The organism is Rummeliibacillus sp. TYF005 (genome assembly GCF_003844195.1).
Taxonomy (GTDB): Bacteria; Bacillota; Bacilli; order Bacillales_A; family Planococcaceae; genus Rummeliibacillus.
In genome coordinates, this window is record NZ_ML122557.1 from 1 (window position 1) to 57,671 (window position 57,671).

The window sequence follows — 57,671 nt, forward strand, 5'->3', positions numbered from 1 at the left end:
TGTCCCCACCCCAACTATTTACAAAGAGCCTTTATTTCTCCTTCAGTTCATATATTTATGAAACCTCATACCTATTCAACTCGTAGAAAAACTTAGAAGGTATAGAGATACCGTGATCATTCATGAAATTCTAAGAAGAGAAGAGTGAAGCTAATGAAAAATAAGGCGTATATTGAGTTGCTACAGACAAATTATGAAAAAATCGCTAACTATTTAAGTTGGACGGTTGATAAACGAATTTTATTAATGCTGGCAAGTCATTATAGTGCGGCAGGGAAAACCTTTTCTTATGCATCATTTGAAGCAATCATTGAAGAAATAAAAAAACAAACAAGCTGTTTTTCCACTTTACGTAGTAGTAGCAATCTTCTTTATGGTGTTGCGATGTTGCTAGATGGAAAAAAAGAGCCACAACAATCAGTAAGTGAATTAATCAAGAACGAGGAGATTCTAAAGCAGGCGAATTTCAAACGATCTGTATATAGCTATATTTCAGCTCTTTTTTTAACGGAAGATTCGAAACAAAAGCAAACGCATGCTGAGCATGCAAAAAGATTGTATGACGCTATTCGCAAACACCATCCTTTCTTAACATCGCATGAAGACATGGCGTATTCAGTATTACTAAGTAACAATGAAGAAGAACCTGAACTCCGTGCAAAAACGATGAATCGTTATTATACAGAACTACGAAATAATAATTTTTCATTAGGGAATCATTTGCAATGGCTTTCTCAAATTATGACTTTTAAGAGCCCTGACTATCAAGAACACATGGTACCTTATATTGTTCAAATCCGTAGTGACCTCGTACAGCGAAATGTTAAATTGAAGAAGGAACATTATCCTTTACTCGGTTTTTTAGTTATAGCAGGTGCAAAAACAGAGCATATTGACCAACTCACAGCTCTTTACGAAGAAGTAACAAAGGTGAAGTTATTCCGATGGTATAAAAGCTTGGCATTCAGTACTGCTTTGCAAAGGGTCCTACCTGAACTTGCGAATTTAGAGGAATCCTTTGATATGAGCGTGGTGAACAATTTAGAAATGCTAATGCAAGCTGAACAAGCGATGATAGCGACTACTACTATTGCTACCGTAGCAGCAGCATCTGATACGTCGGGTGAATAAATGCTGATTATTATTTTTAGGGATTAAATTACATTATTTCTAGGTAACTACTATTTGTGCTATAATTAAATCAAATGAAATATAGAGGTTCTAGCATACCCTCTCTAAAAAAACTAGGAAACAGTACTGCTTTCTTAGTGGTACTGTTTTCTTTTTGGAAAGAAGAACCTTTCAAATTTTTAGATACAATTTATTTGTTTAGTAGTGATTAAAAATAAAACAATCTAGAAAGGATTTGATTTTATGCTTCAACAATTTTATCCGCAACCGCCGTCTCATCCATATCCATTTGAATTAAATAAAGATATGCATTTTGCTGCTGCTCATTTTATTCCAGATGAAAGAGCTGGAAAGTGTGCTTTCACTCACGGGCATACCTATTTTGTGAACCTTACGATAGCAGGTGAACAGTTAGATGAAATGGGCATGCTTGTGAACTTTAGTGATTTGAAAAAAATCGTTCATGATAAATATGATCATCAACTATTGAATGACTTCCCTGAATATAAGAAGAGAGCTCCATCAACGGAGGAAGTTTCTAGGCAAATATATCAACTAATAAAGAATCATTTGGTAACCTTACCGAATAAGCCTAAATGTCTGCAAGTAATCGTCAGAGAAACACCAACATCTTATTGTATTTATCGTCCGAAAAGGGAAGAGAAGGCATGAAGATACCGGTAATTGAAATTTTTGGTCCAACCATTCAAGGAGAAGGAAGGAAAATTGGGCAAAAGACAATGTTTGTTCGGACAGCGGGGTGTGATTATCGCTGTCATTGGTGTGACTCTGCTTTTACATGGGATGGGTCTGAAAAGAATCGAATTCGTTTATTAGATGCAGAAGAAATTTATGATGAATTAAAAGAAATAGCGGGAAACAATTTTCAGTACGTTACTATTAGCGGTGGGAATCCTGCTCTTATTGGAAAACCAATGGCTGAATTTATTCAATTATTGCGAAAGGATAACATTAAGGTGGGATTAGAAACACAGGGTTCAAAATGGCAAGAGTGGTTTAGACTTGTAGATGATCTTACTATTTCTCCAAAACCACCTAGCAGTGGCATGGTGACAGATTTAATTGTATTAGATGAAATCATTAGCCGGCTTCCTCTAGAAGCACTTAGCCTGAAAGTAGTTGTTTTTGATGACAACGACTTTCTATTTGCAAAGAGGATTCACAAACGTTATCCAACTGCTGAGTTCTTTTTATCTGTTGGCAATCACAATCCAAATGAAACAGGTGATATTTATCCAAGACTATTAAAATCACTCGAATGGTTATGGGAGAAAGTCATCAAAGATCCAGAAATGAACACTGTTCGTGCATTGCCACAATTACATGCATTAGTTTGGTCTAATAAGCGCGAAGTGTAGATGTATCGGAGAAAGGATAAACATCAATCTTCCATATGCGATAAATACTTTACTGATTACCAAAATTTACAATCCTATTAAAAGAGATTAATATTCTCCTGCTATTATTGACTAGAAGTCTATTAATAGAGGAGATGTTAGAATTGAAAAGAAAATGGTTATCTGTTCTGGGTGCTTTTGTAATAGTAGCGAGCTTTGCAACAAATGGAGAAACAGCTATAGCTAAAGAAAAATATAAGTATGTGGAAAACGTTGCACATCGAGGTGCTTCTGGATATGCTCCAGAGCATACAATTACTTCATATCAAATGGGAGAAAAACTGCATGGTGATTATATTGAGATTGATTTACAGATGACCAAGGATGGTCAATTAATTGCTATGCATGATGAAAAGTTGGATCGGACAACTGATGGGACAGGTCTTGTAAAAGACTATACTTTAGATGAAATTAAACATTTGGATGCTGGAAGCTGGTTTAATGAAGCATATCCACAGTATGCTAAGCCTGAGTATGTAGGGTTAAAGGTACCTACTCTTGAAGAGATTTTCTTGAAGTTTGGAAAAAATGCTAGCTATTATATCGAAACGAAATCACCCAACATATACCCTGGGATGGAAGGAGAACTTTTACGTCTTATAAATAAGTACAATATCAACAAGAAGAAATTACTTGTGCAATCCTTTAGTGCAGATAGTCTGAAAATAATGTATGAATTGGATCCATCATTAAAACTTGTTCAATTGTTATCTTATAAAGGAAATGCAGTTATAACAGAAGATGAAATAACAAAGATTACTTACAAATGTTCCGTATAAGCTATCTGAAAGTGCTAAGTCTTGCTTCATGAATGTTGCTTCTTGAGAATCAAGAGCAAATGCAATCATTAACGAAGATTGATATAGAAAATAGATCGATATAAATAATTGTTTTTTTCTGATGAAAGAAACTACTGTTATGTAATCATTTTTGAACATTTGCCAAGTAACACGTGGCTGTAAATCACCTTCACCACCCTCTATATTGGGGAGAAAGAAGATGGCCATTGCACATTAAGAATGTAAAACTATTAAACCAAATTGTCACAGTCGTATTAAAAAGCATGATGAAAAAACCTGCGATTGCTGGTCCTACTAAAAAGGCACCGGAATTAAATGTGCCAAGTAAAGCGTTGAATCGTTGCCTGTCTTCAAAATATACAAATTTTGTAATATAAAATGTACTACTTGGTCCAAAGAAACTACTCGCAATATTTGTTAAAAATACGAATGTATAGATGAGCCAGATAAAGTCCATAAATGGCATACAAAAAACGATAAGCCCTCGTAATATATCTGTTATAATCATTAATCTACGTTTATTCATACGATCAATAAAAGAGCCTGCCACCAAGTTTGTTAATACTCTTGCTGTGGGTCCTACAACAAAGATTCCTGCCATTGCTGCAGGAGATTCCGTTAAGTGCCATACAAATAAATTAAGTGCTACAAGGTAAATCCAGTTTCCTAAATTAGAAAAACCTAAACCAACTAATAACAGCCAATATTTTCGAATAATTTTCACTATGCTTCCTCCATTAAAGATTACTAACTCATTATTAGTTCTTTAGCTTTTCTAAAACCTTGTCAACGTTATCCCATATATATATTATTTCATCGAGAATTTTCCCACCTATTTTGATTTGAACTGTTTTGTAAAATTTTGCACTATAATATTCATAAAAATAGCGTGTTTTGTTCTCGGCTAATACATCAACAAAAAAACTTTGATAGCCTAATTGTTTAATCTGCAGAAACAGTCGCTCTAGTAATTTCTTTCCTATACCTTTTCCTTGATATTCTTCAAGTAAATAGATGGATGTTAAGTCACTTGAATTGGGTATTGTATTCGTTTCTCTTTTCCAGAAATCTGCAAAGTCAATAATTTCCCCTTCAGTACTCTCTGCTACTAATATAAAATTATTTTTTCGCCCAATATTATGTATCCATAGTTCAGTTCTTTGCTCATATGATAAATTGTTTAAAAAATCATCTGGAATAATTCCTTTATAAGTCGTTCTGGTCTTCTATTAATTAATTAATTCTATAAAGATGTTTAAATACCTGTTAAATATATCTATTAAAAAAATTAAGAACATAAAAAAGTCTCTATAAAGAATTTTGCAAGGATTCTTTATAGAGGCTTTTCTGGTTCTTTAAATTTGTTGCTTTATAGCAAATTATAGTTTTTTTACATATTTTGAACGTATATAAAGGGCGCCAAATCCATCGGCTTTGCCTTCTAAATCATGGCCATCTACATCAACAAATCGGATGTTTTTTACTTTTGTTCCTATTTTGATATTCGATGTTGCACCTTTGACGTTTAAATCTTTTACAACGGTAACGGTGTCTCCTTCTGATAAAGGATTGCCCACACTATCGCGAATGATGCTTGCCTCTTCGGCAACTTGTTGTTCGTGAGCTGTCCATTCGTGTGCACATTCTGGGCAAACAAATAATGCTCCATCTTCATATGTGTAGGTCGATTGACATTGTGGACAATTTGGGATTCGTTCCATGTACTTTCCTCCAATTAGTGTACTTTTACTATTTAGATTGCCATAGATTGCTTATTTCTACAATGATATTTGCGTACAAATATATTAGATTTGCAAAAATGTCCTTAATTCTGTCATTCTTTTAACAGCTTGTTCATATCCCATCTGATAATTTGTACGAATTTGATTTAGGTCTTTTTCGAAGCTATGAAGTGCAGTTGTAGGACGGAAGATAAATGCTTTTCCTTCTGCTTCTAGTTGTTCGCAGTAGTCTAATGATTCATTATAATGGTCGACGCGTGTTTCCATACTTTTGACGATAGCAGGATAGCGTTTTTTGAGAAGTTTCATCGCAATCTTACTTTGACAATCTAGCTTTTTACGATAACCTTTTGGACGAGTTAGGATAATAACATGCTTTTTAAAACCTTCATCGACGGTATGGTGAATGGGAATTGGTTCGGCTAGTCCTCCATCATAGTAAGGGATGCCATCTAACTTAATCTCTGGAAAGAGTACAGGAATAGCACATGTAGCACGGAGCATCATACATTTTCTATCCATTTCTAGAGCGTCTTTATATTCAACTTGTCCTGTATGGGCATTGGTTACACCGAATAATAATTGACCGTTGTATTGTTGATAGGTATCCCAATCGAATGGATAGAGCTCATTAGGAATCGTATCGTATCCAAATTCTAAACCAAATAAGCTTCGTTCAGTAAAAAAATTACGCATGCCCATATAACGTTTGTCATGACGATAATTTAATAATGTGTATACCATACGTTCTTTTTGTTGAGAAACATAAGCAGATGCATTAATGGCTCCTGCCGAAATCCCAACAATATAAGGCATCATAATCTGGTGATCTAAAAAAGCATCTAACACACCACCAGAGAAAAGCGTCCGAAAAGTACCTCCTTCTAATATTAAACTTGTATTCTCTACATTTACTTGTAACATGGTATCCTTCTTTCTATAAAAAGCTAAAGAATAAATAATCGCATATCCTACATTCTTCTTTTCTTCAAGTGTAACATTTGGTTTTATCATCTAACTAGAGTGAGTAAAAAATACATCTAAAAATTCAATCGACATCAAAGAAAGATAGATTGTTTCACGATGAATGCCCAATCTATATTAAAATAGAAGTATATAACATTTTAGAGTTTCTCAATCTATAAAGGTTAGAAAAAGGAGATGATTGTAGATGGAGGGTTGGATTGAACAACCAAAGACTAAATTGCCAGAAAAAGCAAAAATGGCATGGCGTATAAGTAATATTATTTCTAATATTATTATTTTTGCTATTCTTTTAACATTATATTTTGTTGCAGAACACTTTAATTGGTGGCATTGGCTACAATGGTTGCTACTTATTTTAGTTATTATCGAAATTATATATGCTCTGTGGGATGTAACCTTAAGCCCATATCTAACACAAAAATATTGGCGGTATGATATTGACGAAGAGTTTATAAAAATAAAAAACGGTAAACTTTTTAAAGTAAACGAGTTAATACCAATGACAAAAGTTCAATCTGTCTTGTTAGAACAAGGGCCTATTTTGAGAAGATTTGGACTCTATAATATTGAGGTCCATACGATGGGGTCAATGCATGAAATTCCTGGTATTCCAGAAGATCTAGCATACATATTACGAGATCAAATTGCTATCTTTGCAAAAATTAAGGAAGTGAGTGAATGATAGAAACGGTTCCTTCTATGAAAAAGATAACATCCATCAAACTAATATTAAATTATTTGAAGCTAATAAGGTCTTTACTTATCCCTACGCTGGCCTTAATTTTTTTAAACGAAACCTCTACGAATGATATTTGGCATTTATTGTGGACTGCATACCCTTTTATCGTCATTTTCTTGTTTTTACTTGTATTTTTAAAATGGTTTACTTATAGGTATGGCTATGATGATCGTGCTTTTTATATTCACTCTGGTGTTTTCACTAAGAACAAACAAGTTATCCCTTTTAATAGGGTACAAAATATTCAGCGAAAAAGGACAATATTGCATAAACTTTCTCGTAAAACGCAAATTGTATTTTCAACTGCAGCTGTAACAGATGAAGATCTAGTATTCGAGATGCTTTCTTTGCAAGAGGCTAATTTGCTGGAAGATTTGGTATTTAGCAAAAAAACTCCAGTTGCTCCGTTAGATGATAATAGTAAAGATACTATTTCAATGCATCAAAGGGATCAGAAGATTCATTATCAAGTCACTATACCTGATTTATTGAAAGCTTCATTTGCTTCTGTGAAATTTTTGACGGTAGTACCAACTTTCGCTGTTGGAATAATAATTAAAGACAAAGATGCATTTCATTTTGTGAAAAAAACAGTGTCTCTTGAACTGATCTTATCTCATTTATGGATTGATGCGTTTGTTTTAATAGGGATTCTTCTCATTTCATTCCTATTATCTATTTGCTATACATTTTCTAAATACTGGAATTATACACTTTCAAGTGATGACTTGAAAATATATATTAAAAGAGGTTTGTTCAATGAAACTCGATTATCGATCCAAAAATCTCGTGTTCAAGCATTTAATATAAAACAAGGGTTATTTAAACAACTCTTAGGCTTAGTGGAAGTAGAGTTGGTGACATCTAGTAGTTATGAGGATGATGACGATATTAGCACGCTATATCCGTTCCTTCCAAAGAAAATAGCTTTTCAGATTATTACTGAACTTTTACCCGAATATCAAGTCGATTTAAAACCGAGAAAGCTTGAAAGACGAGTGCTTTGGTTGAAATTATGTAGACCTAGTATAATTTGGATTATTTCTTCAATCGTAATATTCATTTGGATACCGACATTTTGGTGGATTTCTCTCATTTTATTTATACTAATAGAAACTATTAGATATGTGGACTTCCAGAATAGCCATTTTTCAATTCATGATGAATTGATTCAAATGCAATCAGGTGGATTTGTCAGTAAAATGCTTATTTCAAAGCGAAAAAATATAATTGAGGCGAAGGTAAGAACATCTCCAATTCAAAGAAAATTCAAAGCTTCAACGATTTATGTAAGCAACCGAGCAAATCCTGTTAAAGTAACAAGCGTTTTCGATATGCCGCTTGCATATTCTGCGGAATTTTACAGGTGGTATAAAAAAAGAGGAGAGAGTATTCAAGTAGAGTGAAAAAATTAAAATAAAAATTCATCAGTGGGGATTTTAAGTATTTGTTCTCTATCATTCCTGTATAAAGTAATGGCAAATTGTAAATTCTGGTTTTAGTAGACCATGAATATAGGAGGGTGCCATTATGTATATGCGAACTGATGAAAAAATTATTTATTGCTACAATTGCAAATCGAATACACTCTATCATCATAAAGATACACATGGAAATAGTTATGTGGAAAGCCATTGTGCTGAGTGTGGTTGGATGGAATGGCAGAATAGAGCTGTAGAGCGTGAAAAACAGAAATGGATAGAATTTAACAATAAGAATGGTTTAAATGTCAAAATACCAATTTTTAAAACGGATGTTCAATTTAAGGATGACCCGAAGGCAAATTCTTTAGAAATGTAAATATAGCATATTATCGTGAAATTATTAAGGAGCTCTATCACATAGGGCTCTCTATTTTTTTGAAATATAAGGTTTTACTATATACATAAGAAAGTGGATACTATTAGCAATACGAAGAAGTTAATAATTAAAAAGGGGGACTTTAAATGAAAAGCTATGGACAAGATTTATTTAAAGGAGCAGCAAAATTTTATTCAAAATATAGACAGTTATATCCAGCTTCTTTTATAAGATTTTTAGTTAATAGATTTTCTTTAGATGGTAATGGGAAAATGATGGATTTAGGTTGCGGTACAGGTCAATTAGCGTTTAGATTCTCGGATTGGTTTGAACAAATTGTTGGAATTGATCCAGACCTCGAAATGATTCAGGAAGCAGAAAGGTTAACCACAGAAATAAGAGCTGAGCATATAAATTGGTTTAATGGAGATATAGACAGCTATCGAAAAAATTATGAAGAATCTTTTAAATTGGTCACAATTGCAAAAGCATTTCACTGGATGGATCGTCCAGTAGTACTTGAAACATTATATGACATGGTTTCTTTAAATGGCGGTGTAGCAATCATCGATAATTATTCGCCAAACAAAGTAGTCCTACCTTGGCAAGAGAAAGTTAATGAAGTAGTTCAACAGTGGTATGGTGAAGAAAGAAGAGCAGGAAATACTACATATTCACATCCAACAATAAGCCATCAAGAAGTGATAGAAAAATCACCTTTTGATTTAGAAGTATATCAAATGCCAACTTATGATCAAATATGGACAGTCGATTCGATCATTGGCAATATCTATTCAACATCCTATGGCAGTAAACGATTTTTAGGAGAGCATGTTCAACTATTTGAAGATCATTTAAGGGAAGAATTATTGACTTTAAATGAAACAGGAATCTTTAAAGAAAAGATTGAAACATCGGTTAAATTAGCTATAAAAAATGGATAATTGACTTATCTTAAATTCTGCCATGATAATGGCATCTATTCGCTTTTTTAACCGGATATTTGGTAAAGTAGAGGATAGTTATATAAACTATCATAGGAGTTTTGAATATGAAAAGACGTCCACCACGATTACACAAAGGGGATACTGTAGGAATTATTGCACCTTCTAGTCCTCCAAATATAGAAAGATTAACGAAAGCTTTAGATTTTTTAGATAAATTAGGATTGCATTATGTGTTAGGTAATACCGTTCAGCTACATAACCACTATTTAGCGGGTACCGATCAAGAGCGTGCACAAGATTTACAAGAAATGATTGAAGATCCAACTATTAAAGCAATTTTTTGTGCAAGTGCAGGCTTCGGTGCTGCAAGAATAGCTGATAAGATTGATTATTTACTATTAGAAGAAAATCCTAAAATTTTCTGGGGCTTTTCTGATATCACATTTTTGCATACTGCAATCGGTATGTTTTCTGATATTGTCACTTTCCATGGTCCTACCTTATCAAGTATTGGCCGCGAAAATGTAATGGAACGTACAAAGCATATGTTTGAACAATTATTCCAACCTGCAGAAATTCACTACGATGAAAGTATTTCACCACTTACAACAATTTGTGGCGGAGCAGCACGGGGTGAGATAACAGGTGGAAACCTAACATTAATCGCGAATAGTTTAGGAACAAAATTTGAAATAGACACTGCCGGTAAGATTCTACTAATAGAAGATATCGGATTAGAGCCAGCTCAGATTGATGGATTGTTGAACCAATTGAGACAAGCACGTAAATTCGAACAAGTAAAAGGTATAGTTATTGGCGAATTTACTGAAATACATCCAAGAGAATACGAAGATTCGCCAAGTTTAGACGAGCTATTTGAATCCTACTTTAAAGATTTAAATATTCCAGTCGTGAGCGGTTTTAAGATTGGTCATTGCGAACCGAATGTAGGAATTCCGTTAGGCGTAGATGTCCTATTAGATGCAGAAAACAAAGACTTAGCTATTCTTCCTGGAGTAGAGTAGGGTACAAAATAAAATCCAATTTTCATATGAGAATTGGATTTTTTATTTTGCAAAAGGATTATTTATTGTATTTTATGTAAAAATAAAGTAATGTTACATTTTCTTACGTATAAATAATTGAATATTCTAAATATTTTTGTTAATCTAGCAATAAGGACAGCAAGATTGATAGGGGGAGAGATTAATGAAATATTTTCTTTCAGTAGATATGGAGGGTATTACGGGGTTACCTGATTATACTTTTGTCACATCATCAGAGCGAAACTATGAAAATTCCAGAAGAATCATGACGCAAGAGGCGAATGCAATTATTGAATCTGCATTTAAAAATGGAGCTACTGAAGTATTGGTGAATGATAGTCACTCTAAGATGAACAATTTATTAGTAGAAGAGTTGCATGAAGAAGCAACTCTAATATCCGGAGATTTTAAGCAATTTTCGATGGTACATAATGTTGACTCAAGTTTTGACGGTGTCTTATTTGCTGGATATCATGCACGCGCAGGTATGCCAGGGGTAATGAGTCATTCAATGACATTTAGTTTTCGAACAATCTTTATAAACGATGTAGAAATAGGAGAAATTGGCTTCAATGCATATGTGGCAGGGTATTATGGGGTACCTGTCATTTTTTTAGCGGGTGATGATTGTGCATGTCGTGAAATAGAAGCACTTGTACCAGGTGTAGTAACAGCAGCCGTGAAGGAAACCATTTCACGCTCTTGTGTAAAAACACTTCATCCTAAAAAGGCAAGAGAATTAGTTGCTGAAAAAGTAGCTGAAGCAATTGTTAAAAAAGATGACATTAAACCATTAACACCACCAGATAAGCCAGTATTAAAAATTGAATTTACGAATTATGGTCAGGCAGAGTGGGCTGCTTTAATGCCAGGAACCAGAATTATTGAAGGGACTACAATCGTTGAATTTAAAGCAAAGGATATTCTCGAAGCTTATCGTGCAATGTTAGTAATGGCTGAGCTTGCTTTCCAAGCACGCTACTGTTAAAGACATCTAAGAGCACACACAAAGGGGGAGATTTCTATGGTGAAATATATTATCCAGCGCTTTTTGATGATGATTGTGACGATTTTAATCATTGCTACTTTAACGTTCTTTTTAATGCATGCCATTCCAGGATCACCATTGGATAGCGATCGTACAACAAATCCAGCGATTCAAGAGAATTTGGAGAAGTTTTACAAGTTGGATCAACCGCTTTCCTCGCAGTATGTAAGTTATTTAAAATCAATCATAACATTTGATTTTGGACCTTCTATTAAAAAGCCAAATGAGACTGTAAATAGTTTGATCAGTAGAGGATTTCCGATTTCGTTTGAACTGGGCATGGTGACAATATTAGTTGCGGTTATTTCGGGTGTCATTCTAGGAACGCTTGCCGCACTAAGACATAATGGTGTGGTTGACTATTTAGCGATGACGTTTGCGGTTGTTGGGATTTCCTTACCAAACTTTATCTTAGCAACATTAGTAATAAAAGTTTTCGCTGGAGAACTAGGGTGGTTTCCGGCGGCAACTTGGCAAAGTCCGATGCATATGGTGCTACCAACTCTAGCCTTAGCCACAGGACCAATGGCAATTATTGCAAGGTTGACGAGGGCAAGTATGCTTGAGGTCTTGACACAGGATTATATTAAAATGGCAAAAGCTAAAGGACTTAAACCATGGAAAATCATCATCCGCTATGCATTGAGAAATGCGATGATGCCTGTCGTTACGATTATGGGTACAACGCTAGCTAGTATTTTGACAGGAACATTTGTCATAGAAAAGATATTCGCTATACCAGGTATGGGGAAATATTTCGTTGAAAGTATTAACAACCGTGACTATCCCGTCATTATGGGGACAACCGTATTCTATAGTACTTTTCTAGTCGTTATGTTATTTCTAGTAGATATTGTTTATGGCATTCTAGATCCACGTATCAAATTGCATAAAAAAGAAGGTGACGCATCATGACGAATATCCATAAAGTTGAAGTAAAAGATGAATGGTTCAAACCAAAAGAAAAAGGTCTTGAAAAAGTAGAGACAGTTGTTCGACCATCACTTTCTTATTGGGCAGATGCTTGGAGAAGATTACAGAAAAATAAATTAGCGATGATAGGCTTGTTCTTTTTAATATTCTTAGGGGTTGCTGCTATTTTAATACCGATGCTTTCACCACATTCGGTAACAGGTACTGATTTACCAAATCAAAACAAAGCTCCTTCGATGCAACATTGGTTTGGTACCGATGAATTAGGCCGCGATGTATTTACAAGAACATGGTATGGAGCTCGTATTTCGCTGTTTGTAGGTTTAATGGCAGCAATCATCGATGTGACAATTGGCATTATTTATGGTGGTATTAGCGGATACAAAGGCGGTAAAGTCGATTTAGTTATGATGCGAATCATTGAAATCTTATACGGTTTACCGCATTTGTTAGTAGTTATCTTACTGTTGGTTGTCATGGAACCTAGTTTAACGACAATAATCGTGGCTTTAACGATTACAGGATGGGTAGGTATGGCTCGGATTGTACGAGGACAAGTATTGCAAATCAAAAACTATGAGTTTGTTACAGCTTCAAAATCTTTTGGTGCAGGGACGTCTAGAATTATTCGAAAAAATCTCCTGCCAAATACAATGGGACCTATCATTGTTCAAATGACTTTAACCGTGCCAAGTGCTATCTTCTCAGAGGCATTCTTAAGCTTTTTAGGGTTAGGAATCCAAGCACCATATGCAAGTTGGGGCGTGATGGCAAATGATGCACTACCGGTTATCTTATCAGGGGATTGGTGGAGGTTGTTTTTCCCTGCATTATTTATAGCAATAACGATGTTTGCATTCAATGTTTTAGGTGATGGTTTGCAAGATGCACTTGATCCTAAGCTTAGGGGGTGAGAGGGATGACAAGTAAAGTAAACTACGATGAACAACAACTTCAAAATCTCTCCACAAAAGTTGGAAAGAAAATGTTGGAAGTCCAAGATTTGCATGTGACCTTTAAAACTTATGGTGGAGAAGTTCATGCTGTACGTGGTGTTACATTCGATTTATATGAAGGGGAGACATTAGCAATTGTTGGTGAATCAGGGTGTGGGAAAAGTGTAACATCAAACGCAATTATGGGGCTAATCCCACAACCCCCCGGTAAAATATCGAATGGACGCATTTTTTTTAAAGGAAAAGATTTAACAAAATTAAATAAAAATGCCCTGAGGAAAGTTCAAGGTGTAGATATTTCGATGATTTTCCAGGATCCTATGACGGCTCTAAACCCCACTCTGACAGTTGGAGAACAGCTAACGGACGGTCTTAGAACCCATAAATCGATTAGCAAAATCGAAGCAAATAAAAAGGCTATTGAGATATTGAATCTTGTGGGGATACCGAACCCAGAAGAACGCTTAAAACAATACCCTCATCAATTTTCAGGTGGTATGAGGCAAAGGATTGTTATTGCAATTGCTCTTATATGCGAGCCTTTGTTATTAATAGCTGATGAACCGACAACTGCATTAGATGTCACGATTCAAGCACAAATTCTCGAGTTATTCGAAGAAATTCAAGAAAAAACAGGTGTTTCCATTATCTTAATCACGCATGACTTAGGTGTTGTTGCGAAAATAGCAGATCGAATAGCTGTGATGTATGCAGGTAAGATTATCGAAATAGGTATGAAACGTGAAATTTTCTATAACCCAACACACCCATATACAAAAGGGTTACTTAATTCGGTTCCACGTTTAGATTTGTTAGAGGAAGAATTAGAACCAATCGAGGGTACACCGCCAGACTTATTTGCTCCACCAAAAGGATGTGCATTTGCAGCAAGATGTCCTTTTGCAATGGAGGTATGTGACTATGTACAACCAGAAACAACCTATTTAACGACTAGTCATTATACGGATTGTTGGCTACAAGATGAAAGAGCAAAGGGATTATTTAGTGAATAGGTGATAGGCACTCAGTGCTTCACATAAATATAAAAAGGGGAAAGAGGGGAAATGTATGAGAAAAAAATGGCTTCCGCTAGTATTTATGGCACTTTTAATGCTTGTACTAGCAGCATGTACAGCAAGCAAAGATGCAGGAAAAGATGAAACATCTAAAGATGGAGGAAAGAAAGAAGAAAAGGTATTACGTTTAAATAACGGTGTTGAACCGTCTTCTTTTGATCCTTCAGTTGCTTTTGATGCGGTATCGTGGGCTCCATTAAATAACTTAATGGAAGGTCTTGTACGATTAAACGACAAAAATGAACCAGAACCAGCTATGGCTGAAAAAATTGACGTTTCAGATGATGGTTTAACTTATACATTTACACTTCGTGATAATGCGAAATGGTCAAATGGTGATAACGTGACTGCAGGCGACTTTGTATATGGTTGGAAACATATGCTAGATCCGGAAACTGCATCTCCAGCAGCATTTTTAGCTTATGTAGTTGATGGTGCAGAAAGTTACAATACCGGAAAAGGAAAACCGGAAGACATTGCAATTGAGGCAAAAGATGATAAGACATTTGTAGTAAAACTAAATGCGCCTACTGAAGCGTTCTTGAACATTATTTCAAATCCAAGCTTCTTCCCAGTAAATGAAAAGGTAGCAACTGAAAATCCAAAATGGTTTACAGAAGCAGATTCATTCGTTGCAAACGGTCCATTTAAATTAGAATCATGGGATCACGATTCTAAAATGGTTTTTGCAAAGAACGATCAATATTGGGATAAGGATACTGTGAAGTTAGATAAAGTTGAATGGGCAATGGTTAATGATTCGAGCACTGAATATCAAATGTATCAATCAGATGAGCTCGATATTTCAACAGTGCCATCAGAACTCGCTGAACAGTTAAAAGATAACAAAGAGCTAACAAATCAAGATCAAGCGGGTATTGCATTCTACCGTTTCAATGTTGATAAAAAACCTTTCACCAATCAAAAAGTTCGTAAGGCATTTGCTTTGGCTGTAGATCAACAAAATATTGTTGACTATGTAACTAAACAAGGTCAAAAAGCTGCTCACGGATTTGTAAGTTATGGTTTAACAAATGCAAAAGGTGAAGATTTCCGTGAAGTAACTGGTGATTTAATCACTTTCAACAAAGAGGAAGCAAAAAAATTACTTAAAGAAGGTTTGAAAGAAGAAGGTTGGTCTAAGATTCCAGCAGTTACATTAACTTATTCTACAAGCCCAGATAACAAAAAAATTGCAGAAGCTCTTCAAAGCCAATTCAAAGAGAATCTTGGTGTAGATATCAAGCTAAAAAATGTTGAACCTGCTGTATTTATGACTGAACAAAAAGAATTGAAACACCAATTATCACGTTCATCATTCTTATTTGACTATGCTGACCCGGTAAATGCAATTGAAAGTTTTGTAACAGATTCTACTATGAACCGCACAGGATGGTCTAATAAAGAATTTGATAAATTAATCGCAGATTCTAAAAAAGAAACAGATAATGAGAAACGTTGGAAAATGCTTCAAGATGCAGAAAAAATCTTAATCGATGAAGCGCCAATTGTTCCACTTTACTTCTACAACCAATTAGCACTACAAAAGCCGTCTGTAACAGGTGTTGTTCGTCATCCTGTTGGTTATTTAGAACTTAAATGGGCAGATAAAAAATAATAGAATTGCAGTGTCATAATATGACACTGCAATTTCTTCCTTAAATATAAGTTGAAAGAAAGGGAGAGGTATTTTGAAAAAACAACCAAACAGATTAAAACGTGGCGATACAATTGGAATTATTGCACCTTCTAGTCCTCCAGATCAAAAAAGTTTACATAAATCCTTACAATTCATAAAAACATTAGGACTTAATTATAAAATAGGAGAATCAGTGAATTCAGTATATGGATATTTAGCAGGAACGGATGACGAACGATTAGATGATTTACATCAAATGTTTGCAGATCCGAATATAGCGGGGATTATTTGCGCATGTGGTGGTTATGGAGCTGCACGCTATACGGATCGTATTAACTTTGATTTAATTGCACATAATCCAAAAGTCTTTTGGGGATATTCAGATATTACGTTTTTACATACAGCCATTGAAAGGTACGCTGATTTCGTGACATTTCATGGACCTATGTTCGCCTCAGATATCGGTAAAGATACATTTCAGGAGAAATCAGCGAAAATGTTCGAGCAATTGTTTGAGCCGACAGTTCTTCAATACGATGAATCCTTCGCCTCAATCGAAACCTTTCATCCAGGACAATGTCAAGGTGAGCTAGTAGGAGGAAACCTAAGCTTGCTATCAAATGGTATTGGTACTAAATTTGAAGTGAATACAAAAGGGAAGATTTTAATCATTGAAGATGTCGATGAAGAGCCATACAGAGTAGATTGTATGCTAAATCAACTTCGTCAAGCTCGTAAATTTGATGATGTGGCAGGGATTATTATAGCTGATTTTAGCCATGCAGAGCCCAAAAAGCGCAAAGTATCACTAACATTAGAAGAAGTATTCGAACATTATTTTGGAAAGCTTTCAATTCCAATTGTGAAGGATGTAAAAATTGGTCATTGCCAACCACATTTTGCCGTTCCATTAGGGGCCAATGCATTTTTAGATGCGGATGAAAAAACAATCACAATACAACCGGGTGTCAAATAACAAAATGAGGTGAGGAATAATGATCATTCGTTCAATTGAGACATTTCAAGTGGCAGTACCGTTAAAAAAGGCGTTTAAAACTGCACTACGAACTGTTACTGTAGCAGATGCAATTTATGTTCGTATTCAAACGCAGGATGGAAGAGAAGGATTTGGCGAAGCGCCACCAACTCATGTGATTACTGGAGAATCTTTAGCAAGTATTCGATTTGCGATTGAAGAAGTGATGAAACCTTTATTGATAGGAAGAGATTTACACTATCATGAACAGCTTTTCCAAGAGCTTCATCGTTCAATGGTACGTAATTCAAGTGCAAAAGCTGCTGTCGACATGGCTTTATATGATTTATTGGCACAATATGCTGGACTGCCATTATATCAATATCTAGGTGGTGCGAAATCAGAGTTAACAACGGATTATACCGTTAGTGTGAATGAACCATCTGAAATGGCGAACGATGCAGTAAATTATGTAAATGATGGTTTTCAAATTTTAAAAGTCAAAGTGGGAATCGGCGAAATTTCAGATGATATAAAACGGATTAAAGCAATTCGTGAAGCAGTTGGATCTAACATCAAACTTCGTTTAGATGCTAACCAAGGATGGACGCCAAAAGAGGCAGTGCAAGCTATTAAGCAAATGGAACAGGAACAATTAAATATTGAATTTATCGAACAACCAGTATTAGCGCATGATTTGGAAGGATTAAAGTATGTAACAGATCATACTTTAATCCCTATTATGGCGGACGAAAGTGTCTTTAGTGTTTATGACGCTAAGCGAGTTATTGAGATGAGAGCTGCAGACTTGATCAATATAAAGTTAATGAAAGCTGGAGGAATCTATCACGCATTGAAGATTGCAACTCTAGCTGCTAGTCATGATATGAAATGTATGACTGGTAGTATGATTGAGACAAAATTAGGCGTTGGAGCCGCTGCTCATTTTGCTGCAAGTCAGTCGAATATTATCTATTATGATTTTGATGCACCGCTAATGTTAAAAGAGGATTTACTAGATGGCGGTATACAATATAAAGATTCAAAAATAACATTTGATCCTACGCCTGGTTTAGGCATTAAACGGGTGAATAACTTGTGCAAAGGGGGAATTTAAATGGCAGCTTCAAGTAATATTTGGCGTTGTGCAGTACCAGTGGCAACAGTCTGGACTTCCGTATCTTCTGTAAGAGATATCGATGCACCAGGTGTTGAAAATCCAGTGCATCTTGTGAAATGGCTTGAGGCATTGCCATACAAGGAACGAGTAGATTTGTGTAATGCCAATCGTATTCAAACACAATTGCTCTTTGGGGAAGAAGTAATTGTCGATGAAATAGTTGATGGTTGGGCTAAAATTGTGGCAATTCATCAGCCATCTAAAAAAGATAGCAGAGGTTATCCGGGGTGGGTTCCAGTAGCTCAGTTAAAAGAAGGCGGTACAAACAAATTTAAAAACTATGTAATAGTTACCGCTGATAAAGTTCAATTATGGAGTGAAGATGAAAAGCCGTTAATAGTTCTACCATTCAATACAATCTTGCCTTTACAAGATGAATGTTCAAAGTTCTATCATGTTGATACGCCAAATGGAAAAGCGCTTTTATCTAAAATTGGTGTGGAAATTACAACAAGTAGTACTACAGGAAATCCAACAACTATGGATCAAGCGGTTGCGAAAGGAACAGCATTCTTAGATTTGCCTTACCTATGGGCGGGAATGTCATCTTATGGATACGATTGCTCTGGTTTTACATATAACATGTTGAAAGCATGTGGCATTATTATTCCACGTGATGCGGGAGAGCAAAAAGAAGCAGGTCAAGCAGTTGATAAAGAAAACCAGGAAGAATGGCAAGTTGGAGATTTACTGTTTTTTGCAGATGACTTTGGGAAAGCGCCCGTTCGCCATGTAGGGCTTTACTTAGGAGATGGGAAGATGATACATTCTCCGCAAACTGGAAAAACGGTAGAAATTATTACGCTAGCAGGTACCAAATTTGAAGAGGAACTTTGTGGAGTTAGTCGATATCAAGCAAAATTGGGGTGAGCATCATGAAGGGTGAAGTATTACTATCTGTTGAAAATTTAAAAAAATATTTCGAACTAGGAAAAGGAAATACATTAAAAGCGGTCAACGGTATTAGCTTTGATATTTATAAAGGGGAAACATTCGGTCTTGTAGGCGAATCTGGATGCGGTAAATCGACGGCAGGACGTACTATTATGGGTCTCTATAATCGCACGGATGGAAAAGTTCTATTCGAAGGAAGAGATGTACATGCACAAGTAGGAAAAGATAAAGATCAAATGCTAAAAAATATGCAAATGATATTTCAAGACCCTTATGCTTCTTTAAATCCACGTTCGACAGTATTTGAGATTATTGCGGAACCGATGGAAGTTCACGGATTATATCAAGAGAAAAAAGCTTTACGTGAACGAGTCTATGAATTATTAGAAGACGTGGGTCTAAATAGAGAACATGCTAATCGCTATCCACACGAATTTTCNGGGCGGTCAACGGCAGCGTATTGGGATTGCTAGAGCTTTAGCCTTGAATCCTGAATTTATCATAGCAGATGAACCTATTTCAGCGTTAGATGTATCTGTCCAAGCATCTGTTGTAAAGCTATTACAACGTTTGCAGAAGGAAAAAGAACTAACTTACTTGTTTATCGCGCATGATTTATCAATGGTCAAATATATTTCGAGTCGTATTGGGGTTATGTATTTGGGCCAAATGGTAGAGCTCACAAGTTCTGAACAGTTATATCACAAACCGCTTCATCCCTATACGCAAGCATTATTATCGGCAATTCCTATTCCAGACCCAGATATAGAAGAACAAAGGGAGCGGATTATATTAAAAGGTGAATTGCCTAGTCCTATCAATCCACCTTCAGGATGTGTATTCCATACACGTTGCCCGATGGCTAAAGAAGTTTGCAAGCATATGGAACCTCGTTGGCAAGAAAAAGAACAAGGGCATTTCGTGGCTTGTCATCTATATGATGATGAGGTTATGAGAGCTGAAAAAGAAGCTTCATCAACTACTGTATAGATGCAAAATAGGTTCTAAAAGTAAAACTTTGAGGCGTAGTAGACAACAAGACCTACACTTTTATAAATACTAAATTGCAGCGAAAGAAGCAAGAAATATTTATGGAGGTGCTCCTTTGGAAAGGGAGGTAAAGAAAGGTTTAATTAAAGTTTTAACCGTGCCTATTGTCGGCTGCATTCTTGTATTATTGGTACCAATTCTTTTTCATTATTATTTTTAATTTATCTAACTTTCTTAAATTCAAAATCCACCTCTTGAGATAAGAGGTGGATTTTTTGTTTCTAACTGATATATATTGAGTTGTATTTACGTTGGTATGACAAGGTCGGCTTACAACTAATAATAAGCCTCCTACTCGAAGCTATATTTCGACTTCTCTATGTTCTTTTGTTATTAGAGCAATTGTGTAGTCACCACCGTGAATTTGAGAGAACATTTTGCCAGCAGCATTTAATAATTCTATACTTTCCTCATCTGAAAAAGATGGACGTAAATAGAATAGTTGAATGGCATCAGTTGTATTTTCTGTAACAGCTGTCCGCTTAGAGTCAACGAATGGACTACCGAAAGGTCCTTTTGAATCTTTTGAATGGGCTATATTTTTTAATGAATTAAAACGACCGTTCAAACCCTCATATCCGGTCTCCTCATTGCCGAGCGCAATCACAATATCTCCATCTATTAAATTTTCATCGTAAATCCCAATAGGAATTTCATATTGAAGAGAAAAGAAATTATTCAAATCTACTGCAGATTGGAAAGGGGTTAAATAGTTTTGTTTGGCAATTCTTCTCATTAAGCTTTCTGCTGAATGACGATAACGATTTTGATCACCACCTAAAGCTTTCCATGTTGAACGCCATTCTTTAATACCAGGTCTTTCTGTAACAGCTTGTTCTTGTAATTCTAGAAAAAGGTTTTCTTGATACAATTGTGTTCTCCCTTTAATCATTTGAGGAGATTCTGCTACTACAATTTTGGTATAATGAATAATGCCGATTTTAAATGCCGGTACTAGATTTGTTAATGATGAGTCCAATGTTATTTTAGTCACTATACATCACCTAATCATATATTTTTTCCAGTTTATCATAGAAAGAGGAGTGAAACCAAATGAATATGACTGAGCTAAAACAAGAGTTCATCGCCTATGCACAAATCATAGGCGTCGATAAAATTGGTTTTACTTCTGCATCACCATTTATGGAATTAAAGAATCACCTTCGTCGTCAACAAGAATTGGGTTATCAATCTGGTTTTGAAGAATCAGATATAGAGAAACGAACAGAACCTAAACTTTTACTGGAGAATGCGGCAAGTATAATAGCGATTGCGATTGCTTATCCATCAAAGATGCAAAATGCACCTCAAGGAAAAAAAGGTGCAAGACGTGGAATATTTTGTCGTGCTTCTTGGGGCATCGATTATCATACTGTTTTGCGTGAGAAGCTTGCGTTATTGGAGGCATTTCTTCAAGAAAAAGTACCTGAATGTAAGATACGTTCAATGGTCGATACTGGAGAATTATCAGACCGTGCAGTAGCAGAAAGAGCCGGTATTGGCTGGAGTGGAAAGAATTGCGCCGTCATTACACCTGAATATGGTTCTTACGTATACTTGGGTGAGATGATTACAGATTTACCATTTGAATCAGACGAGCCGATGGAAGATCAGTGTGGAGAATGCAGATTATGCTTAGATGTTTGTCCAACAGGTGCGCTTGTTCAGGGAGGACAACTAAATTCACAAAAATGTGTTGCTTATTTAACTCAGACAAAAGGATTTTTGCCAGACGAATACCGTGCTAAAATAGGTAATCGTATTTATGGCTGCGACACGTGCCAAACTGTTTGTCCAAAAAATAAAGGGAAGAGTAACTGGATACATGAGGCATTTAAGCCCGATCCTGAAGTGGCAAAACCATTACTTGAACCTCTATTAGCCATTTCAAACCGTGATTTTAAAGAAACCTATGGACATATATCTGGCTCTTGGAGAGGCAAGAAACCCATTCAACGAAATGCTATAATCGCATTGGCGCATTTTAAAGAAGTCTCTGCTTTACCTACTTTGATCGAAGTTTTTCAAAAAGATGAGCGCCCTGTTATACGAGGAACAGCTGCATGGGCCATTGGTAAAATCGGTGGTAAAGAGGTAGAAGAAGTGTTACGAGAAGGTCTCATCCGAGAAAAAGACGAGGAAGTTCAATTAGAAATACAAAAAGGGTTAGCGTTTATTAGCGGCCAATAAAAACTAACAATAGTAGGGATTAGCATCACGTCCTGTACGTAAACTTCACATGTATTGAAGTTTCGCTTTATAATTGTTATTAGAAAAATAAAGGAAGTGTCTCGAAGTGTCTTTACACATCGTATTATATCAACCAGAAATCCCTGCAAATACAGGTAATATTGCCAGAACTTGCGCAGGAACAAATACACATTTACATCTAATTCGTCCATTAGGATTTTCAACAGACGATAAAATGTTAAAAAGAGCAGGCTTAGATTATTGGCCAAAAGTTAATATTACTTATTACGATTCTATAGAAGAATTTTACGAAAAAAATGCAGAAGGTACTCTCTACTATATTGAAACATTTGGAACAAAAGCATATTCAGATTTCGACTATAGTAACACAGAAGAAGAAATATATTTCATGTTTGGAAAAGAAACGACAGGCATTCCAAAAGAGATCATTCAAGAGCATCAAGAACAATGCTTACGAATTCCACAAAGTGATAATGTTCGTTCTTTGAATCTATCTAATACTGCAGCTATTGTAATTTTTGAAGCCTTACGTCAACAAGGGTTTAGAGGCATGCACTAACAAATATATAAAAAGAGGGCAACCATAAAAGGCTGTCCTCTTTTTATATAAATGATTATTTTTCAGAATACGGTTTGTCTTCATAACCAGCAGTGAAGATTGCAGTTAAGAAAGATAGAATAACTCCAAGTATTAATAATAATTTCATGGAAGTACCCTCCTCATAATAAATGAAAAAGTAAAAGTTCTCTTACAAGTATAGCCCAATTTCACCAAAAATGAAATGTAATTTCCAAACTAAAATATGGCGGAAATTGGTCATTATCTAATCATGATTTTTCAATTCATAACATCTGTATTACTGTACAGAATAAGAATAACCTATTAAAAGGAGTGTTAATCATGTCAAGAGATAAAAAAGCAAAAGAAAATGGATCAATGGCCATTTCATTTGACGATGTTGAAAATCTTGGATGGCAAATGGAAAAACGCAGAAGTGAAACGGAACTAGAAGAAGTAGGTAGAGAGCAAGACCCTGAACAATTTGATGATAATAATAAATAAAAAATAATATTAGTGGAAAAAGTTAAAAAAGCAATTGGAGGAGAAAAATCTCTGTTCCAATTGCTTTTTAAATATAAAGAATAAGGTATTTTAATTATCTTAAGAAAATAAGCTGAATAGCAAATAAAATAGCAAAGAAATATAACAATGGGTGAACCTTTTTTGCATCACCTTTGACTATTTTTAAAATAGGATAAGCGATAAAACCAAAGGCTATACCTGTTGAAATACTTGATGTCAAAGGCATGATTAAAATGATTAAGAATGCAGGGAATGCTTCATCAAATTTACTCCAATCGATATCTTTGACAGATGCAATCATCAATGTACCTACAATAACTAATGTTGGTGAAGTAATAGCAGCAACGCCAGAAACAGCACCAACTAAAGGACCAAAGAATGAAGAAACGATAAAAAGAATAGCAACTGTTAGAGTAGTTAAACCAGTTCGACCACCAGCAGCAACGCCAGAAGATGATTCAACAAATGCTGAGTTTGGGCTTGTACCAAACATAGCCCCAATTGTAGTACCAAGTGAATCTGCTAAAAGAGCTTTACGAGCGCGTGGTAACTCATTTCCTTTCATCAAACCAGCTTGCTTCATAATACCAACGAGTGTCCCAGTTGTATCGAACAAAGTGACTAAGATGAAGGAGAATACTACACCATATAAACCATAATGGATGACATCTCCAAATGCATCTACTGGGTTCCAGATTAAAATGCCTTTAGGTAAATGTGGAATTGCTAATACCTTTTCAATTTTCAATTGTCCTGTAAATGCAGCGATAATACCGGTTGTAATCATCCCGATAAACAAGGCACCTCTTACATTTCTCACCATTAACACAACTGTAATGATCAATCCAAACAAAGTTAACATAACCCCAGGAGAAGATAAATCACCAAGTTTAACAAGATTACTACTTTCGTCTGCAACAATTACATTACTCATACGCAAACCAAGAAAAGCGATAAATAAACCAATACCTGCAGTAATTGCACGTTTTAAATTTTCAGGAATTGCTGTAATTAGTTTCGCACGAAGAGGAGTTAAAGATAGGATAATAAATATAATACCTGCTACAAAAACTGATGCAAAGGCAGTCATATAATCTATTTTTCCATTTGAAGCTAACACAACTGAATAAGTAAAATATGCATTTAAGCCCATACCAGGTGCAATTGCTATTGGATAATTAGCACAAAGTGCCATCCATAAAGTTCCTACAACTGCTGAAATAATAGTAGCCATAAATACTTGGTCAACAGGCACTCCAGCTTCAGATAAAATTACTGGATTGACGACAATAATATAGACCATTGTAAGGAATGTTGTGATCCCAGCAATTATTTCTGTTTTTATATCAGTATTATTTTCTTTTAAATGAAACAACAAAATACCTTCTTTCTAAACACGAACGTTTTTAACAACATTTAATATAATATTCGTTTATGAAATAAATTGCAACCGTTCAGAAAAATTCATTATTCTCGAAATACTTTGATAATATTTGTATAATAAGAATACCCAAAAGGAGGAAATAACATGTATTCAATAACTTCAACAAAAAAATTACATAACGGTATAGAAATTCCACGTTTTGGATTAGGTGTTTATAAGATGGATCAACCAGAAGAAGCGTTCAATTCGATTAGAAAGGCGTTGGACACTGGTTATATTGCAATTGATACAGCAGCATTTTATAAAAATGAACAACAAGTTGGAGAAGCGCTTCGTGCATCTGGAAAACGTAGAGAAGAAATTTTTATCACTTCAAAAGTTTGGAATACCGATCAAGGTTATGACGAAACTTTAAGAGCGTTTGAAAAAACATTAACGGCTCTTAATACCGACTATTTAGATTTATATTTAACACATTGGGCAGTTCCTGATAAATTTACAGAAACGTATCGTGCAATTGAAAGATTATATGATGAGAAGTTACTTCAAGCAACAGGTGTATCAAATCACCAAATCCATCATCTTGAAAAGCTCTTTGCAACGGCAAATGTAAAACCAATGGTAAACCAAGTCGAATTACATCCTTACCTTTCTCAAGTCGAATTACGCGAGTTCTGTCAAAAAAATGATATTGTCATTACTGCTTGGTCTCCTCTAGGTAGAGGTCGTGTTTTACAAGATGAAACTATTGCTGCAATTGGTCAAAAATATGGTAAATCAGTTGCCCAAACCATCATTCGATGGCATTTACAAAGTGACCATATAGTCATACCAAAATCAGTAACTCCAAGTCGTATCGAAGAAAACGCAAATGTATTTGATTTTGAACTTACTGCAGAAGATATGGCGGCAATCGATGCACTAAATCGTAACGAACGTTTCGGTTCACATCCAGATCATTTTTCTTTTTAGTACACAAAAAAACAACGCCTCATGAGAAATCTGAGGCGTTGTTTTTCATTTGTTCTAGAGTTTTTAATAGGATTATCTATCCTTCAAAATCGTTGCTTCAAAGAATTGTTTAAAAATGTCCTCTTTTTGTTCTCCAACAACACGTGCTTGTTCTTTACCATCTTTATAGTAAACAAGCGTTGGTGTTCCTTTAATATTATATTGATCCCAACCTTGTTCAAATTCAAGTAGATTATATTGGTCGATATGAACACCCATATCTTTTGCTAGAGGCATTAAGATTGGAGTGATTCTCTTACAATGTGGACAGTCGGATTTGAAGAAATAGACCATTTCTTCGTCGCCACTAGAGATTTTCTTTTCTAAGTCTTCAGGTAAAATAATATTTTGATAGTTTTTATCATCTAAAATATCAATCGTAGACTGTGCTAAATCTGTTTTACCGTAAAGGTTACTAGAACCGGAAGTCTTCTCTTTGTTGGAACTATTATTTAAGAAATAAAGTGTAGCAAATGCGGCTATCACGATGAAACCAATGATTAAAATAACCGTTAACTTATTGTCGTTCTTCTGGGCATTATTTTTTTTAGAATTTGCCATTAATGTTCCTCCTTAAGTGCTTTTAACATATAGAAGCTTGTACCAGCTATCAAGATAAAGGCTATAAGTGAAAGGAATGGAATAGTGATAAATCCAAACCAGTTAATATAATCTGATGTACAAGGTACTCGTCCACATGAAACAGCTGATTCTTGTAGTGCAGGTAATTTTTGAATACCATAATGATACAATGCAATACATACACCTAAACAAGAGAAAATAGCACTTGTAACTGCAATCCGGGCGTTTTTCTGAACATATGCCACAGCTAGTACAATGACAAGTGGGTACATTAGAATGCGTTGAAACCAACATAATTTACAAGGTTCAAAATTTTGGACTTCTGAGAAAAAAAGAGAGCCCATTGTTGCGATTAGTGATACAACCCACATAAAAAGTAAGCTATACTCCAACTTTTTTGACATATGAAATCTCCTAATCTTAGTATATTCTTTTCCGATTATAATAATAATAATAGTAGATGTAAAACATTAGTACTCGAATGAGGATTTATTTTCCACTAATATTATTTCATAAAAAAGTTCTTAATCACTACAGTGTAAAGCTTCACTCGATAAAGTATCCAATAATATACTATCTTCACTAATGTTAAATCCTTCTATTATAAGCGCAACCAATCCTTGATTAGACTTAGTTTCATGCCATTCTCCATGATCCCAGAATACGGCTATACCTTTTTGGACGGAATAATATTTTTTATCTTCATTGCAAACGACGCCTTCGCCTTCAAGTAAATAGAGTAATTGAGGTGTTGTTGTTTGATGAAACCCAATTTTACCATTTCCTTTAAAGTCATAACTGAAATTCTTAGCTCACAATTTAAATGCATAAAAGAGTTCATAAGAAAATTAGAATTATATTGTGTCACTCGCTTTGCGTTCTCTGCGTTCATCTTATAAAACTTCATATATTACTCCTCCTTTTATCTGTATATCTCACTTTGAACAGGTTTGGTAACACTATAGCTATGTGATCTATCTTATTTCTTATATTAAAGAAGATATTAGACAAATCCTCTTTTAAATTTCAATTTGACATATTAAAGGCTTATTTTTCCGTAAACAAATATCAGTCTAATTACCGAGAGGCTAATCATGCCATGAAAGATAGGTCAGTGGTATGATTAAGAAAAGAAGAGAATTGGGCATCCAAGATTGGAGGCAATTGATGAATTCTACAGATCATTCAAATATTAGTTTATTAAAAGAAATTGCAGAATTATTAAACGAAGGAACAGAAATGCAACCAATGCTCCAAGGTGCACTACGGAAATTTTTAAAAGGTACTAATTTTGAAACAGGTTGGATTTTCTTTGTAAATAAACGGGGGAGACATGAGCTTATTGCACATGAGAATTTACCACTTGCATTGGAGGATCGAAATTGCCATTTCCTTGAAAAAGGTGGTTGTTGGTGTATTTCAAAATATCGCAATCAAGAATTGATGAAAGCTTCTAATATTATTGAGTGCCAACGTATTGAGAATGCTACTACTGCTTGTGTTGGTGATTGTGCAGGTATTACTCATCATGCGACGGTACCTTTACAATCTGGACAAGAACGATTTGGATTACTAAATGTAGCTTCACCGAATACAGTACGTTTTACTGACGATGAATTAGCCTTGCTTGAATCGGTCGCTTTCCAAATGGGTTCTGCAATCAAGAGGATACTTCTAACAAAACAAGAGCAAGAAATGGCACTTGTACAGGAACGTAACCGACTTGCGAGAGATTTACATGATTCGGTCAATCAATTACTCTTCTCTGTCACGTTAACTTCACGAGCAGGTATTGAAATGGCAGAGAAAACAGAGACAAAAGAAACTTTTAAAGAAATTCAAAATTTAACACAAGAGGCACTTACAGAGATGCGTGCTTTAATCTGGCAACTTCGTCCAAAAGGTTTAGAAAGTGGTTTAATCGAAGCGATAAAAGGATACGCTGAAATGCTCGGTTTACAGCTGAAAGTAAAAGTATCTGGCGTACTCCAACTACCTTCTCGTATTGAAGAGACACTTTTCAGACTAACGCAGGAAGCGCTTAACAATGTAAGAAAACATGCAGGTGTTAAAGAAGCACAAATTTTCATCACGATTACACAAACAGATGTATTACTTGTTATAAAAGATGAAGGTAGAGGATTCCAAGTTGACTCACTCGTCCAACTACCTTCAATCGGGTTACAAAGTATGCGTGACCGCACAAAAGCTTTAGGTGGCTCGGTTGATTGGGTAAGTAATTTGGGCAAAGGAACAGAAATCTTAATCCGTTTACCTTATTAAAGGGGGATAAGTATGATTAACGTTTTAATAGCTGATGATCACCATGTGGTAAGAAGGGGATTGTTGTTCTTCCTTAAAACTCAAAAAGATATCGAAGTAGTAGGAGAAGCTTGTAATGGCAAAGAGGCAGTCGAACTAACTAAAGAGCTACATCCTGATATTGTATTAATGGATTTAGTCATGCCTGAAATGGATGGTATCCAAGCGACAAAACGCATTAAGGCAAAATATCCAGAAATACAAATTTTGATGTTAACAAGTTTTTCTGATCGTGACCATGTTGTACCTGCTATTGAAGCAGGGGCAGCAGGTTATCAATTAAAAGATATCGAACCTGATGAGCTTGTTTTAGCAATTCGACGAATTATGGCTGGGGAAAATATTATGCACCCACAAGCAACCACACAACTTATACGAAATCGTGAGATAATGGAAGATCTTCCACATGTCAAACATCCACTGACAAAAAGAGAACAGGATGTCCTAGCCGAATTGACAAAAGGAAAAAGCAATAAAGAAATTGCGGCATCACTTTTCGTTACTGAAAAAACAGTGAAAACACATATTTCGAATATCTTCGCTAAGCTAGAAGTACAAGACCGGACACAGGCTGCACTCTATGCTGTAAAACATGGTTTAACAGAAGGTAGCGGAGAAGATTATTAGGAAATATCTTAATATAAAAAATCGCCATCTCTTAGTGTAGAGAGGCGATTTTTTATTTTATTTATATAAATGAGTAAAATTCAATATTCAATCTCTCTATAGACAATATCCACTTTTATATGGTATTATATAAAATCCGTAAAGGTGTATAATATTTAAATATATCATAAATATTATAATTTGTCAAGTTTAATTCGTTTAAAATATTAAAAAAATTGAAGGTGACTCGATTGGATTTTAATATCATGAATATTCATTCATCCTTAATTCAAAAACAGGCAGTGCAAGAAATTTTTCAATGTAATGATTTTACTACTAAATATGGTCTTAGTTTAACGGAACAACAAGCAATGGAATTAGTTAAAACAAGAAATCAAGTATTAAGTTCAAATGGTCGAGTTGAATTTAGTGGAGGAATTATTCATAAAATCATTCAGGAATTTTGTGACTCTCCTTATATTACAAAAGACAATTACGTCTCTACAATCCAAGAACTCATTGAAATCTTTTACTATTACAAAAATGAAATGGAAGATTTAGTGAGCGATGATGATTTAATCTATTTCATGGGAAATGCCTTTAATCAAAAATGTCAAGGGTCTCTAGAGTTACTTTCTGGTAGAGAACTAGATAAAATAGCTACGAATCTTAGGTATGGAAAAAATCCATTAGATGATGAAGAAGCTGATTGCGAGAATGAGGATGATGATAATTATGAGGAGTATTGAAAAGTTTGGTGAGATATATCGATTTAATCTAAGTGAGGAATTTTACGTTCAATCCCTTTTAGAAATAGCTGTTCAAAAAAATATATTAACACTAGAAGAATTAGAAAATATCCAGGTTCAATGCATACAACTTCTTAACAGCCAAATCGAAAAATATAATAATGGTCAATCTAGTTCCGTTAGAGTTGAAGTTGCTGAAGGAATCATGAAATCGATTTTTTATACAATAGGCATACAACTAAAAGCAGTACCAAATCCGAAAGATGCAGTTCAAATGTTAAAAGCAACTGCAATCGAAAAACTGTATCAACTGGGAAGAAAAAGAATTGATCAGAAGCTAAAAGCGACAAAGGTTTTTGCTAATATGATGTTGGAAAATAAAATAGATACTCCTCAAGAAATATACAACGCCACTGTGACAGAAGGAGTAAAGGGCTTTTTTAAAATTTATAATCCTAATTTCGAAGCTCACGAAATTCATATTACCGCTGATTATCCAATTTGTGTGCCAATCGGTGGCTTTGTTGGTATTGAATTTATGCAGAAATATGTAGAAACCATTAATTATGAAAATATGTTTTGCCGGTATTTTTCTTCAGAAGCTATTCATCACTTATTAAGTGGATATCAAGAAGAGTATCAATATTTAGTGATGAATATATATGAAAAGGTCCTTACAACAGCAATTGGTTGCAAAATTCTTGGAAAGGATTCAAGGGATTTAACAATCACTAAGATTCAAAAAAATTATTTGTTGCATTTTTTATCAGCACAGTCAGATGAACAATTGAAAGAAATTGTATTGAAGGCAGCAAAACTTTTAAAGTATGAGCTAGGTATTAACGCCGGTTCTTTAGAAAAATACATTGATAAGAGTTTATCAATTATAGTGGCGAATATAGCTACAGCAGTAAAATCGAATGCGCTCGATCAACAATTTATAACGGCAAAATATATTGACAAGAACTATAAGATAAAATTTTCAGACGGTAGCAAAATAGACGATGAGTTATATAGAAACGTCATCAAAGAAATAAAAGAATGTCGCTATACTTCTGATAAATTAGCGATTATAAAAAGTGAAATACATTCTATGAGTGATTTAGAAGATGTGATAAGAGATGCCACATTATCAAAAAGTGAAATAATGGAAGTCCTCACTTTACTCAATCCTATTGAAATTGCTGCACTATTAAAGCGTCACTCTTATGATTTGGAACTAGAATTTAATGGAGTGCGTGAAGAGGAAATGCGATTTAGAGAATGCCTGGATATATATCTATCTTTACAATCTAATGATTTAAGGGGTCAAATATTAAAGGCTTCTCATCAAATTGAAGAGAAATAAGAAAAACTGCCTGTAAAGTCCAAACAAAAAGAGGGGGATTAGAAACCCCTCTGAAATTTCGTTTTATCAAATAAAATGTAATCTACCTTTTGGTGTTCTTTTTAATTTGCTTTGAAGTATTTTTCCCTCTGCTTCGCTCAGCTAATTGGGCTTGGGTGTTCGCTTTTCTTTCAATAAATGCAAGTTCACGTTTTAGTTTGAAATAACTATCATATCTATCTTTTTCGAGTGTACCTTCCTCAATTGCTGCTTTTACAGCACATCCAGGCTCTTTTTTGTGTTCACAATCTCTAAAACGACAGTGTTGAGCTAGTGTTTCAATATCATTAAAACTACTATCTAGACTATCTGAATTATTCCATAATTGAAATTCGCGCATTCCAGGGGTATCAATCAGTAACCCGCCAGTTGGCAATTGGAAAAGCTCACGATGTGTCGTTGTATGTCTGCCTTTATCATCATTCGTACGAATTGTTTGAACGGACATTACCTTTTCCTCACAAAGTGCGTTTGTTAAAGAGGATTTACCAACACCGGATGAACCGAGTAAAGCCCCTGTCTTGCCATCTGAAAGTAATTGTTGCAATAGGTCAATTCCCTCACCAGTTAAACTACTGACTGTGTAAATCGGAACACCAAAGGCGATTGTTTCAACTTGGTCTACATATTCTGAAGGATCTTCGCACAAATCCTTTTTGGTTAAGACAATAATAGGATTTGCCCCAGAATCATAGGCTGCGATTAAGTATCTTTCTAATCTACGTAGATTGAAGTCTTTGTTTAAACTCATGACTAGAAATACATAATTGATATTAACAGCAATAATCTGTTCTTCGACGCTTGAACCTGCTACTTTTCTTGAGAAAAGAGAAGTTCTTGGAAGGATTGCATGAATCATCCCTTTTTCTTCTCCAGGCATTTGTTCTAATACAACCCAATCTCCAATTACAGGATAGTCTCGGCGAACTTGAGCATTATATTGAAAATGACCAGAAGGTGTAGCCATCCATTCACCAAATTCTGTCATCACACGATATGAATGCTTATGTTCCAATAAAACACGACCAACTGTTAAATGTTCGTTCGTATTTAAATGCTTATATGCTTCAAATTGTTTTTGCCAATTATTATTCCAACCGTAATCTTGTAAATTCACTTTTGTTCCTCCTAATGTGTGTAGGCTTAAGAGCCATTTTTGTTTTGAACTTCATTGCAAATGTTGAGCTAATAGAGTCCTAAAAAATAAAAAACCTGTAACTGCAAATTGGCAGTCACAGGTTTCACGCACATTAGAAGAGAGTGTACTTAAAAAGCACACAAGTAGTGAGTGTATCGTAACAAACCAATTTGCTTGGATTCAATGAATGATAGAATTTTCATGATACCTCACCTACTTTCTCTTAGTTGAAACAAGATTAACATTTATTAGTTATAGTGTCAATATTTATATTTTAATTTATCGATTGGTTAAAATATATTATGCTCATGATCACGTTCTAAACCTTCTGGCTCTATATGAACTAGTACTACTGCTAATGGTTTTACACGACGAATGGTTTGCTCAATTTCTTCGGTAATATGATGACTTTGCCAAACATTAAGATCAGGGTTTACAGTGACTGTTAGATCGACAAAAATTAGATTGCCATGATTACGACCTTTAAAATCTATCAATTGAATGACGCCATCTACATTTTTAACAAGCACAGACAGGGCTTCTAATTCCCCTTCGTCAAAGCCGTCTGTTAATGTATGAACGGCTTCAAAGAATATCTCCCAAGCAGTTTTTAAGATTAAACATCCTACAGCTACTGCGGTAATCGAATCGATAATCGGAAAGCCGAAAATAGCACCGAAAATCCCAACTGAAGTACCAAAACTGACCCATGCATCTGAACGATTATCGTAAGCTGCAGCTTTTACTGCTGAACTTTCAATGCGATTTGCTAGTCTAATATTAAATAAGTAAACCAAGTACATCACGACACCACTGCCAAGTGCGACAAATGCTGTTAGCAATGATGGTGTAGCATGATTGTGGTCAATAAAACTTTTCGCAGCATTAAATAGAACTTGAAAACCTACAATTGCCATGATAAAAGAAGCAATTAGTGATGATATCGTTTCAGCTCGCAAATGTCCGTAATGATGATCCTTATCGGGTGGCTTTTGAGAAATTCGAAGTCCTACTAGAACGGCTACAGATGCGATAATATCTGTTGTATTATTTAGCCCATCTGCTTTAAGGGCAGTAGAATGTCCTATAAAACCTATGGCTAATTTAGTAGAACTAAGGATAAGGTAGGTGAAAATACTAAGCCATGCACCTTTTTCCCCTTGTCTTAAATTTGTATATAAGTCCACAATGTTTCCCCCTTGCAAAAGTTTCAGACAAGCGAAAACGACGCACACTATAAATTTTAGCGTGCGTCGTTCTATGTTTAGTTAAACATTAAAAGTTATTCTTCAGATGTGTTGTTTTCTCCATCAATTGAAGCTTGTTCTTTTAATTCTTCTGGAAGTTTGATGACTTCTAGATAAAGAATATGGTGACCGTCTAATTCTTTAATGATAAATTCATAACCTTGTTCAGTAATTTTTTCACCTTTTACTGCATCAAAATCTTGAGTCATGAACCAACCACCGATTGTATCAATATCTTCTTCTTCAATGTTAATGCCTAAAAAGTCGTTTACATTTTCAATCAACATTTTGGCATCTAAGATATAGTGATCATCTTCAATTTTACGGATTTCAGGGACTTCATCTTGGTCAAATTCGTCACGGATATCACCGACAATTTCTTCGATAATATCTTCAATCGTAACAAGACCTGAAGTACCACCATATTCATCCATTAAAATGGCCATATGGATTCGTTCGCGTTGAATTTTTAAAAGTAAATCACTAACTGGCATTGTTTCAAATACACGAATAATCGGTTGCATATATTCAGTAACCGGTTTTGAACCGTTTGCAGGATCTTTAATATAAGCTGTTAAAAGATTTTTCATATTGACAAGGCCAATAATATGGTCTTTGTCTCCATCGATAATTGGATAGCGAGTATATTGTTCTACGCCCATAACTTCAAATACTTCTTTTAACGTTAGCTCTTTTTCGATACCAATGATTTCTGTACGAGGTACCATGATTTCTTTGGCAATACGATCGTCGAATTCAAAAATGCTATTAACATATTTATATTCAGACTGATTAATCTCGCCGCCTTTTAAACTATCAGATAAGATGATTCGTAATTCTTCCTCAGTCATTGCGACTTCGGACTCTTTCATACCTTTTAAACCAAATAGGGCAGCTAAGCCATTGGCTGAAGAATTTAAGAGTTTGATGAATATGAACATCACATTATGGAATCCGATTAAAAAGCCAGAGATATTAAGGGCTACACTTTCTGCTTTTTGAATCGCCAATGTTTTTGGTGCTAACTCACCCATAACTACGTGGACAAATGTCACGATAGAGAATGATAGGATAAATGATAGGATAGATGTAATACTAGGATTTAAGTTAAGTAAGTTGAATAGCGGATCTAATAGTTTAGCAACCGTACCTTCCCCTAACCAACCTAAACCTAAAGATGTAATCGTAATCCCTAGTTGGCAGGCAGATAAATATTCATCTAAACTGTTTACTACCTTTTTTGCTTTTAATGCTTTTTTGTTACCTTCAGCAATAAGCTGATCAATTCGAGTTGTTCTAACCTTTACGATAGCAAACTCTGTTGCTACGAAAACTGCTGAACATGCGATCAAGACAGCAAAAGCTGTCAATCGTATGGCTATGTCCAAAGACTTCCTTTGTTCCAAGACCCAAATGAGGGGGAGAACAAAGTGTACACCTCCTGTGATTTTAAAAATGTTTTAAGAATATAATAAGATATTTTTCGACAAAAAACAAATTATCCATATGCTTTTTGTTCATATTTCTCAAACTTTCTACCTAACGAATCGAATCTAAGTTGAGATTACATAAGATAAATTCTACTATTAAGTTATTCGAAATAAAAATTATTTTTTAAATGAAAAGAAAAAATTTATAAAACTGGGACTCATTGATGAAATTTTCTAAAAGTATTGACAATTATAAAATATTAATGTTAATATTTAGAAACACTAAATACTTTGAGGAAAAGGAGGTATGGAACATGAAAATGATTAAGCATAATTCGATAATCAGTAAATTTCATAATGTATCCACACCAAATCCTCCTAATTTTCTTTTTATCTAAAAATTAATGGTAGGTACGGGTGTGTTCCGTACTCGTTAAAATTAGCGCATGCTCATTTTAGGGTATGTGCTTTTTTGTTGCCTTTAATTCATAAAATTTAGTGAAATGACAAAAAAGGGAGTGTGCATGATGTATGTGCGAAAAATGCGAAGGAAAATGAACAAGGATTCGATTGAAGATGGCTAACTAGACTTTGCAAATGAAGGGAAGGAAATTGATCTATGTTTGATGTATTAATAAAGCTTCAATGGTTTTTTAAAGAAAATTGGAAACGATATACGATTGCTGTAGTGCTATTAATTATTGCTAATACGGTAGAAGTATTGCCACCATGGTTGATAGGAGAATCGATTGATTCAATACATCGTGGGACACTTACAAATATATTATTATGGCAATATATTGGCGCGTTATCAGGTCTTTTAGTAATGGCTTATATTGTCAATTTTATTTGGCAGTATCAATTATTCGGTGGTTCAAATGTAATTGAGCGGAAATTAAGAAAAAATTTAATGGCTCAGTTTTTGAAGATGTCGCCACCATTCTATGAGCGTAATCGTACAGGAGATTTAATGGCCCGTGCTACAAATGATTTGCGTGCTGTTTCCGTAACAGCCGGATTTGGTATTATGACACTTTTAGATTCAACATTATATCTTGCCACAATTATTCTAATGATGGGCTTTTCAGTATCTTGGAAATTAACGCTTGCAGCAATTATTCCATTGCCTATTTTAGCAATTACCATGCAAATTTTAGGTAAAAAAATTCATCAGAAATATATGATTGCACAAGATGCTTTTGGACAGATGAATGACCGTGTACTAGAGGCAGTTGAAGGTGTGCGTGTTGTCAGGGCATATGTTCACGAACGAGCAACGGAAAAACATTTTGACAATATGACAGAAGAAGTTTATGAAAAAAATATGGATGTTGAAAAAATTGATGCATGGTTTACACCAATCACAAGAGTTTTAACCGGGTTAAGTTATATGATTGGACTGGGTTATGGAGCATACCTGGTATCAATTGGTGATATAACTTTGGGAAAATTAGTTTCCTTTAACGTTTATCTAGGTATGGTCGTATGGCCGATGTTTGCAATAGGGGAATTGATCAATGTGATGCAACGCGGAAATGCATCATTAGATCGCGTTCAAGAAACGCTAAACGAGAAAGAAGATGTTGCAGATCCTCAAGAACCTATGGTTATTGAAAAACCAAGTTCGGTTGTTTTCCATGATGTGACATTCCAATATCCTCAATCACAATCGACGAATTTGTCACATTTAGAGGTGTCTCTAGAAAAAGGGCAAACACTAGGGATTGTTGGTAAAACAGGAAGTGGGAAAACCACAGTAGTAAAGCAATTACTACGAGAATACCCTACTGGTGAAGGAAAACTAAAATTATCTGGTGAGTTAATAGAGGCACAAACAAAAGAGCAGGTTCGTAATTGGATTGGCTATGTACCTCAAGATCACGTATTATTCTCCCGTACAATAAGGGAAAATATATTGTTTGGAAAGGCAGACGCTACAGAAGAAGAATTACAGAAAGCTATTCGAGTTTCATGCTTCGAAAAAGATTTGGAAATGCTACCAATGGGGTTAAATACATTAGTTGGTGAAAAAGGGATATCTCTATCAGGTGGCCAAAAGCAACGTATTTCCATAGCTCGTGCATTAATACGTGATCCGGAGATATTAATCATGGATGATTCGCTTTCAGCAGTTGATGCTAAAACGGAGAGTGCGATTATCAAGAATATCCAAGAAATTCGCGAACATAAAACAACAATTATTGTAACGCACCGATTGTCTGCAATTATGCATGCGGATTGGATCATCGTATTAGAAGATGGCAAAATTGTTGAAGAAGGTACACATGAACAACTGATTTCAAAAGAGGGTTGGTACAAAGAACAACATGATCGCCAACAGATTGAGGGGGCGAAATAATTTATGAGTACAACCAAAAGACTTTGGCGTTATGCCTTACTTTATAAAAAAATATTAGCTACAGGACTTTTCCTTTTAGCAATTGCAGTAGTTGCAGATTTAGCAGGTCCATTAGTGGCAAAGAAAATTATTGATGATCATATCTCAAAAGCTACTGAACAAGGCTTAGAATTTCAACCAATTGCTATTTTATTGGCCGTATTTTTTGGGCTAGCCGTTATTACAGCAATATTCCGATATGGGCAATATATTCTATTACAAATGGGTGCAAATCGTATTATTCAAAAAATGCGAAATGATATTTATCAGCATATACAAACACTTCCGATTCGTTATTTTGACCGTTTGCCAGCTGGAAAAGTAGTTTCACGTGTTACGAATGATACGGAAGCGATTCATGATTTATTTGTTCAAGTATTATCGCAATTTGCATCTAGTTTTATGACGATATTTGGCATCTATATTGCACTGTTTTTCTTAGATTGGAAAATGGCTTGTATTGCATTATTAGTTGTCCCATTGCTTATTCTTTGGGCAATCCTTTATCGAAAGTATGCAGCAAAATACAATCATATCGTACGTGGAAAGTTGTCTGATATGAATGGAATGATCAATGAGTCTATTAATGGGATGACGATTATTCAAGCATTTGGACGAGAAAAACAAATGCAAAAAGAATTTGATGAATTAAATGACGAATATTATAAATATCAAAATAAGTTAGTATTACTAGATTCAGCTACTTCACATAATTTAGTTGGTGTCATTCGTTCACTTACATTTATTATGTTCATCTGGTATTTTGGAAGTGCAGAATTAGCTGGAGACCGTGCTATCTCAATTGGTATGTTGTATGCATTTGTCGACTATATTACAAGACTATTTAATCCTGTTACAAATATTGTTAATCAGCTTGCTAACTTAGAAAGAGCAAATGTTGCTTCTGAACGTGTTTTTGATTTACTAGATCAATCAGGTGAAGCGGTCGATGATACAAGAATTGATCGTTATCATGGAGATGTAGCATTTAACCATGTTTGGTTTGCCTATAAGGAAGAAGAATATGTACTAAAAGATATCAATTTCAAAGCAAAACAAGGTGAAACAATTGCATTAGTAGGGCATACTGGCTCAGGAAAAAGTTCAATTATGAATTTACTTTTCCGTTTTTACGATGTGACAAAGGGTTCTATTACGATTGATGGACATAATATTCAAGATTACTCTCGTCAAACTATTCGTGAACATATGGGCATCGTGTTACAGGATCCATATCTATTTACAGGTACAATTGCATCTAATGTAAGTTTAGAGGATCCAAAAATTTCACGGGAAACAGTAGAAAAAGCGCTAAAGGCTGTCGGAGGAGATCAAGTATTAGCGAATTTACCTGGTGGTATAGATGAACCTGTTATTGAAAAGGGGAGTACGCTTTCATCAGGACAAAGACAATTGATTTCGTTTGCGAGAGCACTTGCCTTTAACCCAGCTATATTAATATTAGATGAGGCTACATCTAATATTGATACAGAAACAGAAGAAATTATTCAACATGCAATGGAAGTATTAAAAAAAGGGCGCACAACATTTATCATTGCGCATCGACTTTCTACTATTAAAAATGCAGATAGAATTTTAGTACTTGATCGTGGTGAAATTGTAGAACAAGGTACGCATGACGAACTTTTAGCCTTAGGTGGAAGATATAATCAGATGTATAAATTGCAATCTGGTGAAATGAAATAATTTCTTACTCTCTTATATAGCAAGATAAATCAAATCAATATGACAAAAGACAACTATAGACGTTTTTGTTTATAGTTGTTTTTTTATTTTTTCCAAATATCATCACTCCATCTCTAACGAAAAAACTGATATGATAGATATTAGTGTTTTTTAATCTGAACAGAGAAAAGGTAATTAAGATATTGCTGAAGAACAAGAAAGGAAGTTATGTTCATGGCACAAGTTGTTGCTAAGCCAACTGTAATGCGTACAAATTTAATATTAACGAACAAAGCGCGTGAAGGCATTTTAGCATGGGCGAAGGATGAACATGCTTTTTTTCACCTACAAAAATCATTTGTTGTACACATTGAGCATGTTCAAAATACATCACATGACGAAATGGCTGTCACTCTCTATTTTGATAATGTGGAAAATAATGCACTTGCCGAAAAGTTGGATGAACAAGTAGCGGTCATGAATTGTGTTGTAAAATATGAAGGTTTACTCGCAACAAATTTCCGTGTATTAAGTAAACGAGTACCTGTCCATACGAATCGCCGTTTTAAGACGAAAATGCAGTTTGCTACAAACGCTAGCAATACTGTTGGATTACCACTCGAATTACATAGTAAAATTCGAGAGTTACCAATTGCAGAAGAACGCTCAAAGTATGTCCAAAAGCGTATTTCAAGTTGGGAAGGGTACCTGAAAATCCAAGAACGAGATGCGACTATCGATGATATGACCGTTTCCTTCTCTCATTATGAAGTGAATGAAGATTTCAGTCGTATAACCTTTAAAATCAATGGATTAAAAGAAAATGAATGGAAGAAAATTGTTGGATTAAGTGCAAAAGTGCAAGGATCTAAAGATGAACTGGGGTCAGTACTAAAAGCTCATTCTTCCAAAAAAACAGTTGAAATTGATTTGCGTCCATTTATACAGGAACAAGTACGAAAAGATAGATGGCATCCTAAAACAAGAGAACTCGTGTTTAGTAACTTTGCTACTTTGAGTCAGATTCGTCGTTTACGAAAAGGCTTTAGTGATCTAGAAAAAGGATTGGCTGCGAATGCGAATTTAGAAAAAATTCTATTTGAAGAACGTCCAAGGATTCAACAACCTAAAAAAAGAGTAGAACTACAATTCGATAATCGACTCAATGAATTCCAAAGAGAAGCGGTTATTGGTGCTTTATCGGCTGAAGATTTATATGTCATTCAAGGTCCTCCTGGAACTGGGAAAACGACCGTTATATCTGAAATCTGTCAACAAAACGCTAAGGCAGGATTAAAAACTTTAGTTGCATCACAATCCAATTTAGCTGTTGATAACGCATTAAGTAGACTTCTCGCAAACAAGGACATTCGTATCCTTCGCTATGGTCGTACAGAAAGTATCGAAGAAGAAGGAAAAAAATTCATCGAAGAAAATGTAGCGTTATATTGGCGAGAACAAACATTACATGATTTAGAAGCAGAACTAGCCATTCATCGAGATCGTACAGCTGAATTGGACCTTGCAATTGATCAAAAAGAAAAAGAACTTCAAGGGCTACAACAACAGCTCGCGGTACTAGAAGAAAAAATAGCAGAACAGGAACAAGCTGAAAAAGATTATGTAATCGTTGAAGAAGATATAAAAAATTTAAAGAAATCACTAGGACCTCTAAGAAAAGAACAGCGTCTTTTAGAAGAGAAAGCAAGTGAACTTACTGCTAAAAAAATAATCGAAGAAAAACAGATTCAACAATTCGAAGAGCTATTATCAAAATATGGTTCGTTAGAAAAGTTAGAAGAAACGGTACAAGAAAAACAAACAGAAGTTGTGAAATTGCGCCAACAAGTTTCCTATTTACTTTCTAAAGGTGAATTAGAAAAAGCAGAACTAGCACTGAAAAATGCGCGAACTGCTTACCAAGAATGGCTTGAAAACCATCGAAAACTTCAAGCGTCCAATGAAGCCATTGAAGAATGCAAAAAAATCCAGGATTTAAATGTTTTTATGGAAGAACATCATATCCAAGCGAATACAAAAATTGAATGGCAACGTAATTCCTTTGAACGCATTAAAGCTCAAATGTTTGGCTATAACGATTGGAAAGAAGTAAGAAATCGACTAAACGGAGCAATCGGGTATCTTGAAGGTCAAATAGGTGTTTCAGAAAGTCAGCGTATTTTGCAAAAGGTTGAGATAGAAACGAAGAATGGATATTCTTCCTATTCTATTCGTGAAATCGATTCGGCAATCGATCACTTTAAAAGATTCTTACTCGAGACACCTGACCTTTATATAAATCAGCTTTATGTATACCTTGAGCGTTTGTACAATCGACGCTTTTTTGTAGAAGAACAATTTGGCATGCTTGAAAATCAGCGTCAAGAAATCATGCGACTATTCCAAATGATGAAACAAGAAGTGAAATCGCAAGTATCGTATATCTTGAATACATCAAAACAACATGAAAGTGGATTGCTAAATGTAGGAAATCGCTGGAGTGCTGAGGTTGAACAGTTAAAAAAGAAAATAGACAAGTTAAGTGAAGCTGTTCAAGAAGAACTGACAGAAGCTTTACCAGACATTCAACATCAATTGAACATTCAAGAAAAAGAATTAGAGCAGCTGACTATTCAAATGCAATCGGTAGCTACAACTTTACCTAAACTTAAGCAAATACAGGATACTTTTGAGACTCTTTTAAAAGAGGAAGAAGATGCGCTCGAAAACCTTGCACAAACAGAAGTAAAAGTAAAAGAAATTAATACAAAAGGACTTTTACAAGAGAAAAAATTAAAAGAACTTGAACAAATCCTGCAACAAGATTTAGCAAGACAAAAACAATATACAGAAGAAACGATTAAAGGTGTCGAAAATATAATTGAAAAACTTCATCATGACAAACAACAATTGCCGATTAAACAAAAGTTACAACAACAGTGGCATCAACTATTGTTAAATGCGAGCGAGCATGACCTAGATGAGATACGTAAACTATATGTAAACCATGCAAATGTCATTGGAACAACATGTGTTGCTTCTGCGCGTAAAGAATTTATGGACAACTATCCGACTTTTGATGTGGTAATTATTGATGAAGTCTCAAAGGCAACGCCACCTGAATTGTTACTTCCAATGTTAAAGGGTAAGAAAATTATTTTAGTAGGTGACCATCATCAACTTCCACCACTAATTGGGGATGACACTTTAGAGGAAACGCTTAAAGCGATTATCGATGAAAGTGATGATTTACAGGAAATTAATGAGTTGAGGAAACTATTAAAAGAATCCTTATTCGAACGATTATTTAAAAACTTACCAAAATCAAATAAACAAATGCTAGCCATTCAATATCGCATGCACGAAAATATTATGAAAACCATCGCTCCTTTCTATGAAAACGAAGATAGCCATTTGCAATGTGGTCTAGAAAATTCAGATCAAGTACGAGATCATCACTTAGAAGGTCATTATGTAAAACGAGATGATCATTTAATATGGCTTGATATGCCAAGTAGAAAGCCTTATTTTGAAGAGCAGATGAAAAACGGGAAAAGTCGTTTTAACCCGGGTGAATTAGATACAATTCGCCATACATTACTCGATTTAAATCAAGCTACAGAAATGGCGATTACAAGTGGAAATCTACCAAAAGGAACGAAGAAAAGTGTAGGGGTTATTAGTTTTTACGGTGAACAAGTTAAGAAAATTGATCATCTCATTCAACAAGAACTGAAGCTAGATCACTTGCAATTGCGCACAGGTACAGTGGATAGATTCCAAGGTATGGAGATGGACGTGATCATCGTTAGTATGGTCCGCAACACAGATCATAAAGGTGGAGACATTGGGTTTGCTAATGATTATCGCCGCTTAAATGTTGCGTTATCTCGTGCAAGGGAATTACTAATACTTGTTGGTAGTGTAGAAATGTTTACGAAACGTGCGAAGAAAAAAGAATCTCGCGCCATGTATAGTCATTTACTTGAAGTTGTCAAATCGCAAAATGGACTGCGTGATGAGGAAGGAAAAGCAAAATAGTGTTTGAAAGGAGCACCAATTGTGAACGCATTAGAAAATAAGCTAACTAAAAAAATTAAACAAGATCCAAAAGCGAATATCTTAGCTACATTTAGCTGGTGCTTCCCTATTCAAACAATAGAGTTTAAATATAAACCAGTAAAACGACTAACAATGGATATCTTGATGAAAATGGTTTTACTCAGCTGCAAACAAGCAGAAATTGCAGAACCTAAAGAACTTAGTGACTTGTTGTTAGTAGAAGAATTATTTATTCGAGATTTGCTTCAAAACCTACAAAATAAAGGATTAGTTGAAAAAGAAGCGTACTTTCGATTAACTGCAAGAGGCGAAAAACAGCTCGAAAACGGAATATTTGAAGAGGAACAGGAAGAAGAAACACAAGAATTATTATATAGTGCCAATCACAAAGATTTTCTAACAGGTAATATGGAAGATTTAGATGATTTGGATGAATTACCAGAGCCCTTTCCTTATGCTTCAGAAGAACCGATGGATGTAGAGGATGAAGTGATTTTCAATGCATTACAAGAAAATCGTCCTGCACTTAAGAACGAAGAAAAGGACCAAGATGCAGTTCAAACCTTCATCACCTCAATCACATCAAATAAAATCATACAAATTAACGATGTCCCTTGTGTACAATTTATCCTTTACAATAAAGAGAAAGATTTACTCTATACCCGTGTATGGAACACATTAACGGGACACTGGGATGAAACACTGGAAAAACTTTTAACAGAAAAAGAATTATTAAAATGGCGTGAAGATTATTTAGAACAAATAAAGTAATATCTAATTTTAATCATAAACATGAAACAGCATTAGTTCATGTACCATTTTCTTTACTTGTTCTTCGTCAGGTGGGGTTGTGTCGGTCCATTTAATCGTGCCATCTTGTTCATAAATTCCTTCATAACGATTTTGTTTATAAAAGAAACTAATTGACCAGCCAGGTAATTGTTGGTTTTCAAATAGTGGTTTGAAGCTAAAATGTTGAATCATCTAGTAAGCCCCTTTCAGAGTTTTTAAGTTATCCTTAGTATAATTTACCAGTCCCTAATTTCATAGCAAAATCTAAGGGCTTGTCGAAAAATGGCTATCCATTTAACAATAACTAACTGTCTGCTATAATAAGGCTTAGTTTTAGCTGCTTTCATACAATATGTGGAAGTAAATGGACTCGATTGAAGCATAAATTTATGCACAATATACTAAAGCTTAATTGAAAGAAATGGGTGAATCAATTGAATACACTACTTTCGATTTTATTTATGACCGTTGTTGGTGCAGTAATCGGGGGATTTACAAATCATCTGGCTATTAAAATGCTGTTTAGACCACATGCGCCAATATATATTGGTTCGTGGAGATTACCTTTTACACCAGGTCTAATTCCAAAAAGACGTGGTGAATTAGCGAAACAATTAGGAAAAACAGTTGTAAACTATTTGTTAACGCCCGAAATGTTTCGTAAAAAGCTGTTTACAAATAGCAATCAGCAAAAGGTAGAACAATGGTTGAATGATAAAATTCAAGAAACTATTTTTACGAAAGAAAAAACGATAAAAGATTGGCTACAACAAGTTGGCGTATCGAACTTACCTCAAACGGTTGAAGGTAAAGTAGACAACATTGTTGTGGATCAAGTTAATCATTTCAAAAATGTATTATCGTCAAATGCAATTGAAGAATTATTGCCAGTATCGTGGGAACAAAAGGCAACTTCCAAGATTCCTGATATTGCGCGTTATATTCTAAAAAAAGGCGAGGATTATTTTGAATCTGAAGAAGGTTATCAAACCATTAAAAAGTTAATCGATGATTTCTTAGAGTCTAAAGGGACTTTAGGTGGCATGATTCAAATGTTCTTAGGTGATTCATCATCACTTGTGGATAAATTACAAAAAGAAGTAAATAAATTTATCAATGCGCCAGGAACAATGGTGTTATTAACAAACTTATTAACATCTGAGTGGAAAAAACTAAAAGTACAATCGGTTCCTCAATTAGTAGGTGAATTAGATTTCAACTCAACACAAGCAAGAATTCAAGCCTATGTGAAACAAGAATTACAAATCGAAAATCGTTTGGATAAGCCACTTGTATATTATTGGAATGATGGTGCAGAGTGGATGGCACGAAACGTTGTCCCACAATTCGTTGAAAAAGGCTTTGCTATAGCTGAAGATAAATTAGAGGATGCTATTAAACGCTTGAATTTGGAACAAATCGTAAAAGAACAAGTAGATTCATTCCCAGTATCTGTGTTAGAAGATTTGGTTTTGGGCATTTCAAAACGCGAATTTAAAATGATTACAGTATTAGGTTTTGTTCTTGGAGGAGTAATTGGTGTCATACAAGGAATCTTTGTTAGCATATTCTAAGAGATGATTGGCATTTAATGATTAAGAAAAGTTGAATAAAAGAAAGTAGGGAAATGAATTGAATAATATTTATAATGAAATTAATGCATTAGAAGGTGCATTTCGTAAAACAAATGAATTTCAAGCTTTACAACAAGCAATTACAACAGTGAAAGCTGATGAAGATGCTGCAAAGCTTTTCAAAAACTTCCGTGATGTCCAATTGAAACTACAACAAAAACAAATGCAAGGACAACAAATTGAAGAAGACGAATTACAATATGCTCAAAAAACTGCACAACTAGCACAACAAAATGAAAAAATCGCCAACATGTTACAAGCAGAAATGGCACTAAGTGGTCTAATTGAAGAGATTAACCGAGTATTAGTAAAACCAATCGAAGGCTTATACAAAGACTTCAACTAAAGCCATAATTTTTTAAGCTCTCAAGTCAATACTTGAGGGCTTTTTGTATGTTTCAATTTTGTAATAACTATATTTATAAAGATTCCTTTCGAGATTTAGACGGAAATTTGCTACAATATACTAGATATTTTTTATCTATCCTAATACGTATATTTATAAGATCGACCTAATAGATTTATTAAATGATTTTAGAAAGAAGTGATTAAGAATATGCAAGTATTGAAAGTGGAAGGTGCGTACCCTCAAGATTTTATGCGGGTATTTCATGATATAACAAATTTGTTTTTTGAAGATACTAAGTTAGCGAAAAAAGATTTAGTACCGGACTTGGTTGTTCAGTTCAACCATCATACAACTGCCGATTTTACAGTAATTGCAGATGGAACTCTTCAAATGGATGGTCAAATTTATAAAAGTCAATTTCAACAGGCATATGAAACTGAAGGAACAGAAAGAGAAAGAAGAATTCGAGTAAAAAGAGCTTTATCTCATGTATTACTTGATATGCTTGAACAAAAGACAGGGATTATTCAACAATGGGGTATTCTAACAGGTATTCGACCTACAAAACTGTATCATAAATTTAGAAAAGCAGGTTTAACGGATCAACAAATACATGATAAGCTCAAAAATGAGTTTAGCCTTGCTGATGAAAAAATCGATATGTTAAAAAGTATTGTAAAAACACAGCTAAAGACAATTCCGGACTTAGACACAATAGGTAATGAGGTTAGTATTTATATCGGCATACCATTTTGTCCAACGAAGTGTGCATATTGTACATTTCCTGCTTATGCTATCCAAAGTAATCGTAAACAAGGTAGAGTTGCAACATTTTTAGATGGACTTCATATAGAAATTCAAGAGATGGGGAAATGGTTAAAAAAACACGATATGAAAACCACCTCAATCTATTGGGGTGGAGGTACACCTACTTCTATTGAAGCGGATGAGATGGATGCATTGTATCAAACTATGTTTGATTCGTTCCCGCATTCAGAAACTATTCGTGAAATTACGGTCGAAGCGGGGAGACCGGATACTATTACGCCAGAAAAATTAGCTATATTAAAAAAATGGGGTATTGACCGTATTAGTGTTAATCCACAATCCTATACAGATGAAACGTTAAAGGCAATCGGTCGCCATCATACGGTTCAAGAAACAATTGATAAGTTCTGGATGGCAAGAGAAGCTGGTATGAATAACATCAATATGGACCTTATTATTGGTTTACCAAATGAAGGAACTGAGGAATTTGAACATTCACTTAGCGAATCTGAAAAAATGATGCCGGAATCTTTGACCGTTCATACATTGTCGTTTAAACGAGCATCGGAAATGACCCATAACAAAGAAAAGTACAAAGTAGCGGATCGTCAAACAGCAGAAAAAATGATGTTTCGTGCCCATGAATGGACTGCAGAACATGGTTACAAGCCATATTATCTATACAGACAAAAGAATATCCTTGGCAATCTAGAAAATGTGGGATACTCATTACCTGGTGAGGAGAGCATTTATAATATTGCAATTATGGAAGAAGTCCAAACGATTATTGGCTTAGGCTGTGGTGCGTCAACGAAATTAGTAAATGCTGAAACAGGGAAAATCTCACAATATCATAACCCGAAAGAACCTGTGCAATATATCATGTCATTTGAAGATGCAATTCATAAAAAAATCGAAGCATTAGATGAACTATATGGGTTTGAAAAATAAGACTCTTTGTAAATAGTTGGGGCTCTCCCCAACTATTTTTTGGCTTTGTGATAAAAGGGAGCCCGAGAGAGAAATCACTCTTTCTGTTTCTTTTCATCATAAAGCCACAAAGCTATTTGCAATACAACGGCATCTTGAAAAACGGTTGGATTAAAACCTGTCATTTCAAAAATTTGATTCAAACGATATGTAAGGGTATGACGATGAATATCTAACATCTCTGCTGTCAATGAAATCTGTTGATTGCAATGTAAAAATTCATCTAGCGTATGAAGCAATTTAGGGTTAACGTCCTTCAATAATCTATGTGTGAATTGTTGTGCTTCAGGAGATTCCTTTTTCTTCAATAAAGAATACAGTTCTACGGATTCAAAGAAGGAGATGATTTGGCTGTGTTCGCTATATTCTAGAGCTGTCTTAGCTGTATCGTAAGCATGGCGAACTTTACTTAGATCATCTATCATCGTTCCAACGCCGATTTTCACCTTAAAATATTTTTGAATTTGTTTGACTAAAGAACTCAGACTTTTCTTTACGGCTTTTTCGGAAATCCCTGATGTTAAGATAAAGTATTCATCTGATTGATATTTTCCAATCAATACAGAATCATGAACATAAAAGTCTTCTAAGTATTCGACAAAAGATTGATAGGCTTGATGTTTTGGTATTACTTTAAGAATTGCTAAATAATAGGGTGATTCTGAATGGAAGGAAACTTTTAAAAGACGTTCAGTCATTAATTTTTCGATAGGTTGACCTGTTAGTAAATCTTCAAAAATTCTTTCACGCATTTTTCTCTTCCACTCAGATTGAGAAACAATAAGTGCTTGGTGTACCATCATTTCAGTAGTAAGTTGTACAAGTGTTGCTACCTCTAATAACTCATCTGGGTCTCCGGTAATTCCAACAACTCCAACTAATTCGTTTTGAAAGTAAATAGGTAGATTAATGCCAGGTTTGGCCTTTGGAAAAAGGTGCATGTTCTTTTCAGTTATGATTAATGGCTTTTCACTTTCTACAACCATTTTTGCTCCCTCATGAATACTTTCAACACGTAATTGATCTCCAGAAGCTAAAATAATACCACTTGTGTTCATAACATTGATATTACGATGAAGACGTAACATTGTTTGTTCAACAATTTGGTTTGCTAGTTGTTTTGAAATCATAAGATACTCCTTCACGTATAAATTTATAACTGTTATACGACAGATAAATTATACATTAAGTATAATGTAAAATGAAAGAATTATTAATATAATTCTATGTAAGCGTTTTACTTATAGGAGGAATTGACGTGAAAATCATTGTCAGCCCTGATTCTTTTAAAGGTTCATTATCCGCTACAGATGCGGCAAAAATTATGGCAGATGCCATACATGAAATGGATAAAAAAATTGAAACTGTATTATTACCTGTTGCAGATGGTGGAGAGGGAACGTTAGAGCCATTGATCAATGCAACGAACGGGAAGCTTGAATGCGTTAAAGTTCAAGACCCATTAGGTAGAACTATTAATGCAGAGTATGGAATTCTTGGTGATGGTGAAACTTGCATGATTGAAATGGCAAAAGCATCAGGTTTAACACTATTGTCACCAGATGAACGTAATCCGTTAGTTGCTTCCACATTTGGCACGGGTCAACTTATCTTACATGCATTAAATGCTGGATATCGTAAATTTGTCATTGGCATTGGGGGGAGTGCTACAAATGACGGAGGTACAGGAATGCTACGTGCACTAGGCATGAAGTTTTTAGATGCACAAGGCCAAGAACTAGCAGAAGGTGCACAGCCATTAAAAAATTTATCTAAAATTGATATGAGCAAATTTGATCCGCGTATCAAATTATCACAATTTGTAATTGCGTGTGATGTAGACAATCCACTAGTAGGCCCAAATGGTGCAACGGCAATCTTTGGCCCACAAAAAGGTGCTACGGAAGAAATGGTAAAAGAAATAGATTTAAATTTATACCATTTAGCAAATGTTATCGAAAAAGAAACGAGGATTGCATTGCATCAAAAACCAGGTGCAGGTGCTGCAGGAGGTATTGGAGGAGCTTTTTTGGCATTCTTTCCTGTAGAACTAAAACCAGGAATTGAAGTTGTCATGAAGGCAATAGATTTTGCTCGTCATCTTCAGTCAGCATCACTAGTGATAACAGGGGAAGGAAAATCTGATGTTCAAACGCTATCTGGAAAGGCGCCTGTTGGTATTGCGAAAGAAGCAGCTAAACAGCATGTGCCAGTCGTCTTAATATCTGGATATGTAGAAGAGTCTAGTAGAGTACAACTAGCTAAATATTTTACCCAAATTGCTAGTGTTGCAAATGAACAAGTTTCTAGTGAAGAATCGATTGCGAATCCAGCAATCTACTTAAAAGAAAGAACATATGAAACAGTTCAAAAATTAATCAATTCATAGGGGTGGAATAATGTTATTTCTAATCATTTTAATAGGTGTATTGTTTATCGTTTTTGCAACTGCAAAACTAAAGCTTCATCCATTTTTAGCTTTGCTCGGTGCATCCTTCTTCGTAGGAATTGCATCTGGTATGCCACTTTTAGATATTGTTAAAAATATCAATGAAGGTTTCGGCGGATTGATGACCAGCATAGGTATAGTCATTATTGCTGGAACAATTATTGGTGTTATTTTAGAGAAATCAGGCGCAGCATATCGAATGGCTGAGGTTGTATTACGAATTCTTGGAGAAAAACGTCCGCAATTAGCGATGAGTATTATTGGGTATATTGTTTCGATTCCTGTATTTTGTGATTCAGGTTTTATCATACTATCAAGTTTGCAAAAATCTTTAGCCAAACGTGCAAAAGTAAAAGTAGCATCAATGGCTGTCGCGTTAGCAACCGGATTATATGCAACGCATACATTAGTGCCACCAACTCCTGGACCAATCGCTGCTGCAGGAAATATCGGAGCTACTGATTATTTAGGAACGATTATTTTAGTTGGCTTAATCGTAGCTATTCCGGCAACAATTGTTGGTTATTTCTGGGCAGTGAAGATGGGAACTAAAATCGAGGTACCCGCTGACCATGAAGAAGCTTTAGATTATGAAGAAGTGATTAAATCATTTGGTAAAATGCCATCTACTTTTAAAGCATTTTTGCCCATTGTATTACCTATTATTTTGATTGGAATAGGCTCAGTAGCTGCCTTAACATTAGATGATAAATCTGGGGTGTCACACTTTTTACAATTTATTGGTTCACCATCTGTAGCATTACTATTTGGAGTATTAGCATCATTCTTATTACTTCCAGAAATTAGTGAAGTGACATTAAATGATTGGATTGGGGAAAGTTTAAAAGAAGCAGCACCTATTCTTTTAATCACGGGTGCTGGAGGTGCTTTTGGTACCATTATCAAAAATACAGGTGTAGCAGAGATTCTACAATCTATGGATCTCGGTGCATTATCCCAAGGTGTATTGTTCTTATTAGTACCATTTATTATTGCGGCAGCATTAAAATCTGCGCAAGGTTCTTCTACTGCTGCTTTAGTTATTACGTCGTCTTTAATCGCACCGATGTTACCAACTTTAGGAATAGAAGGTGCTCTTCCATTAGCACTTGTTGTCATGGCACTTGGTGCAGGAGCAATGACAGTTAGCCACGTTAATGATAGCTTCTTCTGGGTAGTAACCCAGTTTAGTGGCATGAAGGTAACCGATGCTTACAAAGCCCAAACAATGGCAACACTCTTACAAGGTATCACAACTATTATTGTTACCATGATTATTTGGTTGATCTTTGTGTAAGTACCGAAAGATATAAAATAACATATAAAAGCCTAATGTAGAGTATTTATACATTAGGCTTTTAATTTATTAAAATATAGGAATATTTAATAGAAGGAATTATTTAGAAAAATAATATGGACAACCTATGCATAAGAAAAATAGAGATTACATAGGATGAAATAAACAATTATCTGATGCACAAGTCAAGTGCTATACTATTAATGACAATACAGAGTAATTGACAGTGTATTTTTTGCAGTTTAGTCGATGAAATATTCGTATTGGAGGTTTTAATTATGGACGAAATAACTTTAAAAACACTTCTACTCGATATTCAAAATGGAAAAACTACTTGGCAAGAACAAAACCAAACAGAACTCATTGATTCAATGATGGAACATATCGGTTCTTCAGATTCAGAGCTTAGAGATAAATTAATTTATCGAGGTTTTTCTCAACTTATCCAGGACGAGAATTTGATACCAGAAGAAAAACTCGTCGATTTACTTACAAAAGCATTAGGAGACGAATATTTGTTTTATGAAATTGGTGACGTCGGAACAGACCATATCTTTAAGCGTTCTTTTTCAGTCCTATTAATCACGTTAATATTAGGCAAAGATTTAGAACATTCCTTTATACCATTACAATTATTAGATCGCACTAGAAATGAATTGCTCCTATATTTAGATTTAGAACAGGATTTAAGAGGATTTGTTTCCGAAAAAGGTTGGGCACATAGTGTAGCGCATACAGCTGATGCCATTGATGAATTAGTGAAAAATCCTAAAATGGATGTGAAATTTTTCCCTTCTATTTTTCAAGGATTGGCTAATAAGGCACTGACCTTTGCGGATGTATATATAGCAGACGAGGCAGAGAGATTATTAACACCGATAATGGCAATGCTTGAAATAGGACTTGCTACAGAAATAGTGGATGATTTATTCGATAAGATTCCATCATTCCTAAAGCTACAAAAAAGTAAACTTGAAGAAGAAAAATACGTAAAATTAAATGCTAATTGCAAAAGCTTTTTAAAGAGCTTTTATGTCTGCGTAGGATCCAGTGAAAAATATATTGAATTCCAAAAGAAAATAAGCAGTTGCTTAAAGGAATTATAATTATAAATAGTTCAAAGGGGGAGAGTATATTTCTCTCCTTTTTTTGTGAAGATTTTATTGAAAGTTTTTGAAAAATGAATGTAAATATTAATGAATTAAATCGAAAAAGTACATAACTTGCCGATAAAAACTGTAAGTTGGTATCAGAATATGGGGATGCTTTAAATTCTAGATTTCTTGTTTTTTCGTATATCTTAAAGGTTATAAAAATAAATTATAATAAGGACCGAAAAATTCAGAATTTAAACGTCTTAATTACTTTGAAAAATTAAAAGAAAATTCCGTATTTTATTTTAAATTATGCTACGATATTATTAACGATATTTATACTAAGGGGCGAATATTAAGTGACAATTTCAACAGTAATTTTTGATCTAGATGATACTCTATTATGGGATAAAAAAAGTATTGCTACCGCATTTGCTTTAACTTGTGAGAAAGCTGCTTCCATCGTTGAAGTTGATGCGAAGGAATTTGAAGAAAAAGTACGTGAAACTGCTCGCAATTTATATAGTACATATCCTACATATGAATACACAAAGTTAATAGGGATTAATCCATTCGAAGGGCTTTGGGGACAATTTGATGATCCAACACCTCAATTTCAGGAATTGAAAAGCATTGTTCCAGTATATCGAAAAGATGCATGGACTGGTGGATTAGAAAAGCTTGGAATACAAGATGAAAAACTTGGGGCAGAACTGGGTGAATATTTTGTAGAAGCAAGAAAACAAAGCCCATTTGTTTATGAGGATACATTTGAAGTATTGGATACTTTAAAGGAAAAATATCAACTTATTTTACTGACAAATGGTTCTCCTAGTCTACAAAATTTAAAATTGAAAATTACACCTGAAATTGTACCTTATTTTGACCATATTATTATTTCCGGGAATTTTGGTGAAGGTAAGCCAGCTGCTTCCATTTTCAGACACGTTTTAGAAGTAGCAAAAGTAGATGCAAGAGAAGCTATTATGGTTGGAGACAATCTAATGACCGATATTCTCGGTTCTTCTCGTGTGCAAATGCGTTCTGCATGGATAAACCGTGAAAACAAACCTCATGTAGAAGGGGTTCAACCTACTTATGAAATTCATGCTTTACATGAGCTTGTTCAATTGGTAGAGAAAATTTAGGTAAAAAATTAGAAACCCAAGAAAGGAAAAAGTCGTTCATATCGTGAGGGGAAGAGAATGAAGACTATGAAAAGATTATTAAAAGATCCTAAAATATTTATTGCAGGGGCTTTGACATTGGCTTTGGTGATTTATCGATTCTATTGAATTTTCGAAGAGTAGCGTAGCTGCTCTTTTTTTATGTCGTTAAATCCAGATATCATTTGTTAGCACATTAGTGAAAATAGCAAAATAAAAGAAGCGGTCTCTAATTAATAGAAACCGCTTCTGGCATTATTTAAGTAGAAGATTATAAGTTAATCGCTTTTGCTTCGAAGACATTGTCTTGAGCTGTTAAGAATTCGATATTTTCAAAAGCATTATCTACAGAAAGCATCATGATGGCATTCCCACCTTGATTTGAACGACCAACTTGCATTGTGGCAATATTGATATCTTTTTCTGCAAGTAGTGTACCAACGCGTCCGATGGCACCTGGTTTGTCAGTATGTTTGATAAAGATTAAATGACCTTCTGGTACAACGTCAACAACATAGTCATCAACTTGAACGATACGAGCTCCTAGTCCGTTTAGTAATGTACCTTTTACTTTGTGCGTTTCATTTTTTGTTATAAGTTCAACTGAGATAGAATTTAAGAATGCTTTAGCAGTTGTAGACTTATGTTCGTTGATCTTGATAGCATTTCTTTCTGCTAAATAACGAGCATTTACGTTGTTTACATGATTTCCAAGATTACGACTAAGTACACCTTTGACAGCGTTATTTGTTAATGGACGAACATCAAAGCTTGCAAGTTCGCCAGAGTAGTATATATTGATTTCTTCGATGGCTTCGTCTACTAAGTTAGAAACGAAAGCACCGATTTTATTGGCAAGATCAAAGAATGGTTCTACTTTAGCGACCATATCTTTAGGAACTGATGGCATGTTCACTGGGTTACGAACTGTTCCTATTTTAAAGTAACTTAAGATATCGTTACTTACATCAACTGCGACAGATTCTTGCGCTTCTACAGTTGAAGCACCAAGGTGTGGAGTTGCGATTACTTGTGGTAAGTCTAAAAGGCGATTTCCTACGAATGGTTCATCTTCCATTACGTCTAGTGCAGCACCTGCAACTTTACCATTTTCAATGGCATTGTACAAAGCTTCTTCATCGATGATACCACCACGTGCACAGTTAATAATGCGAACGCCGTCTTTCATGATGTTGAAAACTTCTTCATTAATCATATGACGAGTAGAATCTAGAAGTGGTGTGTGGACAGTGATAAAATCTGCTACACGTGCTACATCTTCAACACTACCATAATCAACACCAGCTTTTTCGGCTTTTTCGGCTGTCAAGAATGGGTCATAAGCAATTACATTCATACGATTTCCTTTAGCACGATGAGCCACTTCTTGACCGATTCGACCGAAACCAATGACACCTAATGTTTTGTTTTTAAGCTCAACACCTACGAATTTTTTGCGATCCCAACGTCCTTCTTTTAAAGATAGATAGGCGTGAGGAATATGACGAGCTAAAGACATAATCATAGCAGTTGTATGTTCTGCAGCAGAGTTTGTATTACCATCCGGAGCATTTACGACGATAATCCCTTTTTCTGTAGCAGCATCTAAATCAATATTATCGACACCAACACCTGCTCGACCGATAAGTTTTAAATGATCAGCGGCTTCAATAATTTCTCGTGTTACTTTTGTTTGAGAACGGACAAGTAATACATCAAAGTCTTTAATAATTGCTTTCAATTCTTCTGGTTGAAGGCCAGTGTTAATCACAATATTCAAATCTAGTTCTTGTTCTTGACGAAGTGGATAAATTCCATCTTCGCTTAGTGGGTCACTGATTAAAATGTTAATAGCCATCTTTGTATTCTCTCCTTATTGTGCAACTTTTTCTGTAGTATTTTGTAAGTAAACTGCTTGAGCTGCGGCAACACCAGCACCAAGTTGAATATCTTTTCCAACTTTCACTAGTGCGATTTCCATTGCAGCAACATATTGTAGTACATCAGTTGGAGCGCAATAGCCCATATGACCAACTCGGAAGATTTTTCCCTTTAATGTTTGTTGACCACCTGCAATAGATAAGTTGAAGTCTGCTTTTAATACTTTTCGGAATGCTTCTGGATCGAAATCATCAGGTTTCACAGATGTAACTGTTGGAGAACCATCTTCGTCTGAAGCGAATAATGGAAGATTTAAAGCTTTAAATGCAGCACGAGTCATGTCACGCATTAGTTGGTGACGAGCATATACATTTTCAAGACCTTCTTGTTCGAAGTTTTCAAGTGTTTGTTCTAAACCAAATAGTAAAGATAAAGCTGGTGTGAAAGGTGTTGTATCTTTTGCAAGATTGTCACGGTATTTTGTTAGATCTAAGTAAAAACCTTTTTTGGGATTACTTTCGATAACTTTCCATGCGCGTTCACTTACTGCAATAAAGTTCAGTCCAGCTGGTAGCATAAATGCTTTTTGAGAACCAGTTACGACAACATCGATACCCCATTCATCCATTTTAGTTTCTACACCTGCCATGCAAGAAACACCATCGATAATAACTAATGTCTCATCATTTACTGCATGAACAGCTTGTGCTAATTTACCAACAGGATTTAAGACACCCGTTGAAGTTTCGCAGTATGTAGAAAATACTGCTTTGATATCAGGGTTTGCTTTTACATATTCAGCAATTTCAGCTGGGTTAAGTGAAGTTCCCCATTCAACTTTATATTCTTCTACATTTATTTGATATGCTTCGCAGATTTTAGTGAATCGATTTCCAAATACTCCTGTGGCAACAACTAATACTTTATCACCTGGTTTTACAACATTAACAATTGCTGCTTCAAGTCCTGAAGTACCACTACCTGTTAACATCATGACGTCTTGAGTTGTACCGAAAACTTTTTTCAGTCTAGGTTTAATATTTTGAATCATCAGACTAGTTTCGTTCCCACGGTGCCCAATCATTGGCTTAGCCATTGCACGTTCAACGCTTGGTGGGATTGGTGTTGGTCCTGGAATACGTAATAATTGGTAATCTTGTAACATAAGTAATTGCCCCTCTCGTTTTTAGAAAAATTTGCAAAAGTAACTTGGAAAGTCAAGTACTTCAGCATTTAAATAAAAAAAAGCTCTCCACACCCTTACCGTCGTAAGGGGCGAAAAGCTTGTATAAACAATCGCGGTACCACCCTTGTTTCACTGTCCTTTTGAAATGGACAGTCTTTGCTATATGCTTAACGTGCATGATCCGGGTAAACCTACTTTTATATGTTCGGAGTACCTACTCAGAAGTGGAACTTACCGTTGAAATCACTGATTTACACCAACCATCAGCTCGCTGTGGGATTTTCAAATCGTTAAGTATGTCTTCGTCGTCGTATTTTTTCGTCGTATTGAATTTAATCCAATATTAAAACCATTAACATCGAATGTCAACATTATTTTTGGAATTTCTTAAAATTATTGTTTTGAA

General features: G+C 34.9%; 50 protein-coding genes, 4 pseudogenes and 1 other annotated feature. Of the genes and pseudogenes, 38 read left to right on the plus strand and 16 right to left on the minus strand.

Annotation, left to right across the window (positions count from 1 at the left end):
- The first annotated feature begins 153 nt into the window (after positions 1-153).
- From CW357_RS09635 to CW357_RS09650, 4 genes and pseudogenes are all read left to right on the plus strand, one after another.
- Complete coding sequence (locus tag CW357_RS09635; protein WP_124217916.1) at positions 154-1,131, plus strand: DUF4003 family protein; 978 nt, start codon at positions 154-156, stop codon at positions 1,129-1,131.
- Between the two features lie 243 nt (positions 1,132-1,374).
- Positions 1,375-1,803: a 6-carboxytetrahydropterin synthase QueD gene (gene queD, locus CW357_RS09640; RefSeq protein WP_124217917.1), complete on the plus strand. Its 429-nt coding sequence runs from the start codon at positions 1,375-1,377 to the stop codon at positions 1,801-1,803.
- The gene (gene queE, locus CW357_RS09645; RefSeq protein ID WP_124217918.1) at positions 1,800-2,510 is read left to right on the plus strand and encodes a 7-carboxy-7-deazaguanine synthase QueE; all 711 of its coding nucleotides are present in this window, start codon (positions 1,800-1,802) and stop codon (positions 2,508-2,510) included. Before queD ends, queE begins: the two co-directional genes overlap by 4 nt.
- A 134-nt stretch (positions 2,511-2,644) precedes the next feature.
- Positions 2,645-3,298 (plus strand): annotated as a pseudogene (locus tag CW357_RS09650) (glycerophosphodiester phosphodiesterase family protein); the annotation flags it as partial.
- A 220-nt stretch (positions 3,299-3,518) separates the two neighbouring features.
- Here the strand turns inward: CW357_RS09650 and CW357_RS09655 are convergent.
- The 4 genes from CW357_RS09655 to CW357_RS09670 form a co-directional block, all read right to left on the minus strand.
- Complete coding sequence (locus CW357_RS09655) at positions 3,519-4,073, minus strand: MFS transporter (RefSeq protein ID WP_164489576.1); 555 nt, start codon at positions 4,071-4,073, stop codon at positions 3,519-3,521.
- Positions 4,074-4,107: 34 nt separating this feature from the next.
- Positions 4,108-4,551 carry a GNAT family N-acetyltransferase gene (locus tag CW357_RS09660; RefSeq protein WP_119414643.1) on the minus strand — a complete coding sequence of 148 codons (444 nt, stop codon included), beginning with the start codon at positions 4,549-4,551 and terminating at the stop codon, positions 4,108-4,110.
- A 177-nt stretch (positions 4,552-4,728) separates the two neighbouring features.
- A complete protein-coding gene (locus CW357_RS09665) occupies positions 4,729-5,070 on the minus strand; it encodes a zinc ribbon domain-containing protein YjdM (protein ID WP_119414515.1) in 342 nt (113 codons plus the stop codon).
- Between the two features lie 84 nt (positions 5,071-5,154).
- On the minus strand, positions 5,155-6,015 hold the full coding sequence (locus CW357_RS09670; RefSeq protein WP_119414516.1) for a patatin-like phospholipase family protein: 861 nt from the start codon (positions 6,013-6,015) through the stop codon (positions 5,155-5,157).
- 247 nt (positions 6,016-6,262) lie between these two features.
- Here CW357_RS09670 and CW357_RS09675 point away from each other — a divergent pair, with 247 nt between their 5' ends.
- From CW357_RS09675 to CW357_RS18585, 15 genes and pseudogenes are all read left to right on the plus strand, one after another.
- Positions 6,263-6,760: a PH domain-containing protein gene (locus CW357_RS09675; protein ID WP_119414517.1), complete on the plus strand. Its 498-nt coding sequence runs from the start codon at positions 6,263-6,265 to the stop codon at positions 6,758-6,760.
- Positions 6,757-8,223 (plus strand): PH domain-containing protein, encoded by a 1,467-nt coding sequence (locus tag CW357_RS09680; protein ID WP_119414518.1) that lies wholly within the window; start codon positions 6,757-6,759, stop codon positions 8,221-8,223. Before CW357_RS09675 ends, CW357_RS09680 begins: the two co-directional genes overlap by 4 nt.
- A 124-nt stretch (positions 8,224-8,347) precedes the next feature.
- Positions 8,348-8,617 (plus strand): hypothetical protein, encoded by a 270-nt coding sequence (locus CW357_RS09685; protein ID WP_119414519.1) that lies wholly within the window; start codon positions 8,348-8,350, stop codon positions 8,615-8,617.
- Positions 8,618-8,763: 146 nt separating this feature from the next.
- Positions 8,764-9,561, plus strand: coding sequence for a class I SAM-dependent methyltransferase (locus tag CW357_RS09690; RefSeq protein WP_124217921.1), 798 nt, complete (start codon positions 8,764-8,766; stop codon positions 9,559-9,561).
- Positions 9,562-9,668: 107 nt separating this feature from the next.
- A complete protein-coding gene (locus tag CW357_RS09695; protein ID WP_124217922.1) occupies positions 9,669-10,589 on the plus strand; it encodes a S66 peptidase family protein in 921 nt (306 codons plus the stop codon).
- A 184-nt stretch (positions 10,590-10,773) separates the two neighbouring features.
- Positions 10,774-11,598, plus strand: coding sequence for a M55 family metallopeptidase (locus CW357_RS09700; RefSeq protein ID WP_119414522.1), 825 nt, complete (start codon positions 10,774-10,776; stop codon positions 11,596-11,598).
- A gap of 36 nt (positions 11,599-11,634) precedes the next feature.
- The gene (locus CW357_RS09705; protein WP_124217923.1) at positions 11,635-12,573 is read left to right on the plus strand and encodes an ABC transporter permease; all 939 of its coding nucleotides are present in this window, start codon (positions 11,635-11,637) and stop codon (positions 12,571-12,573) included.
- Positions 12,570-13,505: an ABC transporter permease gene (locus tag CW357_RS09710; protein WP_119414524.1), complete on the plus strand. Its 936-nt coding sequence runs from the start codon at positions 12,570-12,572 to the stop codon at positions 13,503-13,505. Before CW357_RS09705 ends, CW357_RS09710 begins: the two co-directional genes overlap by 4 nt.
- A gap of 5 nt (positions 13,506-13,510) precedes the next feature.
- The gene (locus tag CW357_RS09715; protein WP_119414525.1) at positions 13,511-14,560 is read left to right on the plus strand and encodes an ABC transporter ATP-binding protein; all 1,050 of its coding nucleotides are present in this window, start codon (positions 13,511-13,513) and stop codon (positions 14,558-14,560) included.
- Positions 14,561-14,615: 55 nt separating this feature from the next.
- On the plus strand, positions 14,616-16,241 hold the full coding sequence (locus tag CW357_RS09720; RefSeq protein ID WP_119414526.1) for a peptide ABC transporter substrate-binding protein: 1,626 nt from the start codon (positions 14,616-14,618) through the stop codon (positions 16,239-16,241).
- A 73-nt stretch (positions 16,242-16,314) separates the two neighbouring features.
- Complete coding sequence (locus CW357_RS09725; protein ID WP_119414527.1) at positions 16,315-17,238, plus strand: S66 peptidase family protein; 924 nt, start codon at positions 16,315-16,317, stop codon at positions 17,236-17,238.
- Between the two features lie 19 nt (positions 17,239-17,257).
- Positions 17,258-18,355 (plus strand): dipeptide epimerase, encoded by a 1,098-nt coding sequence (locus tag CW357_RS09730; RefSeq protein WP_119414528.1) that lies wholly within the window; start codon positions 17,258-17,260, stop codon positions 18,353-18,355.
- On the plus strand, positions 18,356-19,288 hold the full coding sequence (locus tag CW357_RS09735) for a C40 family peptidase (protein WP_119414529.1): 933 nt from the start codon (positions 18,356-18,358) through the stop codon (positions 19,286-19,288). It begins immediately after the preceding gene.
- 5 nt (positions 19,289-19,293) lie between these two features.
- A pseudogene (locus CW357_RS18580) lies at positions 19,294-19,751 on the plus strand (ATP-binding cassette domain-containing protein); the annotation flags it as partial.
- Between the two features lies 1 nt (position 19,752).
- Positions 19,753-20,302: pseudogene (locus tag CW357_RS18585) on the plus strand (oligopeptide/dipeptide ABC transporter ATP-binding protein); the annotation flags it as partial.
- Positions 20,303-20,663: 361 nt separating this feature from the next.
- Here CW357_RS18585 and CW357_RS09745 read toward each other — a convergent pair.
- On the minus strand, positions 20,664-21,356 hold the full coding sequence (locus CW357_RS09745; RefSeq protein WP_119414531.1) for a B3/B4 domain-containing protein: 693 nt from the start codon (positions 21,354-21,356) through the stop codon (positions 20,664-20,666).
- Positions 21,357-21,415: 59 nt separating this feature from the next.
- Between CW357_RS09745 and queG the strand changes: the two genes are divergently transcribed.
- The 3 genes from queG to CW357_RS18250 all read left to right on the plus strand — a co-directional run bounded on the left by queG (position 21,416) and on the right by CW357_RS18250 (position 23,636).
- On the plus strand, positions 21,416-22,552 hold the full coding sequence (gene queG / locus CW357_RS09750) for a tRNA epoxyqueuosine(34) reductase QueG (RefSeq protein ID WP_124217924.1): 1,137 nt from the start codon (positions 21,416-21,418) through the stop codon (positions 22,550-22,552).
- Between the two features lie 106 nt (positions 22,553-22,658).
- Entirely contained in the window at positions 22,659-23,132 is a 474-nt protein-coding gene (gene trmL / locus CW357_RS09755) for a tRNA (uridine(34)/cytosine(34)/5-carboxymethylaminomethyluridine(34)-2'-O)-methyltransferase TrmL (RefSeq protein WP_124217925.1), read from the plus strand.
- Positions 23,133-23,474: 342 nt separating this feature from the next.
- Positions 23,475-23,636, plus strand: a complete 162-nt coding sequence (locus tag CW357_RS18250; protein WP_158582308.1) for a hypothetical protein — start codon at positions 23,475-23,477, stop codon at positions 23,634-23,636.
- Between the two features lie 94 nt (positions 23,637-23,730).
- Here CW357_RS18250 and CW357_RS09760 read toward each other — a convergent pair whose 3' ends face one another.
- On the minus strand, positions 23,731-25,032 hold the full coding sequence (locus tag CW357_RS09760) for an NCS2 family permease (protein WP_119414534.1): 1,302 nt from the start codon (positions 25,030-25,032) through the stop codon (positions 23,731-23,733).
- A 153-nt stretch (positions 25,033-25,185) separates the two neighbouring features.
- Between CW357_RS09760 and CW357_RS09765 the strand changes: the two genes are divergently transcribed.
- A complete protein-coding gene (locus CW357_RS09765; protein ID WP_119414535.1) occupies positions 25,186-26,013 on the plus strand; it encodes an aldo/keto reductase in 828 nt (275 codons plus the stop codon).
- A gap of 72 nt (positions 26,014-26,085) precedes the next feature.
- Here CW357_RS09765 and CW357_RS09770 read toward each other — a convergent pair whose 3' ends face one another.
- From CW357_RS09770 to CW357_RS18885, 3 genes and pseudogenes are all read right to left on the minus strand, one after another.
- Positions 26,086-26,613: a thioredoxin family protein gene (locus tag CW357_RS09770; protein WP_119414536.1), complete on the minus strand. Its 528-nt coding sequence runs from the start codon at positions 26,611-26,613 to the stop codon at positions 26,086-26,088.
- Complete coding sequence (locus CW357_RS09775) at positions 26,613-27,038, minus strand: disulfide oxidoreductase (protein WP_119414537.1); 426 nt, start codon at positions 27,036-27,038, stop codon at positions 26,613-26,615. Before CW357_RS09775 ends, CW357_RS09770 begins: the two co-directional genes overlap by 1 nt.
- Positions 27,039-27,158: 120 nt before the next feature.
- Positions 27,159-27,413: pseudogene (locus tag CW357_RS18885) on the minus strand (cupin); the annotation flags it as partial.
- Between the two features lie 388 nt (positions 27,414-27,801).
- Between CW357_RS18885 and CW357_RS09785 the strand changes: the two are divergent.
- From CW357_RS09785 to CW357_RS09800, 4 genes are all read left to right on the plus strand, one after another.
- Positions 27,802-28,917 carry a GAF domain-containing sensor histidine kinase gene (locus tag CW357_RS09785; RefSeq protein ID WP_124217926.1) on the plus strand — a complete coding sequence of 372 codons (1,116 nt, stop codon included), beginning with the start codon at positions 27,802-27,804 and terminating at the stop codon, positions 28,915-28,917.
- Positions 28,918-28,929: 12 nt separating this feature from the next.
- A complete protein-coding gene (locus CW357_RS09790; protein ID WP_119414540.1) occupies positions 28,930-29,583 on the plus strand; it encodes a response regulator transcription factor in 654 nt (217 codons plus the stop codon).
- 230 nt (positions 29,584-29,813) lie between these two features.
- Entirely contained in the window at positions 29,814-30,311 is a 498-nt protein-coding gene (locus CW357_RS09795; protein ID WP_119414541.1) for a DUF6323 family protein, read from the plus strand.
- Positions 30,298-31,659 carry a DUF6179 domain-containing protein gene (locus tag CW357_RS09800; RefSeq protein WP_164489577.1) on the plus strand — a complete coding sequence of 454 codons (1,362 nt, stop codon included), beginning with the start codon at positions 30,298-30,300 and terminating at the stop codon, positions 31,657-31,659. The genes CW357_RS09795 and CW357_RS09800 overlap by 14 nt, the downstream gene beginning before the upstream one ends.
- Positions 31,660-31,741: 82 nt before the next feature.
- Here the strand turns inward: CW357_RS09800 and rsgA are convergent, their stop codons facing one another.
- The 3 genes from rsgA to CW357_RS09815 all read right to left on the minus strand — a co-directional run bounded on the left by rsgA (position 31,742) and on the right by CW357_RS09815 (position 35,471).
- A complete protein-coding gene (gene rsgA, locus CW357_RS09805) occupies positions 31,742-32,815 on the minus strand; it encodes a ribosome small subunit-dependent GTPase A (protein WP_119414543.1) in 1,074 nt (357 codons plus the stop codon).
- Between the two features lie 311 nt (positions 32,816-33,126).
- Positions 33,127-34,023 carry a cation diffusion facilitator family transporter gene (locus tag CW357_RS09810; RefSeq protein ID WP_119414544.1) on the minus strand — a complete coding sequence of 299 codons (897 nt, stop codon included), beginning with the start codon at positions 34,021-34,023 and terminating at the stop codon, positions 33,127-33,129.
- A 95-nt stretch (positions 34,024-34,118) separates the two neighbouring features.
- Positions 34,119-35,471: a hemolysin family protein gene (locus CW357_RS09815; RefSeq protein ID WP_233548011.1), complete on the minus strand. Its 1,353-nt coding sequence runs from the start codon at positions 35,469-35,471 to the stop codon at positions 34,119-34,121.
- Positions 35,472-36,132: 661 nt separating this feature from the next.
- Here CW357_RS09815 and CW357_RS09820 point away from each other — a divergent pair.
- From CW357_RS09820 to CW357_RS09835, 4 genes are all read left to right on the plus strand, one after another.
- Positions 36,133-37,872 carry an ABC transporter ATP-binding protein gene (locus CW357_RS09820; RefSeq protein ID WP_124217928.1) on the plus strand — a complete coding sequence of 580 codons (1,740 nt, stop codon included), beginning with the start codon at positions 36,133-36,135 and terminating at the stop codon, positions 37,870-37,872.
- Between the two features lie 3 nt (positions 37,873-37,875).
- Positions 37,876-39,618 (plus strand): ABC transporter ATP-binding protein, encoded by a 1,743-nt coding sequence (locus CW357_RS09825; RefSeq protein ID WP_124217929.1) that lies wholly within the window; start codon positions 37,876-37,878, stop codon positions 39,616-39,618.
- Positions 39,619-39,831: 213 nt separating this feature from the next.
- The gene (locus CW357_RS09830) at positions 39,832-43,638 is read left to right on the plus strand and encodes an AAA domain-containing protein (RefSeq protein WP_241155071.1); all 3,807 of its coding nucleotides are present in this window, start codon (positions 39,832-39,834) and stop codon (positions 43,636-43,638) included.
- A 21-nt stretch (positions 43,639-43,659) separates the two neighbouring features.
- Positions 43,660-44,430, plus strand: a complete 771-nt coding sequence (locus CW357_RS09835) for a hypothetical protein (protein WP_119414547.1) — start codon at positions 43,660-43,662, stop codon at positions 44,428-44,430.
- A 9-nt stretch (positions 44,431-44,439) separates the two neighbouring features.
- On the opposite strand, the gene CW357_RS09840 is transcribed toward CW357_RS09835, so the two are convergent.
- A complete protein-coding gene (locus CW357_RS09840; RefSeq protein WP_119414548.1) occupies positions 44,440-44,643 on the minus strand; it encodes a YheE family protein in 204 nt (67 codons plus the stop codon).
- A 242-nt stretch (positions 44,644-44,885) separates the two neighbouring features.
- Between CW357_RS09840 and CW357_RS09845 the strand changes: the two genes are divergently transcribed.
- The 3 genes from CW357_RS09845 to CW357_RS09855 all read left to right on the plus strand — a co-directional run bounded on the left by CW357_RS09845 (position 44,886) and on the right by CW357_RS09855 (position 48,153).
- A complete protein-coding gene (locus CW357_RS09845; protein ID WP_233548013.1) occupies positions 44,886-46,025 on the plus strand; it encodes a DUF445 domain-containing protein in 1,140 nt (379 codons plus the stop codon).
- 58 nt (positions 46,026-46,083) lie between these two features.
- Positions 46,084-46,431 carry a YlbF family regulator gene (locus CW357_RS09850; protein WP_119414549.1) on the plus strand — a complete coding sequence of 116 codons (348 nt, stop codon included), beginning with the start codon at positions 46,084-46,086 and terminating at the stop codon, positions 46,429-46,431.
- 210 nt (positions 46,432-46,641) lie between these two features.
- The gene (locus tag CW357_RS09855; protein WP_119414550.1) at positions 46,642-48,153 is read left to right on the plus strand and encodes a coproporphyrinogen III oxidase; all 1,512 of its coding nucleotides are present in this window, start codon (positions 46,642-46,644) and stop codon (positions 48,151-48,153) included.
- A gap of 74 nt (positions 48,154-48,227) precedes the next feature.
- Here CW357_RS09855 and CW357_RS09860 read toward each other — a convergent pair whose 3' ends face one another.
- A complete protein-coding gene (locus CW357_RS09860) occupies positions 48,228-49,322 on the minus strand; it encodes a CdaR family transcriptional regulator (RefSeq protein WP_124217930.1) in 1,095 nt (364 codons plus the stop codon).
- A gap of 128 nt (positions 49,323-49,450) precedes the next feature.
- On the opposite strand from CW357_RS09860, the gene CW357_RS09865 reads away from it, so the two are divergent.
- The 4 genes from CW357_RS09865 to CW357_RS09880 all read left to right on the plus strand — a co-directional run bounded on the left by CW357_RS09865 (position 49,451) and on the right by CW357_RS09880 (position 54,180).
- On the plus strand, positions 49,451-50,581 hold the full coding sequence (locus CW357_RS09865; RefSeq protein ID WP_119414552.1) for a glycerate kinase: 1,131 nt from the start codon (positions 49,451-49,453) through the stop codon (positions 50,579-50,581).
- 10 nt (positions 50,582-50,591) lie between these two features.
- Positions 50,592-51,938, plus strand: coding sequence for a GntP family permease (locus CW357_RS09870; RefSeq protein ID WP_124217931.1), 1,347 nt, complete (start codon positions 50,592-50,594; stop codon positions 51,936-51,938).
- Between the two features lie 278 nt (positions 51,939-52,216).
- Positions 52,217-53,044 (plus strand): DUF2785 domain-containing protein, encoded by an 828-nt coding sequence (locus tag CW357_RS09875; RefSeq protein ID WP_124217932.1) that lies wholly within the window; start codon positions 52,217-52,219, stop codon positions 53,042-53,044.
- 347 nt (positions 53,045-53,391) lie between these two features.
- Positions 53,392-54,180, plus strand: coding sequence for an HAD family hydrolase (locus tag CW357_RS09880; protein ID WP_124217933.1), 789 nt, complete (start codon positions 53,392-53,394; stop codon positions 54,178-54,180).
- A gap of 289 nt (positions 54,181-54,469) precedes the next feature.
- Here CW357_RS09880 and serA read toward each other — a convergent pair whose 3' ends face one another.
- Both serA and CW357_RS09890 read right to left on the minus strand, forming a co-directional pair.
- Entirely contained in the window at positions 54,470-56,056 is a 1,587-nt protein-coding gene (gene serA / locus CW357_RS09885) for a phosphoglycerate dehydrogenase (protein WP_119414556.1), read from the minus strand.
- A 15-nt stretch (positions 56,057-56,071) separates the two neighbouring features.
- Positions 56,072-57,244: a pyridoxal-phosphate-dependent aminotransferase family protein gene (locus tag CW357_RS09890; protein ID WP_124217934.1), complete on the minus strand. Its 1,173-nt coding sequence runs from the start codon at positions 57,242-57,244 to the stop codon at positions 56,072-56,074.
- 103 nt (positions 57,245-57,347) lie between these two features.
- Positions 57,348-57,583: a binding site (T-box leader), on the minus strand.
- Positions 57,584-57,671: the final 88 nt, after the last annotated feature.

Excerpts from the sequence above, each read along its gene's own strand:
- CW357_RS09635 (WP_124217916.1), top strand. The coding sequence starts at position 154 with ATGAAAAATAAGGCGTATATTGAGTTGCTACAGACAAATTATGAAAAA.
- queD (WP_124217917.1), top strand. The coding sequence starts at position 1,375 with ATGCTTCAACAATTTTATCCGCAACCGCCGTCTCATCCATATCCATTT.
- queE (WP_124217918.1), top strand. The coding sequence starts at position 1,800 with ATGAAGATACCGGTAATTGAAATTTTTGGTCCAACCATTCAAGGAGAA.
- CW357_RS09665 (WP_119414515.1), bottom strand. The coding sequence starts at position 5,070 with ATGGAACGAATCCCAAATTGTCCACAATGTCAATCGACCTACACATAT.
- CW357_RS09670 (WP_119414516.1), bottom strand. The coding sequence starts at position 6,015 with ATGTTACAAGTAAATGTAGAGAATACAAGTTTAATATTAGAAGGAGGT.
- CW357_RS09675 (WP_119414517.1), top strand. The coding sequence starts at position 6,263 with ATGGAGGGTTGGATTGAACAACCAAAGACTAAATTGCCAGAAAAAGCA.
- CW357_RS09680 (WP_119414518.1), top strand. The coding sequence starts at position 6,757 with ATGATAGAAACGGTTCCTTCTATGAAAAAGATAACATCCATCAAACTA.
- CW357_RS09685 (WP_119414519.1), top strand. The coding sequence starts at position 8,348 with ATGTATATGCGAACTGATGAAAAAATTATTTATTGCTACAATTGCAAA.
- CW357_RS09690 (WP_124217921.1), top strand. The coding sequence starts at position 8,764 with ATGAAAAGCTATGGACAAGATTTATTTAAAGGAGCAGCAAAATTTTAT.
- CW357_RS09695 (WP_124217922.1), top strand. The coding sequence starts at position 9,669 with ATGAAAAGACGTCCACCACGATTACACAAAGGGGATACTGTAGGAATT.
- CW357_RS09700 (WP_119414522.1), top strand. The coding sequence starts at position 10,774 with ATGAAATATTTTCTTTCAGTAGATATGGAGGGTATTACGGGGTTACCT.
- CW357_RS09705 (WP_124217923.1), top strand. The coding sequence starts at position 11,635 with ATGGTGAAATATATTATCCAGCGCTTTTTGATGATGATTGTGACGATT.
- CW357_RS09710 (WP_119414524.1), top strand. The coding sequence starts at position 12,570 with ATGACGAATATCCATAAAGTTGAAGTAAAAGATGAATGGTTCAAACCA.
- CW357_RS09715 (WP_119414525.1), top strand. The coding sequence starts at position 13,511 with ATGACAAGTAAAGTAAACTACGATGAACAACAACTTCAAAATCTCTCC.
- CW357_RS09720 (WP_119414526.1), top strand. The coding sequence starts at position 14,616 with ATGAGAAAAAAATGGCTTCCGCTAGTATTTATGGCACTTTTAATGCTT.
- CW357_RS09730 (WP_119414528.1), top strand. The coding sequence starts at position 17,258 with ATGATCATTCGTTCAATTGAGACATTTCAAGTGGCAGTACCGTTAAAA.
- CW357_RS09735 (WP_119414529.1), top strand. The coding sequence starts at position 18,356 with ATGGCAGCTTCAAGTAATATTTGGCGTTGTGCAGTACCAGTGGCAACA.
- queG (WP_124217924.1), top strand. The coding sequence starts at position 21,416 with ATGAATATGACTGAGCTAAAACAAGAGTTCATCGCCTATGCACAAATC.
- CW357_RS18250 (WP_158582308.1), top strand. The coding sequence starts at position 23,475 with ATGTCAAGAGATAAAAAAGCAAAAGAAAATGGATCAATGGCCATTTCA.
- CW357_RS09765 (WP_119414535.1), top strand. The coding sequence starts at position 25,186 with ATGTATTCAATAACTTCAACAAAAAAATTACATAACGGTATAGAAATT.
- CW357_RS09770 (WP_119414536.1), bottom strand. The coding sequence starts at position 26,613 with ATGGCAAATTCTAAAAAAAATAATGCCCAGAAGAACGACAATAAGTTA.
- CW357_RS09775 (WP_119414537.1), bottom strand. The coding sequence starts at position 27,038 with ATGTCAAAAAAGTTGGAGTATAGCTTACTTTTTATGTGGGTTGTATCA.
- CW357_RS09785 (WP_124217926.1), top strand. The coding sequence starts at position 27,802 with ATGAATTCTACAGATCATTCAAATATTAGTTTATTAAAAGAAATTGCA.
- CW357_RS09790 (WP_119414540.1), top strand. The coding sequence starts at position 28,930 with ATGATTAACGTTTTAATAGCTGATGATCACCATGTGGTAAGAAGGGGA.
- CW357_RS09800 (WP_164489577.1), top strand. The coding sequence starts at position 30,298 with ATGAGGAGTATTGAAAAGTTTGGTGAGATATATCGATTTAATCTAAGT.
- CW357_RS09820 (WP_124217928.1), top strand. The coding sequence starts at position 36,133 with ATGTTTGATGTATTAATAAAGCTTCAATGGTTTTTTAAAGAAAATTGG.
- CW357_RS09825 (WP_124217929.1), top strand. The coding sequence starts at position 37,876 with ATGAGTACAACCAAAAGACTTTGGCGTTATGCCTTACTTTATAAAAAA.
- CW357_RS09830 (WP_241155071.1), top strand. The coding sequence starts at position 39,832 with ATGGCACAAGTTGTTGCTAAGCCAACTGTAATGCGTACAAATTTAATA.
- CW357_RS09840 (WP_119414548.1), bottom strand. The coding sequence starts at position 44,643 with ATGATTCAACATTTTAGCTTCAAACCACTATTTGAAAACCAACAATTA.
- CW357_RS09855 (WP_119414550.1), top strand. The coding sequence starts at position 46,642 with ATGCAAGTATTGAAAGTGGAAGGTGCGTACCCTCAAGATTTTATGCGG.
- CW357_RS09860 (WP_124217930.1), bottom strand. The coding sequence starts at position 49,322 with ATGATTTCAAAACAACTAGCAAACCAAATTGTTGAACAAACAATGTTA.
- CW357_RS09870 (WP_124217931.1), top strand. The coding sequence starts at position 50,592 with ATGTTATTTCTAATCATTTTAATAGGTGTATTGTTTATCGTTTTTGCA.
- CW357_RS09875 (WP_124217932.1), top strand. The coding sequence starts at position 52,217 with ATGGACGAAATAACTTTAAAAACACTTCTACTCGATATTCAAAATGGA.
- serA (WP_119414556.1), bottom strand. The coding sequence starts at position 56,056 with ATGGCTATTAACATTTTAATCAGTGACCCACTAAGCGAAGATGGAATT.
- CW357_RS09890 (WP_124217934.1), bottom strand. The coding sequence starts at position 57,244 with ATGTTACAAGATTACCAATTATTACGTATTCCAGGACCAACACCAATC.